This is a genomic window from Luteimonas saliphila (assembly GCF_016774335.1).
Taxonomy (GTDB): Bacteria; Pseudomonadota; Gammaproteobacteria; order Xanthomonadales; family Xanthomonadaceae; genus Luteimonas; species Luteimonas saliphila.
The window spans coordinates 1-57,671 of sequence record NZ_JAETWA010000030.1; the positions used below are offsets into that span (position 1 = coordinate 1).

The 57,671-nt window shown below is 68.9% G+C and carries 47 protein-coding genes (1 of these 47 running past the window's edge); 18 read left to right on the forward strand and 29 right to left on the reverse strand.

The genetic code is table 11. The features are described 5' to 3' along the window. A partial coding sequence (locus JMO03_RS06795) for an integrase core domain-containing protein (RefSeq protein WP_202841847.1) occupies window positions 1–452 on the forward strand: 452 nt, incomplete at its 5' end. 406 nt (window positions 453–858) lie between these two features. On the opposite strand, the gene JMO03_RS06800 is transcribed toward JMO03_RS06795, so the two are convergent. Next, on the reverse strand, window positions 859–1,335 hold the full coding sequence (locus tag JMO03_RS06800) for a hypothetical protein (protein WP_202841849.1): 477 nt from the start codon (window positions 1,333–1,335) through the stop codon (window positions 859–861). A gap of 315 nt (window positions 1,336–1,650) precedes the next feature. Here JMO03_RS06800 and JMO03_RS06805 point away from each other — a divergent pair, with 315 nt between their 5' ends. Continuing rightward, window positions 1,651–2,148, forward strand: a complete 498-nt coding sequence (locus JMO03_RS06805) for a hypothetical protein (RefSeq protein ID WP_202841851.1) — start codon at window positions 1,651–1,653, stop codon at window positions 2,146–2,148. On the opposite strand, the gene JMO03_RS06810 is transcribed toward JMO03_RS06805, so the two are convergent. From JMO03_RS06810 to JMO03_RS06850, 9 genes are all read right to left on the reverse strand, one after another. Next, window positions 2,094–2,774: a L,D-transpeptidase gene (locus JMO03_RS06810; protein ID WP_202842190.1), complete on the reverse strand. Its 681-nt coding sequence runs from the start codon at window positions 2,772–2,774 to the stop codon at window positions 2,094–2,096. The genes JMO03_RS06805 and JMO03_RS06810 overlap by 55 nt on opposite strands. Window positions 2,775–2,948: 174 nt before the next feature. Then, on the reverse strand, window positions 2,949–3,218 hold the full coding sequence (locus JMO03_RS06815; RefSeq protein WP_202841853.1) for a hypothetical protein: 270 nt from the start codon (window positions 3,216–3,218) through the stop codon (window positions 2,949–2,951). 364 nt (window positions 3,219–3,582) lie between these two features. Further along, window positions 3,583–4,734, reverse strand: a complete 1,152-nt coding sequence (locus JMO03_RS06820; RefSeq protein WP_202841855.1) for a PepSY-associated TM helix domain-containing protein — start codon at window positions 4,732–4,734, stop codon at window positions 3,583–3,585. Between the two features lie 24 nt (window positions 4,735–4,758). After that, the gene (locus JMO03_RS06825; protein WP_202841857.1) at window positions 4,759–6,927 is read right to left on the reverse strand and encodes a TonB-dependent siderophore receptor; all 2,169 of its coding nucleotides are present in this window, start codon (window positions 6,925–6,927) and stop codon (window positions 4,759–4,761) included. Window positions 6,928–7,343: 416 nt separating this feature from the next. Further along, window positions 7,344–8,714 carry a replication-associated recombination protein A gene (locus JMO03_RS06830; protein WP_337926376.1) on the reverse strand — a complete coding sequence of 457 codons (1,371 nt, stop codon included), beginning with the start codon at window positions 8,712–8,714 and terminating at the stop codon, window positions 7,344–7,346. Between the two features lie 200 nt (window positions 8,715–8,914). Next, window positions 8,915–9,601, reverse strand: a complete 687-nt coding sequence (locus JMO03_RS06835; RefSeq protein ID WP_202841859.1) for a hypothetical protein — start codon at window positions 9,599–9,601, stop codon at window positions 8,915–8,917. 59 nt (window positions 9,602–9,660) lie between these two features. After that, a complete protein-coding gene (lolA, locus tag JMO03_RS06840; RefSeq protein ID WP_202841860.1) occupies window positions 9,661–10,287 on the reverse strand; it encodes an outer membrane lipoprotein periplasmic chaperone LolA in 627 nt (208 codons plus the stop codon). A 368-nt stretch (window positions 10,288–10,655) separates the two neighbouring features. After that, complete coding sequence (locus tag JMO03_RS06845) at window positions 10,656–13,013, reverse strand: DNA translocase FtsK 4TM domain-containing protein (protein WP_202842192.1); 2,358 nt, start codon at window positions 13,011–13,013, stop codon at window positions 10,656–10,658. A 46-nt stretch (window positions 13,014–13,059) separates the two neighbouring features. Continuing rightward, entirely contained in the window at window positions 13,060–14,127 is a 1,068-nt protein-coding gene (locus tag JMO03_RS06850) for an alanine dehydrogenase (RefSeq protein ID WP_202841862.1), read from the reverse strand. Between the two features lie 213 nt (window positions 14,128–14,340). Between JMO03_RS06850 and trxB the strand changes: the two genes are divergently transcribed. From trxB to JMO03_RS06880, 6 genes are all read left to right on the forward strand, one after another. Further along, entirely contained in the window at window positions 14,341–15,300 is a 960-nt protein-coding gene (gene trxB, locus JMO03_RS06855) for a thioredoxin-disulfide reductase (protein ID WP_202841864.1), read from the forward strand. 21 nt (window positions 15,301–15,321) lie between these two features. Further along, a complete protein-coding gene (locus JMO03_RS06860) occupies window positions 15,322–16,209 on the forward strand; it encodes a metallophosphoesterase (protein WP_202841866.1) in 888 nt (295 codons plus the stop codon). Window positions 16,210–16,219: 10 nt separating this feature from the next. Continuing rightward, window positions 16,220–17,344, forward strand: a complete 1,125-nt coding sequence (locus JMO03_RS06865) for a GNAT family N-acetyltransferase (protein WP_202841868.1) — start codon at window positions 16,220–16,222, stop codon at window positions 17,342–17,344. Between the two features lie 180 nt (window positions 17,345–17,524). Beyond that, window positions 17,525–18,271 carry a leucyl/phenylalanyl-tRNA--protein transferase gene (gene aat, locus JMO03_RS06870; RefSeq protein WP_202841870.1) on the forward strand — a complete coding sequence of 249 codons (747 nt, stop codon included), beginning with the start codon at window positions 17,525–17,527 and terminating at the stop codon, window positions 18,269–18,271. A gap of 109 nt (window positions 18,272–18,380) precedes the next feature. Beyond that, window positions 18,381–18,599: a translation initiation factor IF-1 gene (infA, locus tag JMO03_RS06875; protein ID WP_112926214.1), complete on the forward strand. Its 219-nt coding sequence runs from the start codon at window positions 18,381–18,383 to the stop codon at window positions 18,597–18,599. Between the two features lie 116 nt (window positions 18,600–18,715). Next, the gene (locus JMO03_RS06880) at window positions 18,716–20,578 is read left to right on the forward strand and encodes a DUF885 domain-containing protein (protein ID WP_202841872.1); all 1,863 of its coding nucleotides are present in this window, start codon (window positions 18,716–18,718) and stop codon (window positions 20,576–20,578) included. Between the two features lie 566 nt (window positions 20,579–21,144). Here the strand turns inward: JMO03_RS06880 and clpA are convergent. Together clpA and clpS are read right to left on the reverse strand one after the other, a co-directional pair. Continuing rightward, window positions 21,145–23,427 (reverse strand): ATP-dependent Clp protease ATP-binding subunit ClpA, encoded by a 2,283-nt coding sequence (gene clpA, locus JMO03_RS06885; RefSeq protein WP_202841874.1) that lies wholly within the window; start codon window positions 23,425–23,427, stop codon window positions 21,145–21,147. Between the two features lie 77 nt (window positions 23,428–23,504). Beyond that, window positions 23,505–23,825, reverse strand: coding sequence for an ATP-dependent Clp protease adapter ClpS (clpS, locus tag JMO03_RS06890; protein ID WP_202841876.1), 321 nt, complete (start codon window positions 23,823–23,825; stop codon window positions 23,505–23,507). Between the two features lie 110 nt (window positions 23,826–23,935). Here clpS and JMO03_RS06895 point away from each other — a divergent pair, with 110 nt between their 5' ends. The 4 genes from JMO03_RS06895 to hflD are packed head-to-tail and all read left to right on the forward strand — an operon-like array spanning window position 23,936 to window position 26,679. After that, window positions 23,936–24,415: a hypothetical protein gene (locus JMO03_RS06895; RefSeq protein ID WP_202841878.1), complete on the forward strand. Its 480-nt coding sequence runs from the start codon at window positions 23,936–23,938 to the stop codon at window positions 24,413–24,415. Between the two features lie 16 nt (window positions 24,416–24,431). Next, window positions 24,432–24,911 carry an NUDIX hydrolase gene (locus tag JMO03_RS06900; RefSeq protein WP_202841880.1) on the forward strand — a complete coding sequence of 160 codons (480 nt, stop codon included), beginning with the start codon at window positions 24,432–24,434 and terminating at the stop codon, window positions 24,909–24,911. Continuing rightward, complete coding sequence (gene mnmA, locus JMO03_RS06905; protein WP_202841881.1) at window positions 24,908–26,080, forward strand: tRNA 2-thiouridine(34) synthase MnmA; 1,173 nt, start codon at window positions 24,908–24,910, stop codon at window positions 26,078–26,080. The genes JMO03_RS06900 and mnmA overlap by 4 nt, the downstream gene beginning before the upstream one ends. Then, entirely contained in the window at window positions 26,077–26,679 is a 603-nt protein-coding gene (gene hflD / locus JMO03_RS06910) for a high frequency lysogenization protein HflD (protein WP_202841883.1), read from the forward strand. The genes mnmA and hflD overlap by 4 nt, the downstream gene beginning before the upstream one ends. A gap of 44 nt (window positions 26,680–26,723) precedes the next feature. Here the strand turns inward: hflD and JMO03_RS06915 are convergent, their stop codons facing one another. The 4 genes from JMO03_RS06915 to JMO03_RS06930 all read right to left on the reverse strand — a co-directional run bounded on the left by JMO03_RS06915 (window position 26,724) and on the right by JMO03_RS06930 (window position 30,531). After that, entirely contained in the window at window positions 26,724–27,077 is a 354-nt protein-coding gene (locus JMO03_RS06915) for a DUF3817 domain-containing protein (protein ID WP_238345974.1), read from the reverse strand. A 129-nt stretch (window positions 27,078–27,206) separates the two neighbouring features. Beyond that, the gene (gene acnB / locus JMO03_RS06920; protein WP_202841885.1) at window positions 27,207–29,798 is read right to left on the reverse strand and encodes a bifunctional aconitate hydratase 2/2-methylisocitrate dehydratase; all 2,592 of its coding nucleotides are present in this window, start codon (window positions 29,796–29,798) and stop codon (window positions 27,207–27,209) included. Between the two features lie 46 nt (window positions 29,799–29,844). Beyond that, window positions 29,845–30,276: a type II toxin-antitoxin system VapC family toxin gene (locus JMO03_RS06925; RefSeq protein ID WP_202841887.1), complete on the reverse strand. Its 432-nt coding sequence runs from the start codon at window positions 30,274–30,276 to the stop codon at window positions 29,845–29,847. A gap of 9 nt (window positions 30,277–30,285) precedes the next feature. Then, window positions 30,286–30,531, reverse strand: a complete 246-nt coding sequence (locus tag JMO03_RS06930; protein ID WP_149104483.1) for an AbrB/MazE/SpoVT family DNA-binding domain-containing protein — start codon at window positions 30,529–30,531, stop codon at window positions 30,286–30,288. Window positions 30,532–30,700: 169 nt separating this feature from the next. Here JMO03_RS06930 and acnA point away from each other — a divergent pair, with 169 nt between their 5' ends. Further along, complete coding sequence (acnA, locus tag JMO03_RS06935; protein ID WP_202841889.1) at window positions 30,701–33,469, forward strand: aconitate hydratase AcnA; 2,769 nt, start codon at window positions 30,701–30,703, stop codon at window positions 33,467–33,469. 183 nt (window positions 33,470–33,652) lie between these two features. On the opposite strand, the gene JMO03_RS06940 is transcribed toward acnA, so the two are convergent. Beyond that, entirely contained in the window at window positions 33,653–34,153 is a 501-nt protein-coding gene (locus JMO03_RS06940; protein WP_238345975.1) for a Cif family virulence factor, read from the reverse strand. 146 nt (window positions 34,154–34,299) lie between these two features. On the opposite strand from JMO03_RS06940, the gene JMO03_RS06945 reads away from it, so the two are divergent. Beyond that, window positions 34,300–35,973, forward strand: a complete 1,674-nt coding sequence (locus JMO03_RS06945) for a long-chain fatty acid--CoA ligase (RefSeq protein ID WP_202841891.1) — start codon at window positions 34,300–34,302, stop codon at window positions 35,971–35,973. Window positions 35,974–36,151: 178 nt separating this feature from the next. Continuing rightward, window positions 36,152–37,081 carry a crotonase/enoyl-CoA hydratase family protein gene (locus JMO03_RS06950; RefSeq protein ID WP_202841893.1) on the forward strand — a complete coding sequence of 310 codons (930 nt, stop codon included), beginning with the start codon at window positions 36,152–36,154 and terminating at the stop codon, window positions 37,079–37,081. Window positions 37,082–37,121: 40 nt separating this feature from the next. On the opposite strand, the gene JMO03_RS06955 is transcribed toward JMO03_RS06950, so the two are convergent. From JMO03_RS06955 to prfB, 4 genes are all read right to left on the reverse strand, one after another. Beyond that, a complete protein-coding gene (locus JMO03_RS06955; RefSeq protein ID WP_202841894.1) occupies window positions 37,122–39,272 on the reverse strand; it encodes an ATP-binding protein in 2,151 nt (716 codons plus the stop codon). Further along, window positions 39,265–40,323 (reverse strand): response regulator, encoded by a 1,059-nt coding sequence (locus JMO03_RS06960; RefSeq protein WP_202841895.1) that lies wholly within the window; start codon window positions 40,321–40,323, stop codon window positions 39,265–39,267. The genes JMO03_RS06955 and JMO03_RS06960 overlap by 8 nt, the downstream gene beginning before the upstream one ends. A gap of 265 nt (window positions 40,324–40,588) precedes the next feature. Then, complete coding sequence (gene lysS, locus JMO03_RS06965) at window positions 40,589–42,112, reverse strand: lysine--tRNA ligase (protein ID WP_202841896.1); 1,524 nt, start codon at window positions 42,110–42,112, stop codon at window positions 40,589–40,591. 216 nt (window positions 42,113–42,328) lie between these two features. Beyond that, window positions 42,329–43,457 (reverse strand): peptide chain release factor 2 gene (gene prfB / locus JMO03_RS06970; protein ID WP_202841897.1). Its coding sequence is split into 2 segments (ribosomal slippage): window positions 42,329–43,381 and window positions 43,383–43,457, totalling 1,128 coding nucleotides; the frame shifts between segments, so codons are not numbered across the junction. A gap of 81 nt (window positions 43,458–43,538) precedes the next feature. On the opposite strand from prfB, the gene JMO03_RS06975 reads away from it, so the two are divergent. Then, window positions 43,539–45,440, forward strand: a complete 1,902-nt coding sequence (locus tag JMO03_RS06975) for a GGDEF domain-containing protein (RefSeq protein ID WP_202841898.1) — start codon at window positions 43,539–43,541, stop codon at window positions 45,438–45,440. 132 nt (window positions 45,441–45,572) lie between these two features. Here the strand turns inward: JMO03_RS06975 and JMO03_RS06980 are convergent, their stop codons facing one another. Next, the gene (locus JMO03_RS06980) at window positions 45,573–46,451 is read right to left on the reverse strand and encodes a LytTR family DNA-binding domain-containing protein (protein ID WP_202841900.1); all 879 of its coding nucleotides are present in this window, start codon (window positions 46,449–46,451) and stop codon (window positions 45,573–45,575) included. Window positions 46,452–46,602: 151 nt separating this feature from the next. Between JMO03_RS06980 and JMO03_RS06985 the strand changes: the two genes are divergently transcribed. Continuing rightward, window positions 46,603–47,829 (forward strand): acyltransferase family protein, encoded by a 1,227-nt coding sequence (locus tag JMO03_RS06985; protein WP_202841902.1) that lies wholly within the window; start codon window positions 46,603–46,605, stop codon window positions 47,827–47,829. Window positions 47,830–47,981: 152 nt separating this feature from the next. Here JMO03_RS06985 and recJ read toward each other — a convergent pair whose 3' ends face one another. Genes recJ through carA form a run of 5 tightly spaced genes read right to left on the reverse strand, consistent with a single transcriptional unit; the run spans window position 47,982 to window position 55,531 of the window. After that, window positions 47,982–49,700 carry a single-stranded-DNA-specific exonuclease RecJ gene (gene recJ / locus JMO03_RS06990; RefSeq protein ID WP_202841904.1) on the reverse strand — a complete coding sequence of 573 codons (1,719 nt, stop codon included), beginning with the start codon at window positions 49,698–49,700 and terminating at the stop codon, window positions 47,982–47,984. Beyond that, window positions 49,697–50,644: a phosphoglycerate mutase gene (locus JMO03_RS06995; protein WP_202841906.1), complete on the reverse strand. Its 948-nt coding sequence runs from the start codon at window positions 50,642–50,644 to the stop codon at window positions 49,697–49,699. Before JMO03_RS06995 ends, recJ begins: the two co-directional genes overlap by 4 nt. Before the next feature lie 7 nt (window positions 50,645–50,651). Next, window positions 50,652–51,116 (reverse strand): transcription elongation factor GreA, encoded by a 465-nt coding sequence (gene greA / locus JMO03_RS07000; protein WP_202841907.1) that lies wholly within the window; start codon window positions 51,114–51,116, stop codon window positions 50,652–50,654. Between the two features lie 27 nt (window positions 51,117–51,143). Then, window positions 51,144–54,395: a carbamoyl-phosphate synthase large subunit gene (gene carB / locus JMO03_RS07005; protein ID WP_202841911.1), complete on the reverse strand. Its 3,252-nt coding sequence runs from the start codon at window positions 54,393–54,395 to the stop codon at window positions 51,144–51,146. Next, complete coding sequence (gene carA / locus JMO03_RS07010; protein WP_202841916.1) at window positions 54,395–55,531, reverse strand: glutamine-hydrolyzing carbamoyl-phosphate synthase small subunit; 1,137 nt, start codon at window positions 55,529–55,531, stop codon at window positions 54,395–54,397. Before carA ends, carB begins: the two co-directional genes overlap by 1 nt. Window positions 55,532–55,714: 183 nt before the next feature. On the opposite strand from carA, the gene JMO03_RS07015 reads away from it, so the two are divergent. Further along, a complete protein-coding gene (locus JMO03_RS07015) occupies window positions 55,715–56,206 on the forward strand; it encodes a hypothetical protein (protein WP_202841917.1) in 492 nt (163 codons plus the stop codon). A 6-nt stretch (window positions 56,207–56,212) separates the two neighbouring features. Here the strand turns inward: JMO03_RS07015 and dapB are convergent, their stop codons facing one another. Continuing rightward, window positions 56,213–56,926, reverse strand: coding sequence for a 4-hydroxy-tetrahydrodipicolinate reductase (dapB, locus tag JMO03_RS07020; protein ID WP_202841918.1), 714 nt, complete (start codon window positions 56,924–56,926; stop codon window positions 56,213–56,215). A gap of 65 nt (window positions 56,927–56,991) precedes the next feature. Next, window positions 56,992–57,671, reverse strand: the 3' portion of a protein-coding gene (locus JMO03_RS07025) for a sensor domain-containing phosphodiesterase (protein ID WP_202841920.1). The gene runs 625 nt beyond the window's last position; the window shows 680 of its 1,305 coding nt (coding positions 626–1,305); the start codon falls outside the window, past its right edge — the gene reads right to left on this strand; the stop codon is at window positions 56,992–56,994.

Below are 57,671 nucleotides of genomic sequence, written 5' to 3' on the forward strand. Positions count from 1 at the left end.
TGGTGATCGTGGACGATGCCACGCACGAACCGGTGGCGATCGAGGTCGAGCGGGCGATCTGTGGAAACGGCGTCAGCCGTGTACTGGATCGGCTTACGCTCAGCCGGGGTCTTCCGAAGGTGATCCGGACCGATAACGGCAAGGAATTCTGCGGCAAGGCGATGGTCGCCTGGGCGCACGAGCGCGGGATCCAGCTCCGCTTGATCGAGCCGGGCAAGCCGAACCAGAACGCCTATGTCGAATCGTTCAACGGCCGGCTGCGCGACGAATGCCTCAACGAGCACCTGTTCACCAGCCTGCTCCACGCACGCACGGTGATCGAAACCTGGCGCCGCGAGTACTGCGAAGAACGACCCAAGAAAGCACTTGGTGGCCTGACGCCAGCCGCCTATGCCAAGCAGCTAGCTGAATCCGCTACAGTGAACCCGGACTCCAGATCAGACCGCTACTGAAAGCGGGGGGACGTCGAGTCCACTGAGGCGACCAACCATTTGATAAATAGCTAACGAGGTTCTTTGACCCGTAGAAGTGGATCCTGCCATTTTTGGTAAAAGCCAAGGCAGATTGATCGACTTTGAGCCCGCTCGCGCGCGCCTTGGCCGTCAATTGAGCAAGCAAGTCCGAGTTCCCAGAATCTGTGCCGCTAGTGGAGCGCGCATCAAACACCGCAAAGTTGACCCATCCACCCGATACAGCGCGTTCTCTCAAATGCGCGAGGTTGATCTTCATGTGTGCCCCCTTTCCTGATTGGTAGAAGTAGGCTAAGACCAAATATTCTCACCGTATGAGACTCAATCCGTAGCCGCCTAACGCTTGAGTTAAGCCGTGCCGCGAAGCGGCACCGGCCTGAACGAATTGTTAGGCAAATGCCTCGGATGTCCCATCGTTGTATATCGCATTTGAAGCGACGAAGTTGCACTTCATGTTCGAAAGATCTGTTGCAAGCATCCATTGATGCTCTGGGATGAACTGATTGAAGGTGAATCCAATTCCTGGGTTGGGAAGAGGCCTCCCGGGAGTCATGGGGTCGTTGATTGTGACTTGGAGGCGGAATTTAACGTCTCCAAACAAATCGCAAAATTCGATAGATCCCTTTACCGCTCGTGTCGGCTTCGAGTTTTGCGATAGCGTGTAGAGGCAATCAAACCAGATATGCTCCTCGTAATCACCACGATCAAATCTCTTTTTGGAGATAGATAACGCCACTAGCGAGTCTTTGGGTGTATCCGTAGAAGTTGGAATCATGCTGTTTGCAAATTGCTGTGCGCCGCTATTCGCCTCTAGCAAGGCGAGTCGGCGTTCAACTTCAGTGACCCGCTCTTCTAAAGTGCTCATCGCAACCCCCTCATTTGCCTAACACCAAGTAGACCCCACATCCGGGGTTTTTCTGGCCAGATTGTCGCGCAAAGCGGGGGCAATACGAAATAGCGCCTAGGTACCGCCGTTATGCAGGGCACGCCAGCAGGTCTCCCCGCATCCCCCACCACCGCCGCCCATTCTCTGGGGAGACTCATCTCGCACCCGCCGCCGGCCCTGCCGGCGCGCAGATCGTTCACGCCACAGGGAAGCGGCGGGGCGGTGCCGTTGGGCTTGCAGGCACGCAGGGCGTGCCGGCCCCGGCATCCCACATGGAATGCAAAGGAGAATGCAGTGAGCCAGGATCTGATCGACCTCACCCTGTCCGAGGCCCAGTTGTCGGCGGTGGACAATGCCCTGTTCGAGCTGGAAACCCAGCTGTCGGGCCTGATCGCGATGAGCGTGCAGCAGCGGCGCAAGCTGATGCGGATGGGCGACAAGTCCGAATCGTTCTGCCGGCAAACGCTGAGCGCGCTGGCGCAGAACCCGCAGGTGGTGCCGCCGAGCCTGCAACTGGCCGCCGCGCAGGCGGACCTCGCCACCCTCGATGCGTTGCGCCCGCGCCTGCAGCGGCTGCAGCGCCTGGCCGAACGCGCGGTGGACAGCGAGACCGCGCTGGGCAGCGACATCATGCGCTGCGCGCTGGATGGCTATGCGCTGCTGAAGGTGGCCGGCCGCAACCAGGGGATGGAGGGCGTCGGGGCCTCGCCCACCATGGCGACGCGCCGATGCGCCTTTCAGCGGCGGGCGGACCGTGCGCGTTTTCCGTCGTTGCGTTGCGCAGTCGCGTGACCTTGCGCGAACTCGGGGAAGGTCTCCGCGATCGGCGCCTCATCCGGCAGGATGTAGAACACCCCGCCCCGCTCGAACGTCGGTCGGACGACCCGCTCGTAGAACTCGGGCGAGACGTTGATGCAGCCGTGGGTGACGCGGTTGTCGTCTGGCGAAGGCGAGGCGAGGCGTTCGGCGCGCTTCTCGGCCGGGACGCCACTTGCGGTCGGGTGGATGGAGACCGCGGAATCGTAGTCCACCCACAGCACGCGCCCGGCGTCGATCGACGGGCCGTAACCGCCCACGAAGCGACCCGCGGGCGTGGTGCGATCCCGGCCCGGAATCTCGCGAAGCGCGAGGCCGGCGATGCCGGGCGCGGTCTGATCGCCGATCGCCGAACCGAACAGCCCGGGTGCCGCGCCACGAAGCCGGCCGTTGCCGCCGAACACCAGGATCTGTGCGGCGGCCTTGTCGATGACCGCGAACGGATAGCCCTGGTTGTCCCTGGCGGCGACCACCCAGCCCGCCAGCTCGATCACCGTGTCGGAGACCTCCTGGCCTCGCGGAAGCTGGTCGGCGGAGGCGGCCGGTTGCGCGACCGCGTCCTTGGCGCTGGCCACGCCGAGGCTCGCGAACGCCAGCGCCAGCGCCAGCGCGCCACAGACGGCGCGGATCGCAGGGTGTGTGCAGGTACGGATGGGAAGGTTCCTTGGAACGAAGACTGATGAAGCGAAGACCGGTTGCGGACCCGGGATCCCGGTGGCCAGCAAGGCCACCGGGTCCCGGTTTCAGGTCCTCGGTCGCGAACCGTGCAAGCGCGATCAGCCGCGCGGTACGCGGCGCGGGGCCGTTTCGAGCTGCTGGACGCGGCTTTCCATCTGGTCCAGGCGCTGGTTGGCCTGCTGTGCGGACTGATTGGCTGATTCTGCGCTCTGGGCCGCACTCTGCACCCGCGTGTCGAGTGTATCGAGGCGTGAGTTGATGCCCGCGAACTCGTCATCGTAGGTGGCACAGGCGGAAAGACCCACGGTGGCGACGATCGCCACGCCGAGCGTACGCACGATCGCCACATGTTGTCTGGTCAGAAACATTCCAATCCTCCTTCGTCTGGGGAACTGGAATATAGCCGCGTTTTCGTCGGCGCCCCGAGCCGGCTTCAGCTGGGGTTGGAGTACGTGGATGGATCGTTAAATCGTGGCAGCCGATGGGACGTTCATTCCGGATCACTGGGTCTGCACTGCAACCCGCAGCACATGGTTGACCATCGCAACTATATCCGCCCTCCCCGATCCGCACACAGGACGGCGAAGCTCACCGGCCGTGGCGAGGAGCGCCGCCGCTATCGCAGAAATTCCTGCGGCAGCAGTACGAACGCGATGAGGATCAGCGCCAGGCACAGCCAGCGCCATGCGCCCATGCCCCGCCAGGCAGCCTTCCATGCGTCGCGCGGCGTGGTCATGCGACGGCTCTCGACTTTGCGGACCGTCGTGCCGCGGCGCGAAGTACGTCCGCCACGCGCAGGCCATAGAGGTACGCGCCGGTCAGGCTGAGCGCGGTCAGCAGCAGCCCGAACACGAACCAGATCACTTGCGTGACGAGGCCACCAAACGTGCCGAAGTGCAGCGGATCGGCCATTTCCGAAATGCGGTGGTGTACGTCGAGTTCGCCGGCGATGCGGCGGCCGATGAGGGTGCTGCCGGTCGGGTCGAAGCCGAGCGCATTGGCGCGGTCACGCACCAGCCATGCCTCGGCCTGGCCTTCGATCACCAGGCCGCGGTCGGAGAGCGCCAGCCGGCGCACCTGCAGGCCCGGCCACTCGTCGTGCGCCTGCGCGATGGCGCGGTCGATCGCGGTGGGTGTGATGGGCTGCGTCACTGTCGCTCCCGGGTCCGTCAGTTCCTTCGGCAGCACGTCCGGTTGTCCGCCGGCGCCGCCGCCGAGCGATTCGACCAGGTACCAGCCGCCGGTGGCGGCGATCAGCGCGATGAACCACAGGCTCCACACGCCGGCCAGCCGGTGCACGTCGCCCCAGAAGCGGCGCTGACGTTCCGGGCGGGGCAACGAGAAGAAACCGCGCCACCATTTCCTGTAGATCACCAGACTGGTCACCAGCGTCACCAGCAACGCGACGGACAGCGCGGACACGATCGGCACGCCGAACTTCACCGGCATCATCAGGTGGCGATGGGTGTTGCGCAGGAAGCGCTGGGCGTTGAACCAGTGTGTGTCCCCGGTCACCGTGCCGCGATAGGGATCGACCCAGACGAAGCGCAACCGGCCATCGTCGGTCTCCATGCTGGCCATCGCCGCCGAACGCGGACCCTTGGGCGCGGACAGGCCATTGAGCGTCCAGGCGGGGTAGGCGCGCTGCACCGCACCGACCATCGTGCCCAAGCTGGCGTGCTGCGGCCCGGGCGAGACGCGCATCTGCGGATGCAACGCCCAGTCGATCTCGTGCGAGAACACCGCCAGGGTCCCGGTGAGGCAGACGAAGGCCATCAGCACGCACAGCTTCAGGCCGACCCAGCTGTGCAGGTCGAACCACACGCGCCGCCTGCCCTTCCCGGGCACGGCGGCGGCGTCTGCGGATGACAGGGCCGGTGGCATTCGCTGGCTCGTTGGGCCCGTGGGTCAGAAGCGGTAGCGCGCCTGCAGGTACAGCCGCCGCGGCTCGCCGGGGAAATGGCCGGTGCGTTCGATGAAGCCGCTGGCCGCGTAGACCTTGTCGAACAGGTTCTTGACGTTGGCCTGGAAGGTCCAGTCGCGCCACTGCGTCTGCCAGCTGGCATCGAAGATGGTGTAGGCCTTGACCGCCTGGCCCTCGAGCGAGACGCGGTCGCCGACATGGTCGACACCGAGGGCGATCGACGAGGCGATGGCCGGCAGGTCGTAGCGGGTCCAGAGGCCGAGCTTGTGCCGCGGCGCGTTGGCGAAGCGGTCGCTGTCGCCGGTGGTGTTGCCGGCGGCGGCCGGGTCGCCCTCGAGCACGCGCGCGTCGTTGTAGCCGTAGGCCAGGTTGAGCACCCAGCGCTCGGTGAGATCGGCCAGCAGGTCGAGCTCGAAGCCGTCGCTGCGCACCAGGCCGAGCGCGGCCAGGTCGTCGACGCCGTCGTTGCCTGCGTCCTCGCCGGTGCCCTGTACCACGTTGCTGCGCTCGATCCGGTACACCGCGGCGTTGAGCGTGATGCGCCCGCCGGCGAGGCTCGACTTGGCGCCCAGTTCCCACTGGCGGCTGCGCTCGGGATCGAACGGCCCGCCGGCCAGCGGGTTCTGGCTCCCGGCCGACTGCGGCGAGAAGCCGGTCGCCATGCTGGCGTAGAGGTTGACCGCGTCGGTCGCCTCGAACGTGGTGCCCATGCGCCACGTCAGGTCGTTGCCGTCGATGGCGGTCCCGGCGACGCGATCCTTGTCTTCGAAACGGTCCCAGCGCAGGCCGGCGAGCAGATGCCAGCGGCCCAGGTCCATCTGGTCCTGCAGGTAGAGGCCATCCTGGCGGCTGCGGGTGCGGGTGGCGGGTCGGAACGGCAGCGTGTCGAGTCCGTAATCGGCGCCGCCGCTGAGCCCGTACACCGGGTCGAACAGGTCCAGCCCCGGCACCGGGCCGCCGCGCTCCACGCCCCCGGCGGTGCGGCCGATGAAGTAGGCGTCGAGTTGCGACATCTCGCCGCCGAACAGCAGGGTGTGGGCGATGCTGCCGGTGGTGATGTCGAGGGCGGCGTGGCCTGCGGTCGCCAGTCCTTCCACGTCGCGTGCCTGGTCGCGGAACTCGCGCCACACCGTGCGCCCGTCGGCGGCGATGCCGCGCGACTCGTGGTACTGCTGGCGCTCGGCGTTCTCGAACCAGCGCACGGCGAGGCTGACATCCAGGGCATCGGTCGGTGCCGCGGTGTAGCGGGCCAGGCCGATGCGGGCGTCGAGTTCGAGGTAGTCGGTGGGCTCGTTGGTGTTCCACTCGCGGTCGGTCAGGAACACGCCGTCGTCGCTGGCCGGCACGCCGCGCAGCCGGTTGGCGTCGAGGTCCTGCTGCAGGTCGGTGTACTGCAGCAGCAGTTCACCAGTGTCGCCGACATCGAAGGCGAAACCGACGTCGCCGATCAGGCTGTCCTGCGAGGTGTTGTTGCGGAAACCCTGCTCGTGGTCGACGTGCACGCCGACGCGATAGCGCACCCGCCCCGCTGCATCCAGCGGACCGGAGGCCTCGAGCGAGGCTGCGCCGTAATCGAAATTGCCGGCCTCCAGGCGCAGCTGGCGCTCGGGCAGCGCGGTCGGTTTCCTGGTGGCGTAGTTGATGACGCCGCCAGGATCGCCGGAGCCGTACGCCGCACCGGCCGGCCCCTTGAGCACCTCGACGCGCTCGATGTTGAACAGCTGCGGCACCGAGAAGCCCGCGTAGGGGTCGCCGCGCAGGCCGTCGTACAGCACGTTCTCCTGACGGAAGCCGCGCAGGACCACGCCGGCGTAGCTGAAGAAGCTGATGCCGCTGATGTTGCGGTAGAGGTCGGTCACCTGGTGCGCGCCCTGGTCGTCGATCAGGTCGCGGTTGATCACCTGCACCGACTGCGGCACCAGTTCCAGCGGGGTATCGGTACGGGTCGCCAGGCTGCTGTCCTCGACCCTATACAACCGTTGCGCCCGTCCCACGACGCGCACGGCATCCAGGTCGGTGGCATCCGAGTCCTCGGAGGGAGCCTCCGTGCTCGACGCGGCGCCAGGCGCGTCCCGTTGCTGGGCAGCCACGCCGAACGGCGCTAACACCAGTGCCGCAACGATGGAAAGGGTGAGGTGCGAACGACGGGTCATCACTGCGCCAGTAACCATGGGAGCTGCGAATGTTAATGATAATGATTCCTAGCCGCAAGATGAATGTGGCCTTCGGGTGGCACGGAGTGGCGGCATTGATTGGGAGGGAATCAACTACCCGGGCTGATGTCGCCTACCGGGTCAGGCATCTCTCGCATCGCGACGAACCTTCGGCAGCGGCACAAGCGGATGCCGATGGGCTGCTTGAGCGCAGCGTCCTGTCGGGGTGCTGGCGTGGCAGGTGACTGGGCACGGGTCGCATCGCTGGGCCGCGCCGGGCAGCGGCATCGTGCGCTACGGGCTGGATGGCCATGACGTGCGGCAGGTGGTGAGGCGCAATACGCCCGGATGCGGGCCCCACCCCAGCGCCCTCACGCAAGCGGGGAGCAGGAATGGCCTGGCGGCACGGCGACGGACTAGCTGTCGTCGGTTCGAGGTTCGCGCCTGTCCGCGCGCGCGCGACGCAGGGCGTCGAGCTTTTCCTTGAGCTTGAGCTCCATCCCGCGCGCTACCGGCTGGTAGTACACCCGCTCGCCCATGGCATCGGGGAAGCCGGTCTGGTCCAGGGCCACGCCGCCTTCGCTGTCGTGGTCGTACTGGTAGCCCTTGGCGTAGCCGAGTTCCTTCATCAGTTTCGTCGGGGCATTGCGCAGGTGCATCGGCACGTCCTGGGTGCCGTATTCGCCGACATCGCGTTTGGCGGCGCCGAAGGCGCGGTAGGCAGCGTTGGACTTGGCGGTGCTGGCCAGGTAGATCACCAGTTGCGCCAGGGCGAGGTCGCCTTCGGGGCTGCCGAGACGCTCGTAGGTGTCCCAGGCGTCGATCGACATCTGCAGCGCGCGCGGGTCGGCCAGGCCGATGTCTTCCACCGCCATGCGCGTCATCCGGCGCGCGAGGTAGATCGGGTCGCAGCCGCCATCGAGCATGCGCGCGAACCAGTACAGCGCGGCGTCGGGGTTGGAGCTGCGCACCGATTTGTGCAGGGCCGAGATCTGGTCGTAGAACTGTTCGCCGCCCTTGTCGAAGCGGCGGGTGCGGTCGGCCAGCACCTGCTCGAGCACGGCGTCGGTGACGGTGCCGCCCTCGCCCGCCAGTTCGGCGGCGATTTCCAGCAGGGTCAGGCCGCGGCGCACGTCGCCGTCGGCGGCCACCGCGATGAGGTGCAGCTGGGCCTGTTCGATCCGCAGGCCACGGGCGCCAAGGCCGCGGTCGCCGTCTTCGAGCGCCTGTTGCAGCGCCAGTTCGATGTCGTCGGCCGACACCGCCTCCATCACGTGCACGCGGCAGCGCGAGAGCAACGCGGAATTGAGTTCGAACGAGGGGTTCTCGGTGGTGGCGCCGACGAAGACGATCGTGCCGCGCTCGATGTGCGGCAGGAACGCATCCTGCTGCGCCTTGTTGAAACGGTGCACCTCATCGACGAACAGCACGGTACGGCGTCCTTCGGCGAACCGGTGCGCGGCCTCGGCCAGCACCTGGCGTACTTCCGGCAGGCCGGACAGCACCGCCGAGACCGAGCGGAACTCGGCATCCGCGTAACGCGCCAGCAGCAGCGCCAGCGTGGTCTTGCCGCAGCCGGGCGGGCCCCACAGCACCATCGAATGCACGCTGCCGGCCTCGATCGCCTGGCGCAGCGCGGAGTCCGGCGACACCAGCCGTCGCTGCCCCACCATCTCCTCGAGCGTGCGCGGGCGCATGCGCTCGGCCAGCGGGCGCAGCGCGGTGCGGTCGACCGTCAGCAGGTCGCCGCGTTCATCCGGGGGAGCGGAGGGTCTGGCGCGGGGCACGGGTGGGAACGGGCGGAAAGCGGGCCGCCACGATACCAAGGCGGGGTCGCAGGCTGTGAGAAGGCGCGTGTGCGTGATGGGGTCGCCCCCGGGGAGCAGCCCCCCGCCTGGCCCGGGGGGCAGCGGCCGTGAACCAGCTTCTAGAGACCGCTGGGCAAGGGAGTGATCTTGACCGCGCGAGGTGTGGTCCCGGCGAACCCCTAGCGCGCGCCGACGGCCCCGAGTTCGTAGTTCACGCGCTGCCAGGCGTTGGCGACCTGGTCGTACAGCGCCTCGATCCGCACCGGCGTATTGCCATTGCGACCGAAGTCGGCGATGCCCGCGGCGTTGATCCGCAGCAGCCTGCGGCCGCCTTCGACGGTGCTGATGTCGTCGAGCTGCAGGCGCGCCCCGGTGTCGCCGAACTGGCGGTCGAGTTCCACCGCCACGCGCTCCTCGAGCTGGCGCACCAGCGCCGAATCGTTCGGTACTTCGCGCTCGCCGGCGGAGACGCCGCCGATCATGATTCGGGGATAGCCGGCGCTGGCGAAGGTGGTGTCGTAGAGCGTGGTGAAGCGGAAGCCGATCCACTCGGCATCGTCGCCCAGGCGCATGCGTCCCTGCCCGCTCACGGTGCGGTCGCGCACGCTGGCGATGACGACGTCGAACGATTCGATCGCCACCGCGATCGAGGGCGTGTTCATCTGCTCGGCCAGCGCCGCGACCACGACCGCGGCCACGGCGTTGTCGAGGGCTTCGTCGCCGCTGGTCGCCAGGCGCTGCGGTGCAGGGACCGTAGGCTGCACGGTGGGCGGCGTGGCGATCGGCGCGGATTGCGCCAGCACCGGCACCGTCGCCAGGCACGCCGCCAGCAGCAGCACCCGGGTGCTGCGCCTGCGTCGTGTCATCGGTTGCGGTTGCCCATGCATGCGTTTTTCCCCGTGTCGTCGCCGTGGCGTCGGACGGGTCAGCCTTCGCCGACCACGTCGACGCCCGCGGGCGGCGTGAATGTGAAGGTGTCGCGGTTGAAGGAAGGATTGCGCTTCCAGCCGCTGAACCTGATTTCGGTGCGTTGGCCGAGCGCATCCACGATTTCCATCCGCGCCAGGCCCTCGCCCGAGAGGCCGAGCCTGGCCGACTGGAAGGCGGCCTCGTCGCCGCCCTGCTTCGGCTTGAGCAGCAGCCACTGCAGGCCGTCTGCTTCGCCGGCGTCCTCGACCAGGAAATCGCGGTCGAGGCGGGCCGGGTCGATCAGCGCGGCGAGCGGGCTGTCCTGCTCGGCGCCGCCCTGCGGGCGGCGGCTGACCTGGTCGAGGTCGGGATCGTGCACCCAGACGGTCTCGCCGTCGGCCACGATCAGCTGCGGATAGGGCTTCTCGTATTCCCAGCGGAACAGGCGCGGCGCGGCCAGCGCCACGCGACCGCTGGACGATTCGCGCACGCGGCCGTTGTCGTCGAACACCTGCTGCACGAACTGCCCGTCGAGACCCTTCAGGCCCTTGGTGAAGCCGTCGAGCCGTTCGCGCGCGCCGGCATGCGCAAGGCCGGCCAGCAGGGCGACGGAGACGAGCAACCAGCGACAACTGCGGATCATGGAAGGCTTCCTGGTGGAGAGAGGTGGCGGCCAGTCTGCGCAGAACAAGCTGAACGCGCTCGTGCCATCCCTGCCCCTGTTCAAACGCAAAGGGGGGCGGGGGGTGGACGCGGGAGGGCGGGCCTCGATCGATGGCGCGGAAGCGTTCATCCGGGGTTCCGGCTGGCGGCGGGTTGCCGACGCAGCGGCGTGCTTGCCCCCTCGCCCGCGTTTGCCGGTGACTGCGCTGATCGCACGCGCCTGCGGCGCGCCCTCATCCGCCTCGACACCTTCTACCCCGGTGGGCACGTCGTCCCGTGAACGGGAGAAGAAAAAGCAAGCGCCGCTCCGAACGCCCGGCGCGCTCTGGCGGGCCTAGTTCGGCGGGTCTACTTCGGCGGCGGCGGTGCCAGCACGCTGCGGTCGCCGTTGTGCTCGGGGGCGGAGACCACGCCGGCGGCTTCCATCGCCTCGACCAGGCGCGCGGCACGGTTATAGCCGATCTTGAGCCGGCGCTGCACGCCGGAGATCGAGGCGCGGCGGGTTTCGGTGACGATCTTCACCGCCTCGTCGTAGAGCGGATCGGATTCGTCGCCCGATGCGGCGCTGGCCTCGGGCAGGCCGGTCGCGCCGACGCTGCTGCCGTCGTACATCGTCTGCGACTCGTCCAGCACGCCCTCGATGTAGTCCGGGCCGCCGCTGCCCTGCTTGAGGTGCTCGACCACGCGATGCACTTCCTCGTCGGAGACGAAGGCGCCATGCACGCGTTCGGGCAGCGCGGTGCCGGGCGGCAGGTAGAGCATGTCGCCGTGGCCGAGCAGGGTTTCCGCGCCGGACTGGTCGAGGATGGTGCGCGAATCGATCTTGCTCGACACCTGGAACGCGATGCGGGTGGGGATGTTGGCCTTGATCAGGCCGGTGATCACGTCCACGGAGGGACGCTGCGTGGCCAGGATCAGGTGGATGCCGGCGGCGCGCGCCTTCTGCGCCAGTCGCGCGATGAGCTCCTCGACCTTCTTGCCGACGATCATCATCATGTCGGCGAATTCGTCGATGAAGATCACGATGAACGGCAAGGTCTCCAGCGGCTGCGCGACCTCGTCCGACTCCGGGTTGGCGCGGAACAGCGGGTCGAGCAGCGGCTGGCCGGCGTCCTGCGCGTCGCGCACCTTCTTGTTGAAGCCGGCCAGGTTGCGCACGCCCACCGCGCTCATCAGCTTGTAGCGGCGCTCCATCTCCGCCACGCACCAGCGCAGGCCGTTGCCGGCCTCCTTCATGTCGGTGACCACCGGCGCCAGCAGGTGCGGGATGCCCTGGTAGACGCTGAGTTCGAGCATCTTCGGGTCGATCATCAGCATCCGCAGTTCCTTCGCGGAGGCCTTGTACAGCAGCGACAGCACCATCGCGTTGACCGCCACCGACTTGCCCGAGCCTGTGGTGCCGGCGACCAGCAGGTGCGGCATGCGCGCAAGATCCGCCACGGTCGGGCGACCGGCGATGTCCTTGCCCAGCGCCAGCGTGAGCGGGCTGGTGGACTTGTCGTATTCCTTCGAACGCAGCAGCTCGCTGAGGTAGATCATCTCGCGGTGCGTGTTCGGCGTTTCCAGGCCGACTACCGACTTGCCGGGAATCACGTCGACCACGCGCACCGACTTCACGCTCAGGCCGCGCGCGATGTCCTTGTCGAGCGAGCTGATCTGGCTGACCTTGATGCCCGGCGCCGGCTCGATCTCGAAGCGGGTGATCACCGGACCCGGATAGGCGCCGACCACCTGCGCGTCGATGCGGAAGTCCTTGAGCTTGAACTCGATCTGGCGCGACAGCGTTTCCAGCGTGTTCTCGTCGTAGCCCTTGGGCTGCGGCTTGGGATCGTCGAGCAGCGCCAGCGGCGGGATGCCGCTGCCATCGCCGACGTGGAACAGCGGGATCTGCTGCTCGCGCTTGGCGCGGTCGCTCTTCTCGACCACCGGCGCGGGCGGCGGTTCGATCCGGACCTTCTCGCGCTTCGCGCGCAGTCCGAGGTCTACCTTGCGGACCTCCTCGCGCTCCACGCGCATCTCGCGCGCTTCCATCCGCTCCACCGCCTGCTGCCGCCCGCGCCGCAGCAGCGCCGGCAGCAGCAGCACCCAGCCGCCGATGCGGTCGGCCACCGCCAGCCAAGACAGGCCGGTGGCCAGCGTCACCGACACCAGCAGCAGCGCGAGCAGGAACAGATTGCCGCCGAGCGCGCCGAAGCCGCGATCGAGCGAATTGCCGACCAGCCGCCCGAGCACGCCGCCCGCCCCGGCGGGCAGGTTCTCGACCGCGCCCATGCGCAGGTACAGCAGGCCGGTGGCCGAGACCAGGAAGCCGACGATGCCCACCAGCCGCAGCGCCGGTCCGAAGTCGACCCGGCCATCGCCGTCCGAATCCATGCCGAACAGCGCGATCCACGCCACCGCGCCCAGCACCAGCGGCAGCAGGTAGGCGACAAAGCCGGTCAGGTACAGCAGCACGTCGGCGATCCAGGCCCCGATCGGCCCGCCGGCGTTGTTGAGCGGGGCCGTGACGCCGCCCGAGGCGGTCGACCAGCCCGGGTCGTCCGGCGAATAGGTCGCCAGGCACACCAGCAGGTACAGCAGCAGCGGCGCGATGAGGATCATCGCGATGTCGCGCAGCAGCCGCTGGCGACGGGGATCGGGGGGCGTTGCCGCCTCCCTCTCGACCGCGCGCTGGCGCTTGCCACGCTCAGGAATCGCCCGTGCCACCGTCATCCACGACCTTAGGAGTTTGGTCCAATACCTTGATCTTAAGTCAAAGTTTCATGGCTTGCAGGGCCGGATGCACGAGCTTGCCGGCCTCCACGTTGATCCCCCGCACCAGCGGCGCACTGCCCCGCCAGTCGCCGCCGGCCAATCGGTCGACCCAGGGCAGGATCGCCGCGCAGATCGCCTGCGACGAGGTCTGCGGCACCGCGCCGGGCATGTTGGTCACGCAGAAGTGGATCACGCCCTCCTCCACGTAGGTCGGTTCCTTCCAGGTGGTCGGGCGCGAGGTCTCGAAGCAGCCGCCCTGGTCGATGGAGATGTCCACCAGCACGCTGCCGTCCTCCATCGCCTCCATCATGCCGCGGGTGACCACGTGCGGCGCGACCGCGCCGGTGACCAGCACCGCGCCGACCACGAGGTCGGCCGAAGCGACCTCGCGCGCGACCAGGTCGTCGTAGGGATACAGCGCGGTGACGTTGTGGCCCAGCCGCATCATCTCGTCCATGCGGTCGATGCGCTTCTCGAACACCACCACGTTGGCGCCACCGGCGGCGGCCAGCGATGCCGCGGCCCCGCCCGCCTGGCCGGCGCCGAAAACCACCACCTTGCCGCGCGCGGTGGACGGCAGGCCGCCGAGCAGCTTGCCCTTGCCGCCCAGCGGCTGGTGCAGGTAGTGGGTGCCGACCTGGATCGCGATCTTGCCGGCGATCACCGACATCGGCGCCAGCAGCGGCAGGTCGCCATCGTCGAGCTCGACCGTCTCGAACGCGATCCCGGTCAGGCCGATGTCGAGCAGGCGTCGGGTCAGCGCCGGTTCCGCCGCCAGGTGCAGGTAGCAGAACAGCAGGTGGTCCTCGCGCAGCAGGGCGAGGTCGCCCTCGATCGGTTCCTTGACCTTGACGATCAGTTCGCCGCGTTCGTACAGCGCGGCAGCGTCGGAGGCGATGTGCACGCCCAGCCGCGCATATTCGGCGTCGGCGAAACCCGACCGCACGCCCGCGTCGCGCTCGACCCACACCTCGTGTCCGCGCCGGACCAGGTCGCCGGCCGCGGCCGGCACCAGCGCGACGCGCCCTTCGAGGGTCTTGGTTTCCTTCGGTATGCCGATGCGCATCGTGGGTTTCCTCGTGGCTCAGGCGTCGCGCCGGCCGCGCATGAAAAAACCCGTGCAGCGCCTGCACGGGTTCGACCGGAACCGCCTGCCCGCTATCGCGGGCCGTGGACACTGCGTTGCGCGCGCAACGCCTGCGCGCGCCTTGTGTTGCCGCCGTCGCGCCGCCAAGCTATGGGCTTCGATACGCCGCAACTCCATGACCCGCGAGTATACATGACCCCTTCTTCGCCCCGGCACATCCGCCTGATCATCCTCGGTTCCGGTCCCGCGGGCTGGACCGCCGCCGTCTACGCCGCGCGCGCCAACCTCAAGCCGGTGGTGATCACCGGCATGCAGATGGGCGGGCAGCTGATGACCACCACCGAGGTCGACAACTGGCCGGGCGACGCGCACGGGCTGATGGGGCCGGACCTGATGGCGAGGATGCAGGCGCACGCCGAGCGTTTCGAGACCGAGGTCGTGTTCGACCACATCCACACCGCCGACCTGTCGCAGCGCCCGTTCCGGCTCAAGGGCGACAGCGGCGAGTACACCGCCGACGCGATCGTCATCGCCACCGGCGCGACCGCGAAGTACCTCGGGATTCCGTCCGAAGAGGCGTTCAAGGGCCGCGGCGTCTCCGCCTGCGCAACCTGCGACGGCTTCTTCTACAAGGACCAGGACGTGGCCGTGGTCGGCGGCGGCAACACCGCGGTGGAGGAGGCGCTGTACCTGTCCAACATCGCGCGCAAGGTCTATCTGGTGCATCGCCGCGACACCCTGCGCGCGGAGAAGATCATGCAGGACAAGCTGTTCGCGAAGATCGCCGCCGGCAAGATCGAGCCGGTCTGGCACCACGTGGTCGACGAGGTGCTGGGCAACGAGGCGGGCGTGACCGGCATGCGGCTCAAATCGGTGCAGGACGGCAGCACCCGCGAGATCGACGTGCACGGCTTCTTCGTCGCCATCGGCCACACCCCGAACACCACCCTGTTCGAAGGCCAGCTGGCGATGAACAACGGCTACCTGGAGATCCGCTCCGGGCTGGGCGGTGGCGCGACCGAAACTTCGGTCCCCGGCGTGTTCGCGGCCGGCGACGTCGCCGACCAGCACTACCGCCAGGCGATCACCTCCGCCGGCTTCGGCTGCATGGCCGCGCTGGATGCGGAGCGCTTCCTCGACAAGGGCGGCTGATCGGCGCATCGGCCCGCGCGCGTGGACAAACTCCTGCTCAAGCAGTGCCTGTACCACGGCAGCTGGCTCGCGCTTCCGTTCATCGCCTGGTTGCTGTGGCGCCTGCGGCGACCGCGGCTGCGCTGGCTGGTGGTCCTGCTGCTGGTGCCCAGCCTGGCATTCGCGTGGGCGCGGTTCGTGGAACCGCGCATCATCCGGGTGCACGAGACGACGCTCGAAGGCACCGGCCTGGAGGCGGACATCGCGCTGGTCAGCGATATCCACCTGGGCGTGTACAAGGACCGCGCCTTCCTCGAACGCGTGGTCGACAGGATCAATGCGCTTCCGGTGCAGGCGGTCGCGATCGCCGGCGACTTCACCTACGAGCCGGGGGAACACTCCCTCGCGGCGATGTTCGCGCCGCTAGCGCGACTGCGGGTGCCGGTGTACGCCGTGCTCGGCAACCACGACCAGCAGGCGCCGGGCCCGGACATCGACCTGGCGTTGCGCGAAGCGCTGCGCGACCACGGCGTGCAGGTGATCGAAGGCGGCATCGTCGATGCAGGCGGGTATCGTTGGGCCGGGCTGGGCGACCGCTGGGCGGGCAAGGACGATCCGGAATTCCTGCGGGTATCGCCTTCGCCCCTGCCGACGCTGGTGCTCGCCCACAACCCCGACAGTGCGACCGGCCTTGCGCGCGCGGACGCGACCCTGCTCCTGGCCGGCCATACCCACGGCGGCCAGATCCGCATCCCGTGGCTGTACCGTCGCGTGATCCCGAGCGCGCACGGATTCGACCGCGGCGAACAGGTGGTGCGTGGCGTGGATGGCGAGGTTCGCGTGTTCACCACCGCCGGAGTGGGCGAGATCGGCCTGCCGATGCGCCTGTTCAACCCGCCCACGATCGACGTGCTGCACCTGCGTCCCTGACGTCCCGACCATGGCCACCGTCCGACTGCTCGACACGCTCGCCACCGTCGCGCCCCGGGACTGGGATGCGCTGCGCGGCAACGACGATCCCTTCGTGTCGCACGCCTTCCTGCACGGCCTGGAAGCCCACGGCTGCCTGCGCGAGGACTGGGGCTGGACGCCGCACCATCTCACGCTGTGGGAGGGCAACGCGCTGGTGGCCGCGGCGCCGGCGTACATCAAGACCAATTCGCACGGCGAGTTCGTGTTCGACCACGCCTGGGCGCACGCTTACGCGCGGCACGGGCTCGACTATTTCCCGAAGCTGCTGTGCGCGGCGCCCTATTCGCCGGTGACCGGTCCGCGGCTGCTCGCGCCCGATGCGACGCTGCGCCGCGCGCTTGCCGATGCGCTTGTCGCGGAAGTCCGGCGGCTGGGTCTGTCGTCGGCACACGTCAACTTCCACCGTGCTGACGAGGACGACGCCTTCGGCGAGGACTGGCTCGCGCGCATCGACCTGCAGTACCACTGGCGCAACGAGGCCGGATGGCGCACCTTCGACGACTACCTCGCGGCGATGGACCACAAGCACCGCAAGAACATCCACCAGGAACGCGCGAAGGTGTCGCGCGCGGGCATCGCGCTGCGCACCGTGCATGGTGCCGACGCCAGCGAGGCGGACCTGGCGACCATGCACCGCTTCTACCTGCAGACCTTCGCCGAGTACGGCAACTCGCCGGCGCTGACGCTGCCGTTCTTCCGGCACCTGGCCCGGGCGCTGCCGCGGCAACTGGTGATCTTCCTGGCCGAACTCGATGGCGAGGCGATCGCCGGCGCGCTGTGCCTGCGCAGCGGGGACACGCTCTACGGGCGCTACTGGGGTGCGGCCGTGGTCGCGCCCGGGCTGCATTTCGAGACCTGCTACTACCAGGGCATCGACTACTGCCTGCGCGAAGGCCTGCGCGGGTTCGAGCCCGGCGCCCAGGGCGAGCACAAGATCGCCCGCGGCTTCCTGCCGACCCTGGTCCGCAGCCGTCACTGGATCGCCGACCCGCGGTTCCGCGAGGCGCTGGCAGCCTGGTGCGCCGAGGAGCGCGCAGTGGTCCAGCGCAACAAGAGCTGGCTGGACCAGCGCACCCCGTTCCGCCCCGCGTAGGAGCGCCTTCAGGCGCGACGCTCTTTCGCCAGCGTGGGCACAGCCCAAGGAGCATCGCGCCTGGAGGCGCCCCTACAATGCTGGGGGTGAGGCCCGCGGAGGATCGCGCCTGAAGGCGCTCCTACAATCGGGGCGAGGCCGAAGGAGCATCGCGCCTGGAGGCGCTCCTACAATGCGGGGGTGAGCCTCCGCGTGCCGCGACTCGATGCAGACCCGAACGCCCCGTTCCCGGCGGCCGACAGCGCACTGCGCCGACCCGACGGCCTGCTCGCGCTCGGCGGCGACCTGTCCCCCGCGCGGCTGCTCAACGCCTATCGTCACGGAATCTTCCCCTGGTACTCGGAAGGCCAGCCGATCCTGTGGTGGTCGCCCGATCCGCGCCTGGTGTTCCGTACCGAAGGCGTCCGCCTGTCCTCGCGGTTTCGCCGCACCCTGCGCGCCTCGGCCTGGGTGGCGCGCGCCGATACCGCATTCGCGCGGGTGGTCGAACGGTGCGCCGCGGCGCCGCGGCGCGGACAGGCCGGGACATGGATCACCCCGGCGATGCAGGCCGCGTACCTGCGCATGCATCAGCTGGGGCATGCGCACAGCGTCGAAGTATTCGCCGGTCCGGCTCCCGATGCGGCACTGGTCGGTGGCATCTACGGCATCGCCATCGGGCGGATGTTCTTCGGCGAAAGCATGTTCAGCGACGCCTCCGGCGGCTCCAAGGCGGCCCTGGCCGCACTCGCGCGCTGGCTGCATGGACTCGGATGGCCGCTGGTGGATGCGCAGGTCGAGAACGCGCACCTGATCGGCCTCGGCGCGGAGCGCATGCCGCGCGAGCGCTTCCTCGCGGAACTCTGGCCGCTGGTCGCCGCTCCCGCCGGTCCCGGCGCGTGGACCACGGCGTTCGGCATGCGCCCGGTCTCGTGCCTGTCTGAATGACCTGGCCCCGAGGCCTACCCGTTTTTTGCATCGCCCCGGGCAGCGTGGCAGAATGGTCCGCTTCATCGCGGCACGACCGTCGCACCCTCCTCCACCGGCAACAGGACGCATGGCGAAAGACGACGTCATCGAATTCGAAGGCACGATCTCCGAAACCCTCCCGAACACCATGTTCCGGGTGAAGCTGGAGAACGGCCACGAAATCATTGCGCACATCTCCGGACGGATGCGCAAGAACTACATCCGCATCCTGACCGGCGACAAGGTCAAGGTCGAGATGACGCCCTACGACCTGACCAAGGGTCGCATCACCTACCGCATGAAGTAGAGCCACGCGCGGGCGCCATGCCGTCCGACGCCCCGGCCCGCCGCATGTGCTGATCTGCACATGCGTCCCCGACGCCACGCACTTATCCTCCGGACACCTGAGCCCGGAGATTCCCGATGCGCGTTCCCGTTGCCGCCCGAACCCTCGTCCTGTCCATCGCCCTCGCGCTCGCCGGCGGTGGCGCCATGGCGCAGGATGCGCCGTCCCTCGCGCCCACCGCGGATAGCGCCACGTCGCAGGCCCGACGCCTCGACGCCTGGTTCGCGGCGAAATACCAGGAGCAGTTGCGCTTCAGCCCGATCGCCATGACCTTCCTCGGCCGCAAGGAGCTGTACGACCAGCTCGACGACATGTCCGAGGCGGCCGAGGAACGACAGCTGGCCTGGCGCAAGGCCAGCGTCGAGGAACTGGAGAAGACGTTCGACTACGCCACGCTCGACGACGAGGCGAAGCTGTCCTACGACCTGTGGAAGCTGCAGTACGAGAACGCGCGCGATGCCATGCGCTTCCGCGACAACGTGTACGTGTTCAACCAGATGCAGGGCGCGCAGTCGTTCCTGCCGACCTTCCTGATCAACTTCCACAAGGTCGAGGACGAGTCCGACTATCTCGCCTACCTCGAGCGCATCGAGGCGGTGCCGCGCGCCTTCGGTCAGATGCTCGAACGCGCGAAGCGCAACGCCGAAGCCGGCTACCGCATGCCCCGCTTCGCCTACGACGGCGTGCTGACCGAGGCGCGCAGGGTCGTGAGCGGGGCGCCGTTCGGCGAGGGCGCGGATTCCGCGCTGTGGGCGGACCTGCAGGCCAAGGCCGACGCGCTGGTCAAGGCCGGCAAGGTCGATGCCACGCGCGCGGACGAGCTCAAGTCGCAGGCCCGCGCCGCGCTGGTGGCGCACGTGCAGCCGCCGTATGCCGAGCTGATCGCCTGGGCCGAAGCCGATCGAAGCAACGCGGCCGGGAATCCGAGCGGCGTAGGCAGCACCCAACCCAATGGCGCCGACTACTACCGGCACCAGCTGCGCATGCACACCACCACCGACCTCACCGCCGACCAGGTGCACCGCATCGGGCTGGACGAGGTCAAGCGCATCCACGGCGAGATGGAAGCGCTGAAGGACAAGGTCGGCTTCGAAGGCGACCTGCAGGCGTTCTTCGCCCACATCTCGACCGACCCGAAGTTCAAGTTTCCGGACACCGACGCCGGCCGCCAGGCCTACATCGACGAGGCCACGGCCGCGATCGGCAACATCAAGAAGGTGCTGCCGCAGTACTTCGGCCTGCTGCCGAAGGCGGACCTGGTGGTCAAGCGTGTAGAGGCCTTCCGCGAACAGCCGGGCGCCGCGCAGCACTACTTCCCCGGCACGGCCGACGGTTCCCGCCCGGGCGTGTACTACGCGCACCTTTCCGACATGGGCGCGATGCCCAAGCCCGAGTTGGAGGTCATCGCCTATCACGAGGGCCTGCCGGGCCATCACATGCAGATCTCGATCGCGCAGGAGCTGACCGGGATCCCCGAGTTCCGCACCCAGGCGCGCTCGACCGCCTACTCCGAGGGCTGGGGCCTGTATTCGGAATGGCTGGCCAAGGAGATGCCGGGCACCTACCAGGACCCCTACTCCGAGTACGGCCGGCTGAGCTCCGAGCTGTGGCGCGCGGTGCGGCTGGTGGTCGACACCGGGCTGCACGCCAAGGGCTGGACCGAGCAACAGGCGGTGGACTACTTCAAGGCCAACACCGCGATCCCGGAAGCATCGGTCCGCTCCGAGGTCCAGCGCTACATCACCTGGCCGGGCCAGGCGACGGCCTACAAGATCGGCATGATCCGGATCCAGGAACTGCGTCGGAAGGCGGAATCGGAACTGGGCGAGCGCTTCGACATCCGCGGCTTCCACGACGCGGTGCTCGGCGGCGGCGCGCTGCCGATGGAGCTGCTGGAACGGCGCGTGGACCAGTGGATCGAGGCCCGGAAAAAAGCCTGAGGTATCGATGACACCTCTGACGTCGTCCGGGCGTCGGTACGAAGGCATTGCGCGGATGACGTGGCGTCGTGCCTGTCCGGCTCCGGATGGACGCCTTCTTGCGCCGGGGGCGGGCCGCTTCTCCCTCGGTCAGGGCATCCTGCCCTGACTCGGGCGCGCGCCATCCATGGCGCGCTGGTCGCGGCCCACCCCCGGCGCAGGAAGGCTCGTCCGACTCGGGTGTCCGCGCCCTCGTTGAACCGGACAAGCCGCGGCGCTTCGTCATCTTCGTCTCTTCGCCGCACCTGGCGCGGCGAGGGCGAAATGGTTCCTGATGTGCCGGCCCGGGGCCCCGAAGACGGAAGACCGTCCGCCGCGCGCCGCAGCGCCGCGGCCGGGGATTGCGCAAGCGGCACAGGGATGTGCCGCGGCCGCGAGTGCGGGCACGGACGCCTGCCCGAGCGGTGCGGAATCCCCGGCCGGGGCGCTGCGGCCCATCCGGAGGCGCGCGCTCAGGCTTGGAGGCATCCGCTGATCAAAAAAAGGGCGGCCACTGGCCGCCCTTCGTGTGCGACGTGCTCGCGACCTTACTCGACGGTCGCCGGCAGCAGCTTCTCCGGCTCGGCGAATGCCTCGACGACCAGTTCGTCGTCGCGCACGTCCACGGTGACGCGGCCGCCGTTGACCAGCTTGCCGAACAGCAGCTCGTCGGCCAGCGGGCGCTTGACCTTGTCCTGGATCACCCGCGCCATCGGCCGCGCACCCATCAGCGGGTCGAAGCCGTGCGCCGCCAGCCAGTCGCGGGCGGCCGGCGTCGCCGACAGGCTCACGTCCTTCTCGTGCAGCTGCGCTTCGAGTTCGATCATGAACTTGTCCACCACGCGCAGGATGTGGTCCATGCCCAGCGCCTGGAACTGCACGATGGCATCGAGGCGGTTGCGGAACTCCGGCGTGAAGCCCTTGCGGATCACTTCCATCGCATCGGTGCTGTGGTCCTGGCGGGTGAAGCCGATCGAGCGCCGCGCCGCCTGCGCCGCACCGGCGTTGGTGGTCATCACCAGGATCACGTTGCGGAAGTTCGCTTCGCGGCCGTTGGTGTCGGTGAGCACGCCGCGGTCCATCACCTGCAGCAGGATGTTGAAGATGTCCGGGTGCGCCTTCTCCACCTCGTCCAGCAGCAGCACGCAGTGCGGGGTCTTGACGATCTTCTCGGTCAGCAGCCCGCCCTGGTCGAAGCCCACGTAGCCCGGGGGCGCGCCGATCAGGCGCGACACCGAATGCGGCTCCATGTACTCGGACATGTCGAAGCGCACCAGCTCGATGCCCAGCTGCAGCGCGAGCTGCTTGGTGACCTCGGTCTTGCCCACGCCGGTGGGACCAGCGAACAGGAAGTTGCCGATCGGCTTGTCCGGATTGGCAAGGCCGGAACGCGCGAGCTTGATCGCCGAGGTCAGCGTCTCGATCGCCGGATCCTGGCCGAAGATGACCATCTTCAGGTTGCGCTCCAGGTGCTCGAGCACGTCCTTGTCCGAGGCGCTGACCTGCTTGGTCGGGATGCGCGCCATCTTGGCCACGATCGCCTCGACCTCCTCGACGTCGATCAGGGTCTTGCGCAGCTCGTCGGGCAGCAGCCGCTGGCGCGCGCCGGCCTCGTCGATCACGTCGATCGCCTTGTCCGGCAGCAGCCGGTCGCCGATGTGCTTGACCGACAGGTCGACCGCGGCCCGCAGCGCATCGTCCTCGTAGAGCACGTCGTGGTGCTCCTCGTACTTGCCCTTGAGCCCGCGCAGGATCTCGTAGGCCTCGCCCACAGTCGGCTCGACGATGTCGATCTTCTGGAAGCGCCGCGCCAGCGCGCGGTCCTTCTCGAAGATGCCGCGGTATTCCTGGAACGTGGTCGAGCCGATGCAGCGCAGGTCGCCCGAGGCCAGCGCCGGCTTGATCAGGTTCGAGGCATCCATGGTGCCGCCCGACGCCGAACCGGCGCCGATGATGGTATGGATCTCGTCGATGAACAGGATCGCGCCCGGATGCTTCTTGATGGCGCTGAGCACCGCCTTCAGGCGCTTCTCGAAGTCGCCGCGGTACTTGGTGCCGGCGACCAGGGCGCCGAGATCGAGCGAATAGATGGTGGCGTCGGCCAGCACCTCCGGGACCTCGCCGTCGACGATGCGCCGGGCCAGGCCTTCGGCGATCGCGGTCTTGCCGACGCCGGCCTCGCCCACGTACAGCGGGTTGTTCTTGCGCCGCCGGCACAGCACCTGGATGGTGCGCTCGATCTCTTCGGCGCGCCCCACCAGCGGGTCGATGCGGCCTTCGTTCGCCAACGCGTTCAGATCGGTGGCGTACTCGCCCAGGGCGTCGCCCTTGGCCTCGCCTTCGCCACCCTCGCCGCGGGCAGCCGGATCCTCGCCGGAATGGCCAGGGTCCTCGCCGCCGCTCTTGGCGATACCGTGCGACATGTAATTGACCACGTCCAGCCGGGTGACGTCCTGCTGGTTGAGGAAGTAGACCGCGTGCGAGTCCTTCTCGCCGAAGATCGCCACCAGCACGTTGGCGCCGGTGACCTCCTTCTTGCCCGAGGACTGGACGTGGTAGACCGCCCGCTGCAGCACGCGCTGGAAACCGAGCGTGGGCTGGGTATCGCGGCCGTCGTCGTCGGGCAGCTTCGAGACCGAAGTCAGGATCGCCTGCTCGAGGTCGCTGCGCAGGCGGTGGAAGTCGGCGCCGGTGGCCTTGAGCACGGCTTCGGCGGACGGGTTGTCGAGCAGCGCCAAAAGCAGGTGCTCGACCGTCATGTACTCGTCGCGCGCCTCGCGGGCGCGCTTGTAGCACTGGCCGATGCTGTACTCGAGATCCTTGCTGAACATGGGGAGGCAACCTCCGGGGAACTGCGACCTAAATGGGGCCGCGTTCCGGCTTTTCCATGCCCCGGCCTGGCTCCCTTTTAGGCCTTTTCCATGGTGCAGAGCAAGGGGTGCTGGTTGAGCCGGGAATATTCGTTCACCTGCGCGACCTTGGACTCCGCCACCTCGCGGCTGTAGACCCCGCACACGCCGCGCCCGCGGGTGTGGACGTGAAGCATGACCTGGGTGGCCTTCTCCAGGTCCAGGGCGAAGAACCGGACCAGGACGTCGACCACGAAGTCCATCGGGGTGTAGTCGTCGTTCAGCAGCAGGACGGAGTACAGCGGCGGCCGCGCCAGCTCCGGCTTGCTGGTCTCCACGACGGTGCCGTGTTCGTGCTCGGGGGCGTGCTTGCGGGTCATCGCTCCATTATACGAAGGGCGGAGGATCCTCCGGTCCACGCGGCACGGCATGGACGATCCGGCGCCCGGCGCGAGACAATCGACGCTCCACGACCCGGGGGATCCCACCGATGCATCGCCGCGCCCGACTGACCGCCTGCTGCCTGCTGCTGACCGCCCTGCCCGTTTTCCAGGCCTGGGCCGAGGATCCGGCGGTGGCCACGCGCCTGGATGCCCGCGGCATCCAGTACTCGGTCGACGAGGACGGCGATTACCGCGTCACCTACAACTATGCGGACGAGGGCCGGAGCCAGCTCGCGTTCGTGGCCGGGCGGACCGAAAGCATCGCCGGCTTCCGGATCCGCGAGGTGTTCGCGCCCGCCGCCTGGGTGGGCAAGGACGGGATCGACGGCGCCCGCGCACTGGCCCTGCTGGAGGAAAGCCGGCGGCAGAAGCTCGGCAGCTGGGAGATCGGCGGCGACGTGCTGTATTTCGTGATCAAACTGCCCGACAACGTCGACGCGGCGCAGCTCGAGGCGGCGCTGGACATCGTGGCCGAGGTCGCGGACAACAAGGAAATCGAGCTCAGCGGCGAGCGCGACGAGCTGTGAGCGGATACCGCCCCGGATGAGCTATCGCGAAGGACGCTTCTGGCAGCCCGACGTCACCGTGGCCACGGTGGTGGTCGAGGGTGGCCGGTTGCTGTGCGTGGAGGAACGCGTCCAGGGCAGCCTGGTGCTCAACCAGCCCGCCGGCCACCTCGAGCCGGACGAGACCCTGCTGGATGCCGCGCTGCGCGAAACCCGGGAGGAAACCGGCTGGGACGTGCGCCTGACCGCGTTCATCGGCGCCTACCAGTGGAAGGCCCCCGCCCGCCCGGGAGAAGACGAGGGGCGCCATTACCTGCGCTTCGCGTTCGCTGCCGAGCCGGTCGCCCACGATCCGGCGCGGACACTGGACGAGGGCATCGTGCGCGCGGTCTGGATGACGCCCTCGGAGCTGCGCGCCGCCGCGGATCGCCACCGCAGCCCGCTGGTATGGCGGGTCGTGGCCGACCATCTGGCCGGGCGGCGCCAGCCGCTGTCGCTGGTCTCGCAACTGGAATGAGCGCGCCGCAGATCATCGTCGGCATGTCGGGCGGGGTCGATTCCTCGGTTGCCGCGCTGGTGCTGCGGGAGGCCGGCGAATCGATCGCCGGCCTGTTCATGCAGAACTGGGCCGACGACGATGCGCAGGACGGCGCGAGTGCCCCTTCGGGCAGGACGCCTAAAGTGGCCGGCACCGGCGAGTGCCGCGCCGAAGACGACCGCCGCGACGCGGTCGCGGTCTGCGGCCGGCTCGGCATTCCGATCCACTTCCGCGATTTCTCTTCCGAGTACTGGAGCGGCGTGTTCGAGCACTTCATCGCCGAGTACGCCGCCGGGCGCACGCCCAACCCCGACGTGCTGTGCAATCGCGAAATCAAGTTCAAGCATTTCCTGGACGCCGCGCGCGGCCTCGGCGCGGAGCGCATCGCCACCGGCCACTACGCGCGCATCGCGCACGCGGGCGGGCGCTGGCAACTGCTGCGCGCGGCCGACCGCGGCAAGGACCAGAGCTATTTCCTGCACCAACTGGGCCAGGACCAGCTGGCCGCGACGCTGTTCCCGCTCGGGAACCTGCCCAAGACCGATGTACGCGCGATCGCGCGCAAGGCCGGCCTGCCGACCGCGGACAAGAAGGATTCGACCGGCATCTGCTTCATCGGCGAACGCGACTTCCGCGGATTCCTGTCGCGCTACCTGCCCGCGCGCGAGGGCGAGATGCGCACGCCCGGTGGCCGCGTGGTCGGGCGCCACCCGGGCGTGTTCTACTTCACGCTCGGCCAGCGCGAAGGCCTGCAACTGGGCGGCGTGCAAGGTTTCGACGCCGCGCCCTGGTACGTGGTCGGCAAGGACGTCGAACGCAACGTGCTGGTGGTTGACCAGGGCAGCGACAGCCCCTATCTCAAGTCGACGCGGTTGTGGAGCGAGCCGGCGCACTGGATCGGCGGCGCGCCGCCGGCGCGCAGGTTCGAGTGCACCGCACAGACCCGTTACCGGCAACCGGAGGAACCCTGCCAGGTGAGCATCGACGAATCCACGCAACGCCTCGCGATCGTGTTCCGCAACCCGCAACGCGCCGTGACGCCGGGCCAGTCCGTGGTGCTCTACGACGGCGAGGCCTGCCTCGGCGGCGCGGTCATCGCGGCCACGGATGCTCCCCTCGAACGGCAGGCGCACGGAGCGGCGGCATGAACGACGACCGCGTCCTCGCCCTCGCCGGCCTGGTGCAGGCGCTCAGGCAAGTGCGGCGCATCGCCGAAACCGGGCAGGCCGACGCGGGCGTGCTGTCCACCTCGCTCGACAGCGTGTTCCGCATCGACGCCGCCTCGCCGGAGGAGGTTTACGGCGGCGCAGCCAATGTCCGCTCCGGCCTGCTGCTGCTGCGCGACTACCTCGGCAACCAGGGCGACGACCCGCAACTGCCGAAACTGGCGCTGTCGGTGACCCAGCTCGAGCGCCGCTTCGTCGCCAACGACGCCGTTGCCGAACGCGTCCACGAGGGCATCCTCGCCATCAAGGTCCGGGCCGACCAGTTGGGCAGCAGCCATCCCGACGTGCTGTCGGAACTGGGCAGCCTCTACGCCGAAACCGTCAGCCACCTGCGCCCGAAGGTGATGGTGCAGGGCAATCCGCACTACCTCGGCCAGGCCGGCGTGGTCGCCGAGATCCGCGCCGTCCTGCTCGCCGCACTGCGATCGGCGGTGCTGTGGCGCCAGCTCGGCGGCAGCGTCTGGGACCTGTTCCTGCGCAAGCGCGCGCTGCAACAGTCGATCGAGGGCTGGCTGGACTGAGCGTGCCCGGCCGCCGCATGCGACCACCCCGACGCGATGGCCGCTCAGCGCATGGACAACAGGCCGCGACGACGGAACCAGGACTCGAGTGGCAAGGGCGCCAACGGCGGCACCGCCGCCAGTAGCGCCCACAGCAGCGCCCACAGCGCCCACCGCAGGCGCATGCCTGCGACCACCGCGACCACCAGATGGAGCAGGAAGGCGGCACCGTGCAACCGGCCGAAGAGCCAGACGCCGAGGTCGGTGGTCGCGGTGACGTACTTGAGGAGCATGCCGAGCAGCAGGTCCGCCCACGTCGCGGCTTCGATCAGCGCCACGACCGTGAACGCCTTTCCGGCCGGGGACAACGCATGGGATGGCTTCACGAGTCCCTGATGTCCGGCGACGAGTGCGGGCATGGCCCCAGCCGACGCATGTCGTTGCGATGCTCGCGTCGCCCAACGCCAGGTACGCGCAGACAGGTGCGTTCGCGAACGAGCGCGAGGTGGCCGGCCGGAAAGCGCCTTCGACGCTTCCCGGCCCGGTGCCTACGCGGCGACCGGTTCGGCGGTGCCGCGATACTCCTCGATCTGGTCGAAGTTCATGTAGCGGTAGATCTCCGCGCCCTGGTCGTTGATCACGCCGATGTCGGCCATGTACTCGGCCTTCGTCGGGATGCGGCCCAGCCGCGAACAGATGGCGGCGAGTTCCGCCGAACCGAGGAACACGTTGGAATTGCGGCCCAGCCGGTTCGGGAAGTTGCGCGTGGACGTGGAAAACACCGTCGCGCCCTCGCGCACCTGCGCCTGGTTGCCCATGCACAGCGAGCAGCCCGGCATCTCCATGCGCGCGCCGGCGGTGCCGAAGGTGCCGTAGTGGCCTTCCTTGGTGAGTTCGCTGGCGTCCATCCGGGTGGGCGGCGCGACCCACAGGCGCGTGGGGATGTCGCGCTTGCCCTCCAGCAGCTTCGCCGCGGCGCGGAAGTGGCCGATGTTGGTCATGCACGAGCCGATGAAGACCTCGTCGATCTTCGTGCCGGCGACCTCCGACAGCGACTTCACGTCGTCGGGGTCGTTCGGACAGGCCAGCAGCGGCTCGTGCACGTCGGCCAGGTCGATCTCGATCACCGCCGCGTACTCGGCGTCGGCATCGGGTTCGAGCAGTTGCGGATCGGCCAGCCACTCCTCCATCTTCGCGATCCGGCGCACCAGTGAACGCGCATCCGCATACCCTTCGGCGATCATCCACTTCAGCAGCGTGATGTTGCTGGTGAGGTACTCGATGATCGGCGCCTTGTCGAGCCGCACGGTGCAGCCGGCAGCGGAGCGCTCGGCCGAGGCGTCGGAAAGCTCGAACGCCTGCTCCACCTTCAGCTGCGGCAGGCCCTCGATCTCGAGGATGCGGCCGGAGAAGATGTTCTTCTTGCCCTGCTTGGCGACCGTCAGCAGGCCGGCCTTGATCGCGTAGTACGGGATCGCGTTGACCAGGTCGCGCAGAGTCACGCCCGGCTGCAGTTCGCCCTTGAAGCGCACCAGCACGCTTTCTGGCATGTCGAGCGGCATCACCCCGGTGGCGGCGGCGAACGCGACCAGGCCGGAGCCCGCGGGGAACGAGATGCCGACCGGGAAACGCGTATGCGAGTCGCCGCCGGTGCCGACGGTATCGGGCAGCAGCATGCGGTTGAGCCAGCTGTGGATCACGCCGTCGCCAGGACGCAGCGAGATGCCGCCGCGGGTGGAGATGAATTCCGGCAACGTGTGGTGGGTCTTCACGTCCACCGGCTTGGGATAGGCCGCGGTGTGGCAGAACGACTGCATCACAAGGTCCGCGCTGAATCCGAGGCAGGCGAGATCCTTGAGCTCGTCGCGCGTCATCGGGCCGGTGGTGTCCTGCGAACCCACCGAAGTCATCCGCGGCTCGCAGTAGGTGCCCGGGCGCACGCCCTGCCCTTCCGGCAGTCCGCAGGCGCGGCCGACCATCTTCTGCGCCAGCGAGTAACCCCTGCCGCTGTCGGCCGGCGGCTGCGGCTGGCGGAACAGGTCGGTGGCGGGCAGGCCTAGCGATTCGCGCGCCCTGGCGGTCAGGCCGCGGCCGATGATCAGCGGGATGCGGCCACCGGCACGGACCTCGTCGAACAGCACGTCGGACTTGACCTGGAACCCGGCGATGACCACGCCGTCCTTCAGCGCCTTGCCCTCGTACGGGCGCAGCTCGACGACGTCGCCGTGTTCCATCCTCGACACGTCGAGTTCGATCGGCAACGCGCCGGCGTCCTCCATGGTGTTGTAGAAGATCGGCGCGATCTTGCTGCCCAGGCACACGCCGCCGTAGCGCTTGTTGGGGATGTACGGAATGTCCTGCCCGGTCCACCACAGCACGCTGTTGGTCGCCGACTTGCGGCTGGAACCGGTGCCGACCACGTCGCCGACGTAGGCCACCAGGTGACCTTTCTCCTTCAGTGCCAGGATCTCGCCGATCGGACCGCGCCTTCCGTCCTCCTCCGGCACGAACGGTGCGTCGGGACGCCGGTTCTTGAGCATCGCCAGCGCGTGCATCGGGATGTCAGGGCGGGTGGTCGCGTCCGGCGCGGGCGACAGGTCGTCGGTGTTGGTCTCGCCCGGCACCTTGAACACGGTGATGGTGAGCGACGCCGGCACTTCCGGCTTGCTCGTGAACCATTCGGCCGCCGCCCAGCTCTCCAGCACCGCACGGGCGTTGGCGTTGCCGGTCCTGGCCTTCTCCTCGACGTCGTGGAACGCGTCGAACACCAGCAGGGTGTGCTTCAGGCCCTCGGCCGCCACCGCCCCGAGCTCGGCATGGTCGAGCAGTTCGACCAGCGGATGGATGTTGTAGCCGCCGAGCATCGTGCCCAGCAGTTCGGTCGCGCGCCGAGGCGTGATCAACGGGGTCTTCTCGGTGCCGAACGCGATCGCCGCCAGATACGAGGCCTTGACCTTCGCGGCGTCGTCCACGCCGGCCGGCACGCGCTGGCTGAGCAGTTCGACCAGGGTCTCGGCCTCGCCCGCGGGCGGCTGCTTGACCAGTTCGATCAGCGCGGCGGTCTGCTGCGCGGAGAGCGGCAACGGCGGGATGCCGAGGACGGCGCGTTCGGCGGCGTGGTGGCGATAGGCTTCCAGCATGACGGGGTTTCTCCGGAGAATGGCGGCGGGAAATTCGGGCGGGCGATCAGTCGGCGGGCTTGGGCGCGATCACCTTCAGGCCCTTGAAGTAGTCGCGGAAGAAGCCGGCGTCGCGGGTGATCAGGCCAGCGCATTGCAGCAGCGCATGCGCGCCGACGATGAAGTCGGGCACCGTGCGCGGCGATACCTGTCCGCCCTGCCCGGCCGCGCGTCGCCGCTGGTTGAAACGGCGCTGCATCTCGCCGGCGCGGATCGCGGCGCGGCGCTCGACCGGGAGATAGCGCATGCCCATCTCCTCGACCACATCCATGATGTCGGTGCCGTGGCCGAGGCCGGCGGTGATCTCGCTCACGACCACGTCGCACAGCACCACCGGCCCCTGGGCGAGCGCGTCGCGCACGCACTGCTCGGCGGCATCGGCCATGCGCGCATCGTCGCCGAGCAGGTCGATCAGGATGGAGGTGTCGATCGCGATCATCGGCGGCGGTCAGGGATCGACCGGGTCGCCCGGCGCGCGTCCGCGCAGTTCGCGCATGACGTCGTCGGTGCTCACACCCTCGGGCAGGCGGAAGCGGCCGCGGGCGCGCGAGATCGCGTCGTCCACATTCTTGCGCAGGATGATGCGGCCGCCCTCCAGCTCGACCTTGAGCAGGGTGCCCTTGGTCAGGCCGAGCGCGTCGCGCACCGCCTTGGGCAGGGTGATCTGGCCTCGCTCGGCGACGGTGGCTTCCATAGCGGGCTCCATGAACGAAACGGTATGGATGAATTATACATACTTTTGAACGCATACTCGCATCCGCACCCCGGGGGGCCGGTGCCCGCCCGTCTCGGGTTCGCGACATGAACCGGCGTAGACTCGATGGCAGACCCTGCCGCCCCGCAGCCACAGGAGCCCCCCGGTCATGGCCGATTCCTTCTCCACCCGCGCCACGCTCGAAGTCGCCGGCAAGTCCTATGCCTATGCCAGCTTGCCTAAACTGGGCGAGCGATTCGAAATCAACCACTTGCCGTATTCTCTGAAGATTCTGTTGGAGAACCTGCTGCGGCACGAGGACGGGGTGTCGGTGCTGCCTCACCACATCGAGGCGATCGCGAAGTGGTCCCCCGAGGCCGAGCCGGATACCGAGATCGCCTTCATGCCGGCGCGGGTGGTGCTGCAGGACTTCACCGGCGTGCCCTGCGTGGTCGACCTGGCGGCGATGCGCGATGCCGTGGTCAAGCTCGGCGGCAACCCCGAGCAGATCAACCCGCTGATTCCCTCGGAACTGGTGATCGACCACTCGGTGCAGGTGGACGTGTTCGGACGCGCCGACGCGCTCGACCTCAACGGCAAGATCGAGTTCGAGCGCAACAAGGAGCGCTACGGCTTCCTGCGCTGGGGCCAGAAGGCGTTCCAGAACTTCAAGGTGGTGCCGCCCAACACCGGCATCGTCCATCAGGTGAACCTGGAGCATCTGGCGCGCGTGGTGATGACCGGCGGCCACGACGGGCAGATCTGGGCCTATCCCGACACCGTGTTCGGCACCGACTCGCACACCACGATGATCAACGGCATCGGCGTGCTCGGCTGGGGCGTGGGCGGCATCGAAGCCGAGGCCGCGATGCTGGGGCAGCCCTCGTCGATGCTGATCCCGCAGGTGATCGGCTTCGAACTGGGCGGTCGCCTGCCGGAGGGCGCGACCGCCACCGACCTGGTGCTCACCGTGACCCAGATGCTGCGCAGGCACGGCGTGGTCGGCAAGTTCGTGGAATTCTTCGGCGACGGCCTGCAGCACCTGCCGCTCGCCGACCGCGCCACCATCGGCAACATGGCGCCCGAGTACGGCGCGACCTGCGGCATCTTCCCGATCGATGCCGAGGCCCTGCGCTACCTGCGCCTGTCCGGCCGCGGCGAAGACCAGATCGCGCTGGTCGAGGCCTACGCCAGGGCGCAGGGGCTGTGGCACGAGCCCGGCGCCGCGCAGGCGCGCTACAGCAGCGTGCTGCATCTGGACATGGGCGACGTGCGCCCGTCGCTGGCCGGACCGCGTCGCCCGCAGGACCGCGTGCTGCTGGAGGACGTCAAGCGGAATTTCCACGAGAACGTGGGCGCCCTGGTCGCCGACCGCGACGGCACCGGCGATCCCCAGATCGACCGCTTCGAGCGCGAAGGGGGCGACCAGCCGCAAGCCCAGCGCCTGGCCGCCAAGCCGGTCTCGACGATCAGCCTCGCCGATGCGGAGCACGAACTCACCGACGGCTCGGTGGTGATCGCGGCCATCACGTCCTGCACCAACACCTCGAATCCGGCGGTGATGCTCGGCGCAGGTCTGCTGGCGCGTAATGCCGTGGCCAAGGGGCTCAAGGCCGCGCCCTGGGTGAAGACCTCGCTGGGCCCGGGTTCGCTGGTGGTCACCGACTACCTGAAGAAGGCCGGCGTGCTCGACGATCTCGAGAAGCTCGGATTCTTCGTGGTCGGCTACGGCTGCACCACCTGTATCGGCAACTCCGGACCGCTGCCGGATGCGGTGTCGAAGGGCATCGCCGAGAACGACCTCGCCGTGGCATCGGTGCTTTCTGGAAACCGCAACTTCGAGGGCCGCATTCACGCCGAGGTGAAGATGAACTACCTCGCCTCGCCGCCGCTGGTGGTGGCCTACGCCATCGCCGGCACGGTCGACATCGACCTCACCGCCGAACCGCTCGGCACTGGCAGCGACGGCAAGCCGGTGTACCTGCGCGACATCTGGCCGAGCAACCGGGAGATCGGCGACTTCATCGCCAGGACCATCGGCCCCGAGATGTTCAAGCAGAACTACGCCGACGTGTTCAAGGGCGACACCCGCTGGAACACCATCGCCTCGCCCGACGGCGAACTCTACGCCTGGGACGACGACTCGACCTACATCAAGAATCCGCCCTACTTCGAGGGCATGACGATGGACGTCGGCGGCATCGCCGACATCCACGGCGCGCGCGTGATGGGAATCTTCGGCGATTCGATCACCACCGACCACATCTCGCCCGCCGGCAACATCAAGAAGGATTCGCCGGCCGGCCGTTTCCTGCAGTCTCGCGGCGTGCAGCCGGCGGACTTCAACAGCTACGGCTCGCGCCGCGGCAACGACGACGTCATGGTGCGCGGCACTTTCGCCAACATCCGCATCAAGAACCTGTTCTTCGGCGGCGAGGAAGGCGGCAACACGCTGTACTTCGGCGGTCCCGGCGCCGCCGTGGCGCCGGAGAAGATGCCGATCTACGATGCGGCGATGAAGTACATCGCCGAAGGCGTACCGACCGTGGTCTTCGCCGGCAGGGAGTACGGCACCGGTTCCTCGCGCGACTGGGCGGCGAAGGGCACCAACCTGCTCGGCATCCGGGCCGTGGTCGCGCAGAGCTTCGAGCGCATCCATCGCGCCAACCTGGTCGGCATGGGCGTGCTTCCGCTGCAGTTCCGCGAGGGCGACAACGCGCAGACGCAGGGGCTGGACGGCACCGAGGTGATCGACGTCACCGGTCTCGACGACGGCAGGTCGAAGTCGGCCACGTTGGTCGCCACCCGGGCCGACGGGACGAAGAAGAGCTTCGAGGTCGACGTGCTGCTGCTGACGCCGAAGGAAGTGGAGTACTTTCGCCACGGCGGGCTGCTCCACTACGTGCTGCGCCAGCTCGCCGCACGCAAGGCCACGTAGCCGCCCGCACACAGGAAGCACCGCCCACCGCAGCGCGACGGGCGTTCGCAGCGATCGCGCGGCATCGCGCCGGCGATCGACCCCGGGTCGCTACGGCAGGCTGCTCCATCACCGTGCTGCATCGACTCGCGGCACGCAAGGTCGCGAGGCTTCCGGCGCGCGGACCGCGTCTGCGGAAGCGCCCTACAGTGCGGGCGTCCAGCGCGCGCTGGCCAGCTTCCAGTCCCCGTCGACGAGTCGCCAGCCCGTTTCCACGTCGTAGACTCGCGCGGTGTCGGGCAGCAGGCGACCGGAACCCCCGCGCAACATCGCGGTGAAGCGCACGACGGCATGGGTGTCGGCCATCTCCATCCGCAGGGGACCCGCGCTGATGCCGATGTCGCGATGCCGCAGCAGGTAGGCGGCCGCCAGTCGGCGTGCGCCGTCGCGATCGAGCCCGCCATTGCCGATGAAGTCTTCGGCGAGGTGTTGCTGCATCGCAGCAGCGTCGCGCTTCTCGAGCGCGGCCTGCATGTCCTCGACGGTCTGCCGCAGCGCGGCCTCCGGATCGCCCCGGGAGCACGCAGCAGACAGCAGCAGCGATGCTGCGAACACACCCGCGACAGTCGCGCGGAAGCATGCCTGCACCTTCGCCGCCGCCCCTGCGCCGCGACCCGCTGCGGCCTCTACGATCCGCGTTTCCATGGCCCTTACTCTACGGCAACCATGCGCGCGCCGCGCGCCGGGAAGGCCGCCGTGCGCGCCTTGCCAGTCCCTGGAGCCTATGCTCCAATCCATACCGAACGGTATCGCCCAGAATGCCGGCCTCACAATTCCGTGGAGGGGATGGAATGACGACGCAACGCCCGTGGCTCGCGCAGTATCCAGCCGGAGTTCCGCATCAGATCGACGTCGACGAATTCGCATCGATCCCGGCCGTGCTCGAGCAGTCGATCCGCCAGTTCGGCGATCGACCGGCGTTCACCAACATGGGCAAGGCGCTGACCTACGCGGAGATCGATCGGCTCAGCCGCCAGTTCGCCGCCTACCTGCTCGGCGAACTGAAACTCAAGAAGGGCGATCGCGTCGCGATCATGATGCCCAACTGCCTGCAGTACCCGATCGCCACTTTCGGCGTGCTGCGCGCCGGTCTCACGGTGGTGAACGTCAATCCGATGTACACCGCACGCGAACTGCGCCACCAACTGGTGGACTCGGGCACGAGCGTGATCCTGGTGCTCGACAACTTCGCCAGGACCGTACAGGACGTACTCGCCGACACGACGGTGCGCCAGGTCCTCACCACCGGGCTCGGCGACATGCTCGGCTTTCCCAAGGGCGCCATCGTCAATTTCGTACTGCGCAACGTCAAGAAGATGGTGCCCGACTACGACATCCCGTCGGCGGTGCGCTTCCGCGACGCGCTCTCGCTCGGCAGCAAGCACGAGTTGCCGGATATCTCGATCACCCACGAGGACATCGCGTTCCTGCAGTACACCGGCGGCACCACCGGCGTGGCCAAGGGCGCGATGCTCACCCACCGCAACCTGGTGGCCAACATGCAGCAGGCCTCGGCGTGGATCGGAACGAACGTCAAGCTCGGCCAGGAAGTCATCGTCACCGCGCTGCCGCTGTACCACATCTTCGCCCTGACCGCGAACGGCCTGGTCTTCATGAAGTACGGCGCGAAGAACATCCTGATCACCAATCCGCGCGACATGCCGGGCTTCGTCAAGGAGCTCAAGCGCGAGCCGTTCACCGCGATCACCGGCGTCAACACCCTGTTCAACGGGCTGCTGAACACCCCCGGCTTCGACGAGATCGATTTCTCGAAGCTGCACCTCACCCTCGGCGGCGGCATGGCGGTGCAGCGCGCGGTGGCGGAGCGATGGAAGAAGGCCACCGGCGTCACCCTGGTCGAGGCCTACGGCCTGACCGAGACCTCGCCCGCCGCCTGCATCAACCCGATGGACCTGGCCGACTACAACGGGGCGATCGGGCTGCCGGTGCCCTCCACCGACGTCTGCGTCAAGGACGAGGAAGGCCGCCAACTGCCCGTCGGCGAGGTCGGCGAGCTCTGCGTGAACGGTCCGCAGGTGATGAAGGGCTACTGGAACCGCCCGGAGGAGACCGCCGCCGCGATCGATGCCGACGGCTGGCTGCACACCGGCGACATGGCGAAGATGGACGAGCAGGGCTTCTTCTACATCGTCGACCGCAAGAAGGACATGATCCTGGTGTCCGGCTTCAACGTCTATCCCAACGAGATCGAGGACGTCGTGGCGATGATGCCCGGGGTGCTGGAGGTCGCCGCGGTCGGGGTGCCGGACGACAAGTCCGGCGAGGCGGTCAAGCTGGTGATCGTGCGCAAGGACCCGGCGCTGACCGTCGAGCAGGTCAAGGCCCACGCCCGGGAGAACCTGACCGGCTACAAGCAGCCCAAGTTCGTCGAATTTCGTGACGAACTTCCCAAAACGAACGTCGGCAAGATCCTCCGGCGGGCGCTCCGGGACGAGGCGGCGTGAAGGCCGGGTAATGCCACCGGGGCTCCGACCCCGGCATAAACTGCCCCTGTAGGGCAGAAATAGCTTGCATACCCTGCGACATGGGTGCATAGAATCAGGCGGTCGGACGTACTTCACATTTCCGGCCGCCAACACCCTTGGTCCGACGTGACCCTGGCGGCCCCCCCAGGGGACCCTCATGACCAACGTCGAGCTGCTGCACCGCGACCATTCCTTCAACACCATCCGCGTCGAACACGATGCGTCCAACGACACCCACTGGTGCTACATGCATGCCCAGCAGGCGTTCGCCGACGCGTCCTACCGGGCCTGCTTCTCGCCGAAGATGCTGCGCGAGCTTCGGCTGTTCGCCCGACACGCGATCGACACCATCGACCAGGCCGCGAAGGAATCGCCCACGCATCTCGCCCACGTCGTCCTGGGCTCCGACACCCACGTCTTCAACCTCGGCGGCGACCTGGCGCTGTTCCTGAAGCTGATCCAGGCGCGCGACGGCGACGGCCTGCTGCGCTATGCCAGCGAGTGCGTCGACAGCATCCACCTGCTGCACAGCCGCATCCACCCCAACGCGCACACCATCGGCCTGGTCGAGGGCGATGCGCTGGGCGGCGGCTTCGAGCTCGCCCTCGCCTGCCAGACCGTCGTCGCCGAAAAGGGCGTGCAGATGGGCTTCCCGGAAGTGATGTTCGGCCTGTTCCCGGGCATGGGCGCGTACTCGCTGCTGACCCAGCGCGTCAGCCCGAAGGTCGCCGAGGACATGATGCTGTCCGGGGTGATGTACAGCAGCGACGAATTGCACCGGATGGGCCTGGTCGACGTGCTCGTGCCCAAGGGCGAAGGCGTTCGCGCGGTGCACGAGATCGTCCGCCAGAACCGGCGGTCGGCCGGCGCGAGGCTGGCGCTGCATCGTGTCCGCGAGGGCGCGAATCCGGTCACCCACGAGGAACTGATGCGGATCACCCGGATCTGGGTCGACACCGCCCTGCAGCTCGGCGACCGGCAGTTGCGGACCATGGAACGGCTGGTGCGTGCGCAGCTCAAGCGGCCGACCGACCAGGACGACGCCACGATCGGCAACGAGGGCGTCGGCGGCCACCGGATGCGCTGACCCGCGTTTCGACCGGATCGGTCGTGGGCGCCGCGCCGTTTCAGGCGTCGGCGTCGGCCTTGAGCGGAACCAGATCGCCCTGTTCGCGCAGGGCGGCCAGCGCGTGTTCCAGTTGCTGGCGCATCCGGTTGCTCATGCCCTGCCATTCGCGGACCAGTTGCTCGACCGGCATGCGCATGCCGGCCGAGGCCGTCTCGCTCAGCCGCATCGCGCCCATGTTCGCGGCGGTTCCCTTGAGCGCATGGCAGACGTCGCGGAACTCGTCCCAGCGGCCCTCGCCGCCCGTCGATTCGATGTCGGCGATGCACTTGCGTGCGTCGCGCGCGCACTCGGCGAGGAAGCGCTGCACGAACTCCTCGCCCAGGCCCATCTCCCGCAGCTCGTCGAGGATGTGCTTGGACACCACCGTCTGCGGCACCTCGCCCGCGGGCGGCGCCTGCTCGGCCGGGAACGCGATGTCCGCGTTGCCCTCGGCGATCTCGGCCAGCTTCTGCAGCAGGCGGTCGACCGCGATCGGCTTGGTGAGGTAGGCGAAGGCGCCGGCACGCTCGCACTCGGCCTGCGCCTCGCTCGTCGCGTCGGCGCTGAGCACGATGAACGGCGTGCGCCTGCGCCCGGCCTCCATGAATCGGGCCTGCTTGATCACTTCCAGGCCGCTGATGCCGGGCATGTGCAGGTCGGTGACGACCGCATCGAACTGCTGGTTCTCGATCGCGTCGAGGATGTCCTCGCCTGCGTTGACGATGAAGGCCCGGTGCCCGGCCTTCTCCAGCAGCTTGCGCATCACCATCAGGTTGGCCGGCTGGTCGTCGCCGACCAGGATCCGCAGCGAACGCACGCGAGCGCGGTGGCGCACGAACGGATCGGCGAAGGCGATGACGTTGTCCTGCCCGCGGCCTTCCGGCTCGGCCTGCACCTCGGCCAGACGCAGCGGCAGGTCGACGCGGAAATGCGAACCCACGCCGACTTCGCTTTCCGCGGCGATCGTACCGTCCAGCAGTTCGGTCAACGCCTTGGCGATGGTGGTGCCCAGGCCGGTGCCGCCGAAGCGACGACCGCGGCCGGACTCCACCTGCTCGAAGGCGTCGAAGATGCGCTCGAGCGCCGGCGCCGGGATGCCGATGCCGGTGTCGCGCACCGAGAAGCGCAACGTCGCATGCTCCCCCGCCGTCTCCTGCAGCAGGGACACATCCAGCGAGACCTGCCCCTCCTCGGTGAACTTGATGGCGTTCGAGAGCAGGTTGAGCAGGATCTGACGCAGGTGGTTGGCGTCGCTGTGCAGCAGGTCCGGCACGTCCTTGCCGATGTTCAGCTCCAGCGCCAGCCCCTTGGACTGGGCACCGGGCAGCAGCATCACGTGGATGCCCTTGAGCTGCTCGCGCAACGAGAAATCGGTGTCGATGCGGTTGAAACGGCCCGCCTCGATCGCGGACAGGTTGAGCACGTCGTCGACCAGCAGTTGCAGCGAGCGCGCGGAGGTCTGGATGACCTGGGCGCTGTCGCGCTGGTCGACGTCGAGTTTCGAGGACATCAGCAGCTCGGACATGCCGACGATGCCGTTCAACGGCGTCCGGAATTCATGGCTCATGTTGGCCAGGAAGCGGCTCTTGGCCTCGCTCGCCGCCTTGGCGGCCTCGGTTGCGGCGATCAGCGCGCGCAACAACGAGATCAGGTACAGCGGGATCGCGATCAGGCCGATCACCAGACCCCAGCCCAGCCACGCGTTGGCCTGCCAGTACGGGGTGGACAGCACAACGGTCGAGAAGGTGAACACGGCGAAGCCGATCGCGGTGTACAGGTAGCGCGGCCCGTAGCGCAGGCCGTTGCCGATCGTGACCCACAGCAGGATGACGTACATCGGCGCAAGCTTCTCGCCGAGCAGGTACATGCCGGTACCCATCAGCGCGTTGTCGATCACCATGCCCAGCACGCGGCGCGGGTGCGATATGCCGGGACTGGCGACGATCCAGGCGAGGATGCCGAAGGCGATGACGAAATCGACCGCCAGGATTGTGCGCGAGGCGGCCAGCGGCCGCGCCAGCGCGGGATCCGCCCCGAACGCGAAATGCAGGTACAGGTAGACGACCGCGAGCATCACCACGCGCACGCTGGCCTGCCCGTGCTCGCTGTCCGGGCGCCCGGACAGGCGACCCCGGACCAGGTCGTACAGCGGGGCCGTGCGGCTATTCAATGCCCGGTACCCTCGCCGCGGTCGGATAGCGCTGGCAGATCTCATCGATCCGCCCACGGCTCTGCAGCAGCGCCGCCGCGCATGCGGGATCGAACAGCTTGCCCGACTGCTCTTCGATGTAGGCCAGCGCCTCGTCGATGCTCCAGGCCCGCTTGTAGGGACGCTTGGACACCAGCGCATCGAACACGTCGGCGACGGCGACGATACGTGCCTCGATCGGGATCTGGTCGCCTGCCAGCCCGTCTGGGTAACCGCTGCCGTCGAAACGCTCCTGGTGGTGCAACGCGATGGTCGCGCCCATCTGGATGAAACGGTTCTGGCTGCCGGTGAGCAGGTCGTAGCCGATCCGGGGATGCTCGCGCATCAAGGCGGTCTCGGCCTCGTCGAGCGGGCCGGGCTTGAGCAGCACCGAGTCCGGGATCGCGATCTTGCCGATGTCGTGCAGGGGCGCGGCCAGTTCGATCATCCGCACTTCGTCCTCGAACATCCCCAGCTGCTCGGCGATCAGGCCGGCGATCGCGGCCAGCCGCGCGAGGTTGGCGCTGGTGCCGGAATCGCGGTACTCGATCGCGCGCGCCAGCCGGTGCAGGGTCTCGCGCTCGCGCTCCTCCACCTCGTGCATGCTCGAAAGCAGGCGCTGCTCCAGCGAGAGCGCGCGTTGCTTGATCGACTCGGACTGCTGGCGCAGCTGCAGCAGGTTGCGGCAGCGCGCCCTCAGCTCGCGTGGGCGCACGGGCTTGACCAGGAAATCGATGACCCCGGCGTCGAGCGCGGCCTGCCGGATCGGCTCGTCGCCGACCACGGTGACCAGCACGATCGGCACGTCGCGGTGGAGCAGCGGCTTGCGGAAGCGGCGCGCGAACTCCAGCCCGTCGATCACCGGCATGCGGTAGTCGAGCAGCAGCAGGTCCGGGCGGTTCTCCTCGCACCAGCGCAACGCCGCCTGGGGATCGCCGAAGTCGAGCACTTCCAGCTCGGGACTGATGTCCTCGAGGATGTGCCGCAACATGGTGCGGGCGGATGTCTGGTCGTCGACGATGACGATGTTCATGTGCTCGGCGGGTCCCGGGGGCGACGGGTCGGGTCGTCCGCTGTGGGACCGCCGCCTGATGGAATAATCGTAAGCAAGTCCTGTGCCCAAGTCGGCTCCCTCCTGTTGTGCGACCTGGTACACGAAATGAACGGGAATCCGCCCGTCCGCAGGTCACAAGCTGACCGAATCATGCCCTAAATGCGCAGGTTTTGCGCCCGCCGTCCCGCGTCCGGGAATACCAAGTCGGGCGCGATCCGCGGCCGAGCCTGCCCGCGCACCGACGTCAGCCGCCGGCTTCGGGTCGCATGTAGGGGAACAGCAGCACATCGCGGATCGACGACGAATCCGTGAACAGCATCACAAGGCGGTCGATGCCCACCCCCAGACCACCGGTGGGCGGCAGGCCGACCTCGAGCGCACGGATGTAGTCGGCGTCGTAGTGCATCGCCTCGTCGTCGCCGCCCGCCTTGGCCTCGACCTGGGCACGGAAGCGCGCGGCCTGGTCCTCGGAATCGTTCAGCTCGGAGAAGCCATTGGCGATCTCCTTGCCGCCGATGAACAGCTCGAAGCGGTCGGTGATGCCCGGCTCGGTATCGGACTCGCGCGCCAGGGGCGAGACCTCGACCGGGTAATGGGTGATGAAGGTGGGTTGCACCAGGCCCGGCTCCACCGTCCTCTCGAAGATCTCCAGCAGCAGCTTGCCCCAGCCGTACGACGGCTTGACCGGGATCCGCAACCCGGCGCAGTGGCGCGCCAGCGCCTCGCGGTCGCGACAGTCGGCCGGGTCGATCGAGGGGTTGAGCTCGCGCACGGCATCCTCGAGCTTCCAGCGCCGGAACGCGGGGCCGAGGTCGATGTCGTTGCCGTCCCAGCGCAGCGCCGTGGTGCCCAGCGTGTCCGCCGCGACGTCGCGCACCAGGCCTTCGGTCAGGTCCATGACCTCCTCGTAGGCCACGTAGGCCTCGTACAGTTCCAGCATCGTGAACTCGGGGTTGTGGCGGGTGCTGACCCCCTCGTTGCGGAAGTTGCGGTTGATCTCGTAGACCCGCTCGAACCCGCCGACGACCAAGCGCTTGAGGTACAGCTCCGGCGCCACGCGCAGGTACAGCTCCAGGTCGAGCGCGTTGTGGTGGGTGACGAACGGGCGCGCGGTCGCGCCGCCGGCGATGTAATGCATCATCGGCGTCTCCACCTCGAGGAAGCGGCGCGCGTCGAGCCAGCGGCGTATCGCGGCGACGATCCGCGAGCGCTTGACGAACACTTCGCGCGCTTCCGGCGAAACGATCAGGTCGACGTAGCGCTGCCGGTAGCGCTGCTCCACGTCCGCCAGGCCATGCCATTTGTCCGGCAGCGGACGCAGCGACTTGGTCAACATGCGCAGGGTTTCCGCCTTGACCGACAACTCGCCGGTCCGGGTCCGCATCAGCGTGCCCTCGACCGCGACGATGTCGCCCACGTCCCAGGACTTGAACGCGTCGTAGGCGGTGCCCAGCGTCGCCGACTGCAGGAACAGCTGGATCCGCCCGCTGACGTCCTGGATCTGCGCGAAGGCGGCCTTGCCCATCACCCGCTTGGCGAGCATGCGCCCGGCCAGCGCCACGCGCCGACCCGTCGCCTCCAGCGCATCGCCGCTCCAGCGCCCGGCATCGGCGTACTCGGCCTGCAGGTCGCCAGCATAGTCGTTGCGCCGGAAATCGTTCGGGAACGCGACGCCCTGCCCGCGCATCGCCCCGAGCTTCGCGCGACGCTCCGCGATCAGGGCGTTCTCGTCGGCGTGCGGGTGCGGGGACTGGGCTGGCTCGGTCATGTGGGGAGTCTGGAGTCTTCGGGAATCGGGAATCGGGACAGCCTAAAGGGTTTGTCATCCCGAGCGGAGCGAGGGATCCGGTTTCAGCCGCGTCGAGCCGGTCCGGGCGGGATCCCTCCCTGCGGTCGGGACGACAGATTCGGTCGGCCCCTGCCAGTGGCCCGGTCCCTGCCAGCTTCAGCGCTTGCGACACGCCCCATCGCCCGCCGCCACGGATCAGACGGCGTCGATGCGTTTGGAACCGGCCTCGAGCCCGGATTTGAGGCTGGCTTCCACGAACTCGTCGAGGTCGCCGTCGAGCACCTTCTGCGTATCGCTGCGCTCGATGCCGGTGCGCAGGTCCTTGATCCGGCTCTGGTCGAGCACGTAGTTGCGGATCTGGCTGCCCCAGCCGATGTCGGACTTGGTGGCCTCCACCGCGTCGCGCTCGGCGTTGCGCTTCTGGATCTCCAGCTCGTACAGCTTCGCCGCCAGCATCTTCATCGCCGTGTCGCGGTTGGAATGCTGGCTGCGCCCGGTCTGGCAGGCGACCACGATGCCGGTCGGCACGTGGGTGATGCGCACCGCCGATTCGGTCTTGTTGACGTGCTGGCCGCCGGCCCCCGAGGAGCGGTAGACGTCGGTCTTCAGGTCCGCCGGATTGATCTCGATGTCGATGTTGTCGTCCACCTCGGGCGAGACGAACACCGAGGTGAAGCTGGTGTGGCGGCGGTTGTCGGAATCGAACGGCGACTTGCGCACCAGCCGGTGCACCCCGGTCTCGGTCTTCAGCCAGCCGTAGGCGTAGTCGCCCTCCACCCGCACGGTGGCCGACTTGATGCCCGCCACCTCGCCGCCGCTGACCTCCATCAGCTCGGTCTTCCAGCCGCGCGACTCGGCCCAGCGCAGGTACATGCGCAGCAGCATCTCGGCCCAGTCCTGCGCCTCGGTGCCGCCGGCACCGGCCTGGATGTCGACGAAGGCGTTGGTCGCGTCCATCTCGCCGGAGAACATGCGCTGGAATTCCAGCTTGTCGACCTCGCCGGCATGGCGCTCGACGTCGTCGACCACTGCCTGCGCGGTGTCCTCGTCGTCCTCGGCCTCGGCCAGGTCCAGCAATTCGCCGGCGCCGGCCAGGCCCTCGGTCAGGCTGCGGATGCCGTTGACGGTCTTGTCGAGGAGCGAACGCTCGCGGCCCAGCGCCTGCGCCCGCGCGGGATCGTTCCAGATGTCGGGGTTCTCGAGCTCGCGCTCGACTTCCTCCAGGCGTTCGCGCTTGACGTCGTAGTCAAAGAAACCCCCTGAGCGCATCCAGCCGACCGGTCAGGTCGGCGATGCGCTGGCGCACGGGATTGAGTTCGATCATATCCGTCGAGCCTGCATTGCCAAAAAATGGGATTCTAGCAATCTTCCTTCGCGATACGCGGAGCCGGGACACCCGATGGGCATGCGAACGCAACCGAACCTCAGCCGCCTTGCCACGAGCCTGCTTGCGCTGGCGCTTTCCCTGGCGTACGTGCCGCAGGTGGCCGCACAGGCGCCTTACGAGTTGCACCCGGACGCCCGACGCTGCTACCAGTTGCGCCAAAGCGATCCGGAGGCGGCGGCGCAACTCGCGGCGGAACGACTCGCCGGCGGTGGGCTGGCCCCTCCGGACGAGCTCGTGTTCGAGGCGTGCCGCGCCGTCTCGCGAGCGTTGATGGGCGATCGCGACGCCGCCCTGGCCGGTGTCGAGGCGGTCGAGGCGCTGTTGGCATCGCATCCGATGCCGACCGGTTTCGAACTGCGCGCACTGTCCAATGCGGGCGCGACGCTGCAGCTGGCGGGTGACATCACCGGCGCGCTGAACATGCACGAACGCGCTCTTCGCGCTGCCGCGCGCGAGGACGCCTGGGAGGCGCAGGTCGTTTCCCTGGTCAACATCGCGCTGCTGCATGGCGAGGAGCTGGCCGCCTACCAGCAGGCCGAAAACCTGTTCGCACAGGCAGCGGAGATCGATGACGCCCATGGCAGCGGCAAGGCGATCGTGTCCTACAACCGCGGCCTGAACTACCTGCGGATGGATCGCCGCGACGACGCGCACGCGCAGTTCGCGCTGGCGCTCGCGGCCGCGCGCTCGGCCAACGAAAGGATGCTGCTCGACCGCGCCCAGGCCGAACTGCTGGCGCTGGACGCCGGGCCCGGCGCGCGCGCCGGCCTCAGACGCCTGATCGGGCAACAGCGCAAGGCAGGCGACGTGTCCGGAGCGGCGCGCAGCGCGCTGCTGCAGGCGCAACTCGCGCTCGATGCGGGCGACGCCGGGCTCGCGATCGAGGACGTGGACAGGGCGTTGTCGCTGCTGCCGGACAGCACGTTCCAGACCGAGCGTCGCGACGCCCACGCGCTGCGGACCGCGGCCCTGGCGGCCCAGGGCCGTTGGCGCGAGGCATACCAGGCGAACGCCCGGATGCACGACGAGCAACTCGATCGCCTGCGCACCAACCAGCTCGCGAGCATGGCCAGGATCCAGGCGACGCTGGTGGACGAGCACAACCGCGACGAGCTCGCGCTCGCAAGGCAGCAGCGCGAGGTCAGCGCGCTGCAGGCCACGCACGAGCGGCGACAGCGCAACCTGGCGTTCGGAGCGCTGGCCGTGCTGGTCCTGCTGGCCATCGGTTTCTTCGCATACCAGCGCCGGGTGACGCGACGGCTGCGCAGGTTGAGTACCCGCGACAGCCTGACCAAGCTGCTCAACCGCCACGCCGCGGGCAAGCGGCTCAATGCCATGGTGCCCGTGCGGGTCGATGCCGGCGACGCGCGGGCGGTGATCTTCCTGATCGACATCGACGGCTTCAAGGCGATCAACGACCGCCATGGCCACGACGCCGGCGACGCCGCACTGATCACCGTCGCCAGGACCCTGGTCGCGGCCTGCGGTCCCGACGCGGTGGTGGCACGCTGGGGTGGCGAGGAATTCCTGGTCGGCGAGCGCGGGCTGGATCGCGCCGGGGCCGGACAGACCGCCGACCGCCTCCGCCGCGCGATTTCCGGCGCCACGGTCGGTGGCGGCGTGGGCACGGTGACGGTGTCGATCGGCTTCGCGGCCGCGCCCGTGTTTCCGGCGCCGGGCAGCGCCGCGTCGGGAGCGGCTGCGGGGCACTGGCCGGACGCCGTCATCCTTGCCGACCGCGCGCTCTACGCCGCCAAGCGCGGCGGTCGCGACACGTGGGTCGGGCTGTGGGGTCGCGCCGGCGCGCCGGCCGCCATCGACGACGTCCTCGAGGAGCCCGGCGCGGCGATCGCCGATGGCGACGTGCTGCTCTCCGCCGGACGCCCCGGCTTCGCATGGCCGCGGGCGGACGCGGGGTAAGCGGCTGTCGCCCGTACCGGTCGGGCCCGTCCCAGCGCGCCGGGGAACCGTGGTGACGCAGCTTGGCACCTGGCGCCGGCGGACCCGGGAGCGGCGCGGCCCGGAGCCTCGCACGCCCGCCTAGTGGCGCCCTCAGGCCTCGCCCAGGCGCTCGCGAAGCCCGGCACGGTAGCGACGGCTGGCCGGAAGCACGGTGCCGTCGTCGAGATGCACGCGCGCGTCGCCCGTGTCGAGCGGCTCGATCGAGGCCAGGCGATCGAGATTGACCATGTAGCTGCGGTGGATGCGCAGGAACCGCGCCGGATCGAGCCGGGCCTCGATCCCCGCGATGGTGCTGCGCAGTGGGTAGTCGTGGCCGCGCACGCGCAGGTTCACGTAGTTGCCCGAGGCCTGCAGCCACTCGATGTCGCCGGCCGCGACCAGGAACTCGCGCCCGAGCTTGCGCACCAGGAAGCGGTCCGGCCGCTCCACCGATTCCACCGCGGGCGCGTCGTCGGGCGCGGCGAGGAAGCTGGCCTCGCCCTGCAGCCGGCGCAGCAACAGGCGATAGAGCTCGATGATCAGCACGATGCCCGCGTAGGAACGCACGTCCTTGAGGTACTCGTAGAACAGTTCGCGCGGCCAGGGGCCGAAATCGTAGTCCACGCCCTGGGAGCGGTAGGCCAGGACGCGCAGCCCGACCATGCCGAGCACGTGCGCCAGCGATACCGCCACGCTGGCGGCCACGTGCAGCGGCAGCCGCTGCCGCCAGTTGTCCCAATGGGTCGGCCAGCGCCGGGTGAACCCTGCGATCAGCGGGATCAGCACGGCCCACAGGATCGCGCTGCTGCCCTCCCAGACGGCCGGCTCCCACAGCGGCACCCTGCCCGGCTGCGAGCGGTTGAGATCGATCCAGGTGGTGACGGTGTTGCCGACAGCGTTGGAGGCCAGGATCGCGGCGAAGATGCCGGCCTCCACCCACGGTCGCCAGGGAAGATAGCGCTCGTAGGCGGTCCGCGTGGTGGGCTGCATGCGCGCATTCTAGAGGGGCGGGACGACACCGCGGCTGCGGTTCGTCCCGCGTGGCCGCGATCCGTCCCCGCTGCCGGTCGCGCGGTCACTCCGGCCTTGGCATGCGTGCCGTGGCGCGCAGGCTGTACCGACTTTCCAACGGAAGCCGCCAATGCCACGCCGCCACGATCTCGACTGGGTCCGCGTCTGCGCCTTCGCCCTGCTTGTTCTGTACCACGTCGGCATGTACTACGTGACCTGGGAATGGCATGTCGACAGCCCGTACGCCAGCCCCGCGCTGGAGCCGTTCATGATGCTGAGCTCGCCCTGGCGGCTCGGCCTGCTGTTCCTCGTCTCCGGCGCCGCGACGGCGTTCCTGCTCGGCAAGGCCCGTGCGGAAGCGACCCGCGACGGCGGCCGGATCCGCTTTCTCGGGCCGCGTTCGTGGCGGCTGCTGGTGCCGTTGCTGTTCGGCATGCTGGTGATCGTGCCGCCGCAGTCCTACTACGAGGTCGTGGACAAGCTGCCGGGCGGCTACCACGACGGCTACCTCGCGTTCTGGGGCCGCTACCTGGCGGCCGACGGCAGCTTCTGCCGGGGCGACGACTGCCTGATCCTGCCGACCTGGAACCACCTGTGGTTCGTCGCCTACCTGTGGGTGTACACGGTCGTGCTGTGGCTGCTGGCACGGTGCGTTCCCGGAGCGCTGGAGGGTGCCGGAGTCCGGCTGGCGGCGGGCCTGTCGTCCGGGATCGGCATCCTGCTCTGGCCGATCACGTTCTTCGCCCTCGCCCGGGTGGCGCTGATCGGCATCTTCGATTCCACCCACGCGCTGGTCGACGACTGGTACAACCACGTCCAGTACTTCGCCCTCTTCCTGCTCGGCTTCTCGATCGCGCGCGCGGAGGCGGTCTGGGACGCGATGTTCCGCCGGCGCTGGCTGGCGCTCGTGCTGTGGCTGGGAAGCTGGCTGGCGGTGGTCGCCTATTTCCACCAGTTCAGGGAGATCGCGCCGCCGCAGGCCCTGCGCCTGGCGATGCGCGCGGCCTGGGGCCTGAACCAGTGGTGCGCGATCGTCGCCATCCTCGGCTTCGCGCGGCACTGGGCGCCGGGCGACAGTCCGGCCCTGCGCTACCTGTCGCAGGCCATCTTCCCGGTCTACATCCTGCACCAGACGGTCATCGTGCTGCTGGCCTACCACGCCAGGCCGCTCGACCTGCCGCCGCTGCTGGAAGGCCCGTTGCTGGTGGTGCTGACCTTCGGCCTGTGCTTCGCCGGCTACGAGGCGATCCGCCGGATCCCGCCGCTGCGCCCGTTGTTCGGGTTGAAGTACCGCGACCCGGCGCGGGTGGGGGCGGCAACGACAGCGTCGACGCGAAGCGCGACCAACGGCCGTTGATGCGCGATCGACCGGTGCGGGGGTGTGCGCGCCACCGTGGCGCCGATGGGTCCCGCCAGGACGGTGTGTGCGACACGCGTGGCGGCAGTTCTCCGCCCGCGCCGCCGGCGCGCTTCCGGCCACCGCCGCATCCTTCGCGAGCCGGATCGTCGCTAGGCCGGCTCGCGGTGCTCGACCACCAGCTGGATCGCGCGCGGACCGCGCCAGTCGTCGGGCGCCAGGCGGAAGGCGATGCGGCAACGTCCCGGCGGCGGTTCGCCGCTCCAGCCGCCGAACTGGATCGCATTGAACGGCCCGGCCGCGCCGGGGCCGCGCAGGACCAGCTTCAGGTGCCGCTCGCCGACCAGGCGCCATTCGGACACGTCGAACACCCCGTCGAACAGCGGCTCTGGAAAGCCCTGCCCCCAGGGCCCGCCGTCGCGGAGCGCGTCGGCATGGCGGCGGTCGAACTCGCCCGGTGCCAGTTCGCCATCGCTGAGCAGTTCCGCCTGTAGCAGCGTCGGGTCGAGCATGGACCGCACAACGTCGCAGAAGGCCCGCTCGAAGGCGGCGAAGCGATCCCGCTCCAGGGTCAGGCCCGCGGCCATCGCGTGCCCGCCGAACCGCCCGACCAGCCCCGGATGCAAGGCGTCCACGGCGGCCAGCGCGTCGCGGATGTGCAGGCCGGCGATCGAACGCGCGGAGCCGCGCAACTGGTTGCCGCCGGGTTCCGACGGCGCGAACGCGACCACCGGGCGGTGCAGTCGCTCCTTGAGCTTCGACGCGACCAGCCCGACCACGCCGGCGTGCCATCCGGGATGGAACAGGCACACCGCCACCGTCGCGTCGCCGCCGGCCGGCGCCGGGACCGCGGCCAGTGCGGCTTCGGCTTCGTCGACCATGGTCTGCTGCACCCCGCGGCGCTCGGCGTTGATCCGGTGCAGTTGCCCGGCCAGTTCGCGCGCGTGCGGAGGATCGTCGCTGAGCAGGCATTCGATGCCGAGCGACATGTCCTCCAGTCGGCCCGCCGCATTGAGCCTGGGTGCGACCGCGAAGGCGATGTCCGCCGCCGTCAGGGTCGCGGCTGTACGGCCGGACACTTCGATCAGTGCCTGCAACCCGGCACAGCCCTGCCCCGCGCGCAACCGCCGCAGGCCGGCGGCGATCAGCGCACGGTTGGTCGCGTCCAGCGGCACCAGGTCGGCGACGGTCCCGACCGCGACCAGGTCGAGCAGGCTCGACAAGTCGGGAACGTCGCCGGCGAAGGCGCCCGCGTCGCGCTGCTGCCGGCGCAGCGCCAGCAGCACGTAGAAGATGACGCCGACGCCGGCCAGCGCCTTGCAGGCGAACGCGTCCCCGCGCAGGTTCGGATTGACGATCGCATCGGCCGGCGGCAGGACCTCGCCCGGCAGGTGGTGGTCGGTGACCAGCACCCGCCAGCCCCGCGCCTTCGCCGCGGCCACGCCCGCGAGGCAGGCGACGCCGTGGTCCACGGTCACGAGCAGGTCGGGTGTCAACGGGGCGAGTTCCTCGACCAGCGCCGGCGACAGGCCGTAGCCATGCACCATCCGGTTCGGCACCGCGTGCACCACGTCGCGCGCGCCGAGCATGCGCAGGCCGCGCACCGCGAGCGCACAGGCGGTGGCACCATCGGCGTCGAAGTCGCCGACGACGAGGATGCGCGCACCGCGCTCGATCGCATCCGACAGCAGCGCGACCGCGGTCTCGAGCCCGCCGAGCGAGTCGGGCGGCAGCAGTTGCGCCAGCTTCGGTCGCGCCAGTGCGGGATCGTCGACCCCACGCGCGGCATACACGCGTCGCAGCAGCGGCGGCACATCGTCCGGCCAGTCGCCGCGCACGTCGACCGCGCGACGGCGGATGCGTGGCGTCATCCGGGATCGAAGCCAGGCCGGGGCCGACGCCAGAAGCGCCAGCGCTGGCCGCGCGCGATCGTGAACGCGACGCCGTCGGCGGTGTCGAGCCGCAGCGATCCGAGCTGTCCGGCGCGCAGCACCGCCAGCGCGGGTTGCAGCCAGTCGCGTTCGAGCGCGGCGAGGTCGCGCGCACGGACCAGGTCGAACGCCGCGTCCGCGTCTGGCGCCTCGAAGCGGACGGGCAGCGGGCGGTGGATGCCGGCGGCGGCGGCGATTGCGGTTCCCACCTCTTCCTCGCTGTGGAAGCGCGCATGGGAGGGTTGCACGTGGTCGGGCAGCACGCCGCCGCCCCAGAACCACACGGAGTTGATCGGCGGCCTGCCTTCGGCCACGCGCCGTGCGTTCCATGGATGGTTGTGCAGGACCACCTGCGCCTCGCTCAGCAGGCTGCGCCAGCGGCGGCCTTCCGGACCCTCGGCCAGGTGCTCGAACAGGTCGGCGCCCAGCGCTTCGTCCGGCTCACTGAATGCGGGGAGCTTCGCGCCGGGCGGCAACCGCAGGTACCAGCGCGACGGCACCGGGGCGTCGATCGGGAATCCCGCGTCGCCGAACAGCGGTCGCAGCGCGGGCAACAACTGCGCGACATCCGCGTCGGTCACCCCCAGCGTTTCGCCGACGCCGAGCAGCCGCGCCCCGTTGATGTCGGGCTGGACCCGGCACGGATCCGCGCGCAGCCACGCCGACCCCGCCGCATCGCCAGCGTCGAGCTGCCGCGTCAGCGCCGCCACCGGCCAATGGTTCGGAACCAGGCGCAGGTGCCGCAGCAACTGCGCGCGGCGCCCGGCGTCCAGCCCCTCCGTCACATCCGAACGCCCCAGCGCGATCGCGACCGACGCCGACAGCGCCTGCGCGCCGAGCCGGCGCGCGGCCGGCAGCAGCAGCGTGGCGGAGGCCGGGCTCAAGGCAGGCTCAGCCGCCGTAGCTCACGCCGACGATCTCGAATTCCCGCGCGCCGGCGGGCGCCTCGATGGTGACGCTGTCGCCCTCGTGCTTGCCGATCAGCGCGCGCGCCACCGGCGAGGAGATCGCGATCAGGCCCAGCTTGATGTCGGCCTCGAGGTCGCCGACGATCTGGTAGCGCCGTTCCTCGTCGGTTTCCACGTCGGCGATGGTCACGGTGGCGCCGAACACCACCTTGTCGCCGGCATCGAGCTTGGACACGTCGATGACGTCCGCATGCGACAGCTCGCCCTCGAGCTGCTTGATGCGGCCTTCGATGAAGCCCTGCTGCTCGCGCGCGGCGTGGTACTCGGCGTTCTCCTTGAGATCGCCGTGCGCGCGCGCCTCGGCGATCGCGTTGATCACCGCCGGGCGCTTGACCGATTTCAGTTCCTCGAGTTCGGCGCGCAGGCGCTGCGCACCGGCCAGGGTCATGGGTGGTCTCATTCGTTTGCTTCCCTCTCAGGCGTCCGTGCGCAGCGTTGCGTGCAGTTCCTGCAGCGCCCACACCGGTCCGCTGCCGCGATAGTCCAGAGAATGCAGCAAGGCCCGGGCACCGGCAACCGTGGTCGAATAGGTGACGCGCTGCTGCAGCGCCTCGCGCCGGATCGAGAACGAGTCCGCGATCGCCTGCCGCCCCTCGGTGGTGTTGACGATGTAGGAGATCTCGCCGTTCTTGATCAGGTCGACGATGTGCGGCCGCCCCTCCAGCACCTTGTTGACCTGCTCGCAGTCGATGCCGTGCTCGCGCAGCCAGCTCGCGGTGCCCGCGGTGGCGACGATCGCGTAGCCGCGCTCGACCAGGTCGCGCGCCACCGGCAGCACGCGCTGCTTGTCGGGGTCGCGAACCGAGACGAAGGCCTTGCCTCCGGCCGGCGGGGCCTTGATGTTGGCCGCCTCCTGCGCGCGCGCGAACGCGGCGCCGAAGTTCCGGCCCACGCCCATCACCTCGCCGGTCGAGCGCATCTCCGGGCCGAGGATCGGGTCGACGCCCTGGAACTTGGCGAACGGGAAGATCGCCTCCTTGACCGAGAAGTAGTCCGGCACGATCTCGCGCGTGGCGCCCTGCTCGGCCAGGGTCTTGCCGGCCATGCAGCGCGCCGAGATCTTGGCCAGCGCCAGGCCCGTCGCCTTGGACACGAACGGCACCGTGCGCGATGCGCGAGGGTTCACTTCCAGCAGGAAGATCACGTGCTCGCCGTCGTCCCCGAGCTGCACCGCGAACTGGGTGTTCATCAGCCCGATCACATCGAGCGCGCGGGCGAGCGCGACCACCTGCTCGCGCAGCTGCGCCTGGACTTCGGCGGGCAGCGAGTACGGCGGCAACGAGCACGACGAGTCGCCCGAATGCACGCCGGCCTCCTCGATGTGCTCCATCACGCCGCCGATCAGCACGTTGCCTTCACGATCGGCGATCACGTCGATGTCCACTTCCACCGCGTTGTCGAGGAAGCGGTCGAGCAGTACCGGCGAATCGTTCGAGACCTTCACCGCGTCGCGCATGTAGCGCGCGAGGTCGGCATCGGCATGCACCACTTCCATCGCGCGGCCGCCGAGCACGTAGCTCGGGCGCACGACCAGCGGGTAGCCGATCTCCCTCGCCAGCACCAGCGCCTCGTCGGCGCTGCGCGCGGTCCGGTTCGGCGGCTGCCGCAGGCCGAGCCGTTCGACCAGCTGCTGGAAACGCTCGCGGTCCTCCGCCAGGTCGATCGACTCGGGCGAGGTGCCGATGATCGGCACGCCATTGGCTTCCAGCGCCCGTGCCAGCTTCAGCGGGGTCTGCCCGCCGTACTGCACGATCACGCCCTTGGGCTTCTCCAGCTCGACGATCTCCAGCACGTCCTCGAGCGTGAGCGGCTCGAAATACAGGCGCTCGGAGGTGTCGAAATCCGTGGAGACGGTTTCGGGGTTGCAGTTGACCATGATGGTCTCGTACCCGTCCTCGCGCAGGGCCAGCGCGGCATGCACGCAGCAGTAGTCGAATTCGATGCCCTGCCCGATCCGGTTCGGGCCGCCACCCAGGACCATGATCTTCTCGCGGTCGCTGGGCTGCGCCTCGCACTCGTCCTCGTAGGTCGAATACAGGTACGCGGTGCTGGTGGCGAACTCCGCCGCGCACGAGTCGACGCGCTTGTAGACCGGCCTGACCCCATGCGCGCGACGCAGCGCGCGCACCGCCTGTTCGTCGCTGCGGACCAGCTGCGCCAGCCGCGCGTCCGAGAAACCCATGCGCTTGAGCGCGCGCAGGCGCGCGCCGTCGAGCGCGTCGATTCCCGCCGCGGCCACATCGCCCTCGACCGCGACGATCTCCTCGATCTGGTCGAGGAACCATGGATCCACGAACGACAGCGCGTGTACTTCTTCCACCGACAGCCCGGCGCGGAATGCGTCGGCCAGGTAGAACAGCCGTTCGGGACCAGGCTCCTTGACCTCGCGCCGCATGGTCGCGAGGTCGGTTTCGTCGGCGAGGTCGAGGCCGGTCGGATCGAAGCCGACCTTGCCGGTCTCCAGCCCGCGCAGTGCCTTCTGCACCGATTCCTGGAAGGTGCGGCCCATCGCCATCACCTCGCCGACCGACTTCATCTGCGTGGTCAGGCGGGCATCGGCCTGCGGGAACTTCTCGAACGCGAAGCGCGGGATCTTGGTGACGACGTAGTCGATCGAGGGTTCGAACGAGGCCGGTGTGCGGCCGCCGGTGATCTCGTTGCGCAGCTCGTCGAGCGTGTAGCCCACCGCCAGCTTGGCCGCGACCTTCGCGATCGGGAAGCCGGTGGCCTTGGACGCCAGCGCCGAAGACCGAGACACGCGCGGGTTCATCTCGATCACCACCACGCGCCCGGTCTGGGCGTTGATGCCGAACTGCACGTTGGAGCCGCCGGTATCCACGCCGATCTTGCGCAGCACCGCGATCGAGGCATCGCGCAGGCGCTGGTACTCCTTGTCGGTCAGGGTCTGCGCCGGCGCGACGGTGATGCTGTCGCCGGTGTGCACGCCCATCGGGTCGAGGTTCTCGATCGAACACACGATGATGCAGTTGTCCGCGGTGTCGCGGACCACCTCCATCTCGAACTCCTTCCAGCCCAGCACCGACTCCTCGACCAGCACCTCGCCCACCGGCGAGAGCTCGAGGCCGCGCTTGACGATCTCCTCGAACTCCTCGCGGTTGTAGGCGATGCCGCCGCCGGATCCGCCCAGGGTGAAGCTCGGGCGGATGATCGTGGGGTAGCCGACCCGGGTCTGGATGTCGACCGCCTGCTCGAACGAGCGCGCGACCTCCGCCTTCGGGCATTCCAGGCCGATCTCGCCCATCGCCACCCGGAACAGCTCGCGGTCCTCGGCCATCATGATGGCCTCGCGCTTGGCGCCGATCAGTTCGACGCCGTACTTCTCCAGCACGCCGTTGTCGGCCAGGTCGAGCGCGCAGTTGAGGGCGGTCTGCCCGCCCATGGTCGGCAGCAGCGCGTCGGGTTTTTCCTTGGCGATGATCTTCTCGACCGTCTGCCAGTTGATCGGCTCGATGTAGACCGCGTCGGCCATGTCCGGATCGGTCATGATCGTGGCGGGGTTGCTGTTGACCAGGACCACGCGGAAGCCTTCCTCGCGCAGCGCCTTGCACGCCTGCGCGCCGGAATAGTCGAACTCGCACGCCTGCCCGATCACGATCGGCCCGGCGCCGATGATCAGCACGGTCTTGATGTCGGTACGCCTGGGCATCAGTTCCTTCCTGCGGATTGGTTCGACATGGACGCCACGAAGCGGTCGAACAGCGGTGAGACATCGTGCGGGCCCGGCGAGGCTTCCGGGTGGCCCTGGAACGAGAACGCCGGCGCGTCGGTCAGCTCGATGCCCTGGTTGGTGCCGTCGAACAGCGAGCGATGGGTGACGCGCACGTTCGCCGGCAGCGTCGACTCGTCCACCGCGAAGCCGTGGTTCTGCGAGGTGATCATCACCCGGCCGCTGTCGAGGTCCTGCACCGGATGGTTGGCGCCGTGGTGGCCGTGCGGCATCTTGGCGGTCTTCGCGCCCGCGGCCAGCCCGAGTAGCTGGTGGCCCAGGCAGATGCCGAACAGCGGCAGCTTCTGCGCCACGAAAGTGCGGATCGCGGCGATGGCGTAGTCGCAGGGCTCCGGATCGCCGGGCCCGTTGGACAGGAACACGCCATCGGGGCGCATCGCCATCACCTCCTCCGCAGGCGTCTGGGCGGGGACCACGGTCAGCTCGCAGCCGCGTTCGGCGAGCATGCGCAGGATGTTGTGCTTCACGCCGTAGTCGTAGGCCACCACCCTGAACTTCGACGGCGTGCTCGCAAACGCGTTCGTATCGAGGTCCAGCGGGCCTTCGGTCCACGCATACGCCTGTCGGGTGCTGACTTCCTTCGCCAGGTCCATGCCCTTGAGGCCGGGGAACTTGCGCGCGGCCTCGAGCGCCTTGTCCGCGTCGATACCGCCGGCCATCAGCGCGCCGTTCTGCGCGCCGCGCTCGCGCAGCAGGCGCGTGAGCTTGCGGGTGTCGATGCCGGAGATCGCGACCAGCCCGCGCGCGCGCAGCCATTCGGGCAGCGCGACCTGGCTGCGCCAGCTGCTGGGGCGTCGCGGGACGTCGCGCACGATCAGGCCGGACGCCCAGACCTTGCGGGCTTCGTCGTCCTGGTCCGTGCAGCCGGTATTGCCGATGTGCGGATAGGTCAGCGTCACCAGCTGGCGCGCGTACGATGGATCGGTGAGCACTTCCTGGTAGCCGGTCATGGCGGTGTTGAACACCACCTCGCCGACCGACAGGCCGTTCGCGCCCACGGAAACGCCCTCGAACACGGTGCCGTCTTCGAGGACGAGGATTGCGGTTTCGGTCACTGGCTTCGCCTACGTGAGGTTGCAAAAAACCGCCGGAGCGGGCGGAACCGGTCCGGAGGCGGGGGGAATCAGGCGAGCGGGAATGATACCGGGCGGCGGCAGAAAAGGAAAACCCGCTGTACAAGGCCGGGCGCGGCAGGCTAAGTTGATTCCGGGTGGTGACGCCGTGCGCCCGGGGGGGCCATGAACGACAAGACCGTGTACGCCAAGACGCCGGCGGGGCAGCAGGAAATCGGGGAGCGCAAGGCAGGCCTGGACATCCGCCAGCGGCGGTTGTTGATCCTCGTCGACGGCCACCGCAGCGTGGCCGAACTGCGTGGCGTGTCGGGGTTCCCGGATGCCCTGGCGTTGCTGGAGGGGCTGCAGGCTCATGGCCTCGTGGTGTCCGCCGGCGGTACGCCGGTGGCGGCCGTCGCTCCTGCCGCATCGAAACCCGCCGCAGCGCCGAGCGGGCCGCCCACCACCGCCGCCGACCTGCGCGAACGTGGCCGGCGCGCGGCACGTGCGGTCAGCGACCTGCTGGGACCGATGGGCGAAGACCTCGCGATGCGGCTGGAGGAAGTGAAGTCGGCCGAGGCGCTCGAGGATCTCCTCACCCGCTCACGCAGGATGCTGGGCGAGGTGCGTGGCAGGTCCGCGCTCGAACGCTTCGAGAAGCTGCTCGAGGAAGGCTAGCGCGGCTCAGTCGAACAGCAACTGGCGCAGCCCGTAGCGACCGGGAGGGCGGGTCGCCAGCTTGCGTGCCGCCAGCAGCGCGCCCTGCGCGAAGATGTCGCGGTTGCCGGCGCGGTGCACCAGCTCGATCCGCTCGCCCGCGGTCGCGAACTGCACCAGGTGTTCGCCGACGATGTCTCCCGCGCGCAGGCTCGCGTAGCGTGGACTCGCCCCGCCGCGTACGGCGGACTCGCCCAGCGACAGCGCGGTCCCGGACGGGGCGTCGCGCTTGTGCGCGTGGTGCGATTCGACGATGTCGCAGTCCCAGCCCGGCAGCGCCATGGCCGCCCGCTCGACCAGTTCGTCGAGCACCGCCACGCCGACGCTGAAATTGGCCTGCCACAGGATCGGGATGCCGCTGGCGGCGGCGTCCAGCGAGGCGCGCTGCGCCTCCGACAGGCCGGTGGTCCCGGATACCAGCGCAGCGCCCCGCGCCTGGCACAGCGCCCGCACGGCATCGAAGCCTTCGGGCAGGCTGAAGTCGATCGCGACGTCGAACGCGGGCGTGCCCGCAAGCTCGGACGCGGCGAAATACGGCGTGCCGTCGACCACGCGCTGGCCGACCGAGCGCTGCACCGCGGCCACCACCTCGAGTCCCTCCAAGCTCGACGCCAGCCGCAGCAGCGCCCGCCCCATGCGGCCGGAAGCGCCGTGAACCAGCACTCGTACGGGTGTGCCCATGCCGGCAGGCTAGCCGCGCGCCCCACCCGCCGGCAAGCCCTCGGTCGCCGTCCAGACGACGCGGATCAGGCCAGCTGCGGTGCGCCGATGAAGTAGCCCTGCCCGCATGCCACGCCGATCTGCTGCAGCATCCGCAGTTCCGCGTCGGTTTCGACGCCCTCCGCGACCAGGGTCGCCTGCGTGCCCTCGGCGAAGGTGCACAGCGCCGCGATCAGCGACTGCAGCCGCGGGTGGCGGTCGACGCCACGCACCAGGCTCATGTCCAGTTTGATGATGTCGGGTGCGAGCGTGAGCACGTGCCGCAGGCTCGAGAAGCCCGCGCCGGTATCGTCCACCGCGATGCGGAAACCACGCGCCTGGAACGCGGAGAGCCTGGCGGCGAGCCGGGAGTAGTCCTCGACCGCGGTGTGCTCGGTGATCTCCAGCACGATCCTGGCCGGATCGACGTCGCCCAGCACATCGTCGAGCGCGTCGCTGCACGCGACCTCAGGCGAGACGTTCAGCGAAAGATAGGCGCCGCCGGCCGGCAGCGGGTCGCGCAGCGCCGCGCGCAGCGCCACCAGTTCCAGGTCCACGCTCCGTCCGCAGCGTGCGGCATCCCGGAACCAGGTGTCGGTCGGCAGGCCGTATTCCTCCGGAAACCTCGCCAGCGCTTCCCAGCCCACGACGGTACGGTCCGCCAGGCGGACGATCGGTTGCCTCGCCACCCGCAGGCGACCCTCGCCCAGCACCTCGGTCAGGCGAC

Excerpts from the sequence above, each read along its gene's own strand:
- JMO03_RS06800 (WP_202841849.1), bottom strand. The coding sequence starts at position 1,335 with ATGAGCACTTTAGAAGAGCGGGTCACTGAAGTTGAACGCCGACTCGCC.
- JMO03_RS06815 (WP_202841853.1), bottom strand. The coding sequence starts at position 3,218 with ATGTTTCTGACCAGACAACATGTGGCGATCGTGCGTACGCTCGGCGTG.
- JMO03_RS06820 (WP_202841855.1), bottom strand. The coding sequence starts at position 4,734 with ATGCCACCGGCCCTGTCATCCGCAGACGCCGCCGCCGTGCCCGGGAAG.
- JMO03_RS06825 (WP_202841857.1), bottom strand. The coding sequence starts at position 6,927 with ATGACCCGTCGTTCGCACCTCACCCTTTCCATCGTTGCGGCACTGGTG.
- JMO03_RS06835 (WP_202841859.1), bottom strand. The coding sequence starts at position 9,601 with ATGACACGACGCAGGCGCAGCACCCGGGTGCTGCTGCTGGCGGCGTGC.
- lolA (WP_202841860.1), bottom strand. The coding sequence starts at position 10,287 with ATGATCCGCAGTTGTCGCTGGTTGCTCGTCTCCGTCGCCCTGCTGGCC.
- JMO03_RS06850 (WP_202841862.1), bottom strand. The coding sequence starts at position 14,127 with ATGCGCATCGGCATACCGAAGGAAACCAAGACCCTCGAAGGGCGCGTC.
- trxB (WP_202841864.1), top strand. The coding sequence starts at position 14,341 with ATGACCCCTTCTTCGCCCCGGCACATCCGCCTGATCATCCTCGGTTCC.
- JMO03_RS06865 (WP_202841868.1), top strand. The coding sequence starts at position 16,220 with ATGGCCACCGTCCGACTGCTCGACACGCTCGCCACCGTCGCGCCCCGG.
- infA (WP_112926214.1), top strand. The coding sequence starts at position 18,381 with ATGGCGAAAGACGACGTCATCGAATTCGAAGGCACGATCTCCGAAACC.
- JMO03_RS06880 (WP_202841872.1), top strand. The coding sequence starts at position 18,716 with ATGCGCGTTCCCGTTGCCGCCCGAACCCTCGTCCTGTCCATCGCCCTC.
- clpA (WP_202841874.1), bottom strand. The coding sequence starts at position 23,427 with ATGTTCAGCAAGGATCTCGAGTACAGCATCGGCCAGTGCTACAAGCGC.
- clpS (WP_202841876.1), bottom strand. The coding sequence starts at position 23,825 with ATGACCCGCAAGCACGCCCCCGAGCACGAACACGGCACCGTCGTGGAG.
- JMO03_RS06895 (WP_202841878.1), top strand. The coding sequence starts at position 23,936 with ATGCATCGCCGCGCCCGACTGACCGCCTGCTGCCTGCTGCTGACCGCC.
- JMO03_RS06900 (WP_202841880.1), top strand. The coding sequence starts at position 24,432 with ATGAGCTATCGCGAAGGACGCTTCTGGCAGCCCGACGTCACCGTGGCC.
- mnmA (WP_202841881.1), top strand. The coding sequence starts at position 24,908 with ATGAGCGCGCCGCAGATCATCGTCGGCATGTCGGGCGGGGTCGATTCC.
- hflD (WP_202841883.1), top strand. The coding sequence starts at position 26,077 with ATGAACGACGACCGCGTCCTCGCCCTCGCCGGCCTGGTGCAGGCGCTC.
- JMO03_RS06915 (WP_238345974.1), bottom strand. The coding sequence starts at position 27,077 with ATGCCCGCACTCGTCGCCGGACATCAGGGACTCGTGAAGCCATCCCAT.
- acnB (WP_202841885.1), bottom strand. The coding sequence starts at position 29,798 with ATGCTGGAAGCCTATCGCCACCACGCCGCCGAACGCGCCGTCCTCGGC.
- JMO03_RS06925 (WP_202841887.1), bottom strand. The coding sequence starts at position 30,276 with ATGATCGCGATCGACACCTCCATCCTGATCGACCTGCTCGGCGACGAT.
- JMO03_RS06930 (WP_149104483.1), bottom strand. The coding sequence starts at position 30,531 with ATGGAAGCCACCGTCGCCGAGCGAGGCCAGATCACCCTGCCCAAGGCG.
- acnA (WP_202841889.1), top strand. The coding sequence starts at position 30,701 with ATGGCCGATTCCTTCTCCACCCGCGCCACGCTCGAAGTCGCCGGCAAG.
- JMO03_RS06940 (WP_238345975.1), bottom strand. The coding sequence starts at position 34,153 with ATGGAAACGCGGATCGTAGAGGCCGCAGCGGGTCGCGGCGCAGGGGCG.
- JMO03_RS06945 (WP_202841891.1), top strand. The coding sequence starts at position 34,300 with ATGACGACGCAACGCCCGTGGCTCGCGCAGTATCCAGCCGGAGTTCCG.
- JMO03_RS06950 (WP_202841893.1), top strand. The coding sequence starts at position 36,152 with ATGACCAACGTCGAGCTGCTGCACCGCGACCATTCCTTCAACACCATC.
- JMO03_RS06960 (WP_202841895.1), bottom strand. The coding sequence starts at position 40,323 with ATGAACATCGTCATCGTCGACGACCAGACATCCGCCCGCACCATGTTG.
- lysS (WP_202841896.1), bottom strand. The coding sequence starts at position 42,112 with ATGACCGAGCCAGCCCAGTCCCCGCACCCGCACGCCGACGAGAACGCC.
- JMO03_RS06975 (WP_202841898.1), top strand. The coding sequence starts at position 43,539 with ATGCGAACGCAACCGAACCTCAGCCGCCTTGCCACGAGCCTGCTTGCG.
- JMO03_RS06980 (WP_202841900.1), bottom strand. The coding sequence starts at position 46,451 with ATGCAGCCCACCACGCGGACCGCCTACGAGCGCTATCTTCCCTGGCGA.
- JMO03_RS06985 (WP_202841902.1), top strand. The coding sequence starts at position 46,603 with ATGCCACGCCGCCACGATCTCGACTGGGTCCGCGTCTGCGCCTTCGCC.
- recJ (WP_202841904.1), bottom strand. The coding sequence starts at position 49,700 with ATGACGCCACGCATCCGCCGTCGCGCGGTCGACGTGCGCGGCGACTGG.
- greA (WP_202841907.1), bottom strand. The coding sequence starts at position 51,116 with ATGACCCTGGCCGGTGCGCAGCGCCTGCGCGCCGAACTCGAGGAACTG.
- carB (WP_202841911.1), bottom strand. The coding sequence starts at position 54,395 with ATGCCCAGGCGTACCGACATCAAGACCGTGCTGATCATCGGCGCCGGG.
- JMO03_RS07015 (WP_202841917.1), top strand. The coding sequence starts at position 55,715 with ATGAACGACAAGACCGTGTACGCCAAGACGCCGGCGGGGCAGCAGGAA.
- dapB (WP_202841918.1), bottom strand. The coding sequence starts at position 56,926 with ATGGGCACACCCGTACGAGTGCTGGTTCACGGCGCTTCCGGCCGCATG.